The organism is Micromonospora endolithica (assembly GCF_003626595.1).
Lineage (GTDB): Bacteria > Actinomycetota > Actinomycetes > Mycobacteriales > Micromonosporaceae > Micromonospora > Micromonospora endolithica.
In genome coordinates, this window is record NZ_RBAK01000001.1 from 228,211 (window position 1) to 284,658 (window position 56,448).

A 56,448-nucleotide genomic window follows, 5' to 3' on the forward strand; every position below is an offset into this window, starting at 1 on the left:
AGTTGGCGCCAGTGATCACGGCGACCTTGCCACGTACGTCGAGTTGCGATCGGAGACCCCTGCTTGCTGCCCGGAGGGCAGCGCGGGACCTCAATCCCGACGCTGCCCTCCGATCAGCATCGCGCCGAATACGGTCGGCCGACGCGGTCAACGCGCGAGTCACCACTCACCGACCCCGTAGGCTGCTTCGTAGGTGCCGAGGTTGGTCTGCATGAAGAGGTAGAACCTGGTGCCGTCCTGGACGTTGGTGGCGAGGTTGCGCCACTGTCCGGGCGGTACGTAGGTCCAGCCGTTGGCGCAGGTCGCCCGGCCGACCCACACGACGCAGGCCCAGAAGGGACCTCCCCAGGTGCCGCCGTTGCCCGTGTTCTTGACCTGGATGTCCCGGCACTGGCTGGTGGTGCGGTAGCTGCCGGAGCGTGGGAAGTAGGCGTCCTCCATGCCGTCGAACATCTGGAACGGGTCATGCATACCGAACTTCGCGCTGTAGGGGGCGCTGCGGCACCCTCCGGCGGCCTGCGCGGGTTCGGTCGTCACGACGAGAGCCGTGATGACGAGAAGCAGGGCGGTCGCGGCGGCGGCCAACAATCGCGGGATCCTTGTTCTGTGCTGCGGCTGCTCTGCGCTAGGAAGAATTGGGGTGGGCTGAGACATTTGTCCTCCTAGGTGTGGTGTGGACACGTGGCAGCGGCCGTGGAGGGGGCGGCGCGCTGATGAGCGGCGGCGGCTGCTGTCGCCGTCGCGTGGGGGCATGTGGGGCCCGGCTCGCCGGCGAGCGCGGCGGCGTCGGGGTAAGGGCGGAATCCCGGCCAGGCGGTGGCGGTGCTGTAGTAGCGCTGCCAGCTGGGGTCCTTGGGAGTCATGGGGTAGCTGTTGAGCCAGCTCCAGTCGCCCACGACGGTGCGGCGAGCGGCTTCCTCGCGGCGCACGAACCGGGCGAAGTGCGCGCTTTCGCGGTGGTGGTCGGTGATGGTCACACCGGCGGTTTCGAAGCTGTGGAGAACCGCCTCTTGTAACACGATCAGCGCTTTGTCGTGGCGCAGCCGGTCGTCGCTGTCGAGGTGCAGCCCTTTAACGACGGCGGGTAGCTGCCCGTAGCGGTCGTTGTCCGCGAGGTTGCGGGCGGCGATCTCGGAGGCCATGAAGAATCCGTTGAAGGGGGCGGGATAGTTCACTCCGCCGATCGAGAGAAGCATGTGGCTGATGACCGGCACGGCGGGCCACCGCAGCCCCAGGTCGCCGATCCATGCGTGGTGCGGGTGGTGGATCCGGATTTCGAGGACCGCGGTCTGGTTGACGGGCAGCGCATGGAGTCGGTTGTCGTCGGTGGCGACGATCCAGGGAAGAATGTCGTGTGGGCCGCGAGTGGGTGGGGTGGGCCAGCCGTTGGCGAGGGCGAGTTGGGTGAGGTCGCGGTTGGCGGGGTCGCCGATCACCGTGTCGTCGGCGTTGGGCCAGGCGGCGTAGCGGACGAGTTGCGGATTGATGATGCGGATCGGCGGGGGTCCGTCGGGGGGCACGGGGGCAAGGATCGTCACCACGGAGCGGACGCGTCCGCCGTTGGTGGCCTGCCTCAGGTGAGCGGTGAGCTCCGCGCGTGCGGCTTGGGGGGTGGTGAGGTTGCGTCGGTCGCGAACATGCAGGCTTTGCCAGCGCAACCGGCCGATGCAGCGGGCAGAGTTGCGCCAGGCCACCCGGGCGCCGAAGGTCAGTTCTTCGCTGGTGTGGCGCCAGGTGCCGGTGGCGCCGATCTCGGCGCGCACGTTTCGCCAGCGGCGGGTGAAGCCTGGTTGGCCGGTTTCCTGGTGTAGGAGGCGGAGGAACGCGTGGGCTTCGTCGCTGACCGCGCCCTGCGTGGGCGGCGTGGACGGGTAGGTGATGGCTGCGGTGGTCATGCCTCGGCTCCGGTGTCCGGGGTGGCCCGTGAGTTGTGGTGGAAGACCGGCTCGTTGCGGGCGTCGTCCAGGTACGGGGTGCCTTGGGTGTAGCCGGTGCCGGTGCGCTCGGGGCCGAGGATTCGTATGGCGAGCCGGTAGTGGGTCTGGCGCCATTGGGTGACCGCTGCGGTGAACTCGCGCATCGCCGCAGCGAGGAAGGGGTCGGCGGCTGCCGACTGCTTTGCCGCATCAAGGGCGTCGTCGAGACTGACCTGTCCCTGTGTGATGGCCGTGCGGACCTCGGGCACGGAGAGGTACGCGGGAGAGTTCAGACGCGTGCCGTCTGGTGTGCGGCACAGCGATTCGAGCATCTTGTAGTGGCGGGACTGGATGGCGCTCGCGCCGTCGGTGTAAGGCCGGAAGCCGTGAAACGCTGCGGGCTGGATCGTGGCCAGGAGCGGCCAGAGCGACGCGCTCTCGTTGAGCAGCGATGCCGCGGCGGACAACCTGGTCGCGGCGAGGGGCATCCGGTCGGCCTGGACGGCGGTGATGATCTCGGTAAGGTCCGACGCCAGCAGTGCGAAGGTCGTCTCGAATGTCTGCAGGACGCGGATGAACATCCACTCGTCGTGCATGGTGTGCACCGGCAGCATGCTGACTTGCAGCGCGCGTCTCTCCTCGGCGGTGAGATCCAGGTTCACGGCGGCGGTCACGCGCCGCAGGAGACTGATCTCGGAGCTGTCTGTGGCGTCATCGACGAAGCTGAGCCGCCGCAGTGCCGGCATCACGGCGCGTAGCGCGTGTCGCAGTCGCTTGGCCGCCACGGGCGGTGTTGGGCGCATCTGAGGGAGAGGGGTTTGCTCGTCGTCGGCAGCGCGGAGTTCGAAGGCGATGAGGTCGGCCAGCAGCTGTGCGTGCAGGCGGTCGCGGCAGGCGAGTTGCCGCGCCGCCGCGCCGGGCGTGTGGTGGGGTTCGGGTATCGGCAGCAGTGCCAACCCGAGGTAGGAGCGGTAGTCGAACGTGCCGTCGATCTTGTCGAGCGCGCAGGCTAGGAATGCCGACAGGTAGGGGGTGCTGCCCCCGTTGAGGTCGGTAAGCCGGTCCCTCGCGGTGGCCAGCGCCTGTGTCCAGTCATCGGGGACGAAGTGCTTGCCGTAGTGCTGGTAGGCGGTCGTGACCGCGTTGTAGGGGAAGCTATCGGCCGAGGGGCGGCGCTGCGCCGACCAGCGGTGCACGGCGTCCGCGCTAGTCACCGGGATGCTCCAATCGGCGTCTGGATGCGGGACTTGACCCGGTAGACGGCGATGGCGTCACAGAGCGCATCGATGTCGTCGTCGCTGGTGTAGGCGTGCACGGCGACGCGGACGACGCCGCGGCGGGGAGCGACGGCGATGCCGTGGTTCTCGAGCCACGCCGCCATTGCCCAGGCGTGCGGCTCGATCAGCGTGAGGTGCGCGCCCCGCTCGTCCACGCTGCGCGCCAGGTCCACGATCTCGCCTTGGTCGGTGAGTCGGTGTGCGGCGGACGCGAGGAGCCTTTGGGTGTGCTCGCGGACCGCCGTGAGATTCAGGTCTTGGATCAGCGTCAGGCCGGCGACTGCGGCGTAGGCGGCGGCTACCGACGGCGTGCCCGTCTCGAACCGGCGGGCGTGGGAGGGGAAGTCGAGCCGCGTGGGGTCAAGTGCGTGCGGGTCAGTACGCCCCATCCAGCCGGTCAAGCCCGGAGCCGGTCCGTTCGGGTGGCGGGCGTAAAGAAAGGCGAGGCCCGGTAGCCCCAGCAGGTACTTTCCGGTACCGGTGATCAGGTAGTCGCAGCGCAGCGCGTCGACGTGCAACGGCATCACGCCGGCGGCCTGGTAGGCGTCGACGATGACGGCGGCACCAGCGGCGTGGGCGGCATCGGCGACGCGGCGGATGTTCAGACGGGTCGCGTCTCGGTGCGTAACAGCGGGCACGGAGACCAACGCGGTGTCGATCGTGATGGCGCGCAGATAGTCATCGGCGTTGACCCGTCCGGCGCGGGACCCACACCAGCGCACGCGCGCGCCGCGGTTCTCCTGGGCCAGCCAGACGTGGGCGACGGCGGGGAACTCGGCGGTGGTGGTGAGCAGGTCGCGTCGGCGTCGCCAGCGTCGACCGGAGACCGCTTGGTGGGCGGCGATGCTCACGTTGGGCAGGATCGCCACCTGGTCGACCTCGGCGCCGATGAGCTGAGCGAATCGGCGCCGCGCGTCGGTGACCTGTTCCTCGGCGGCGCTCCAGAAGCTAGGACGGGCGAGATCGTCCAGCATCGCGGCCAGCGCCTCATCCATGCCGGTGCTGCGCGGGGCTATGCTGCACGCCGCCAGGTGCACCGTCTGCGCCAGGCTCGGGATCCGGCCGCGAATCGTGGACGGCAATCGCATGGCTGCGGCGTTCACCGCTGGGCCTGCCTGCTCTGGCGGCCACGAGGGCTGGACTCGGTGACGTCGGTGCGCGCCTCCCACAGGGTGGGGAAACGCCGGTGGGTGATGAGCCGGGTGAGGCTGTCGACCGGTGTGTTGCGGGTGCCGAGCACGCCTTGGCCGATGATGCGGGTGGCCACGGTGTAGTGCTCGGTGCGCCACAGGGCGATCTGCTCGTCGAGGGACACCAGCGCCTCGGCGAGCCGGTACAGCGGGTCGGACGGCTGGCCGCGGTAGAGGTCGACCGGTGTGAGTCCCAGGGAGGAGAGCCGTCGGCTGAACGCGATGTCGAGTTCGGTGGTGGCCTCGCGCAGACGCTTCCAGCCAGGTGACTCGAAGCCGGAGCCGTTGCCCAGTTCCGCGCGGAAGGCGGCGAACTGCAGCGGGTGCAGGTGACGAAGGATGTGCAGTTGCTCGGTGACCAGCCGCAGAGACCGCACCGCCCGCTGTACGAGCAGTTCGGCCGCGCTCGGCTGGTCCGCTGCCAGGTCATCGAGCGCGCGCCCCAGCTCGTTGTGGATCAGTTTGAACCACAGTTCGGCGGACTGGTGAACGACCTGGAACAGCAGTTCGTCGGGGTGAGCCCGTTCGCAGGTGCCGCGTTGCAGCGACAGCAGGATGTCGGTGCGCATGTAGCGGGCGTAGTCAGTGCTGCCCGGACCGGGTAGCACGGCGGGTAGGGGTGTCGTGGACACGATGTGGTCCTCCGCGTTGATCGATTCAGTGCTGTCGCGGCTCCGCGGCGCATGGGCAGCGCGAAGTGCGTCGGTGGCGAGAGGTCAGGCGCGCAGTGCGGTCAGGGCGGCGGCTGCCACGTGAGACATCGGCTCTGCCAGGTCGTTGCGTGGAGCGGCGTTGAGGCGTAGCGGCGCGGCTGTCAGGGTGAGGTAGAGGTTGGCGTCGTAGACGACGACGTGGCGTCCGGCGGCGTCGTCGTACTGGTAGGCGCCAGCGCCGAGCTCCGCGATATCCGTGAGGGATTCGGTTTCGTCATAAACGCGGCGCAGTCCCTCGTACATGACTCGCCCCGAGTCCGGCGGTCCCACGGTGGCTTGCACGGTCACGACGACGCCGTGCGGCAGCTGGCCGAGCGTTGAGGCGCAGGTCAGGTTGCTGGTGCCGCCTACCGCACGCGCCTGGTGCTGTTGCCGCCCTACTGCGCCGAACACCTCGCTGAGCGGCCGGAAATCCAGCACCGCACACAGCCCCTCGACGCTCCGGTAGGCAAGTGCCGGGCCGGTCGCCGTTCCGGCGGCGCCCGATACGGCAGCAGCAGACGTCGGTGCCGGTGTGGAGGCCGGCCGGTCATCGGCCCGGACACAGCCGCCCACGGCCAACACCGCGAGACTGAGAAGCACAAGCAGCGTCTTCACAGCTCGGGGAGTGTGCGGGCCCGCACGGTGTCGCCCGGTATGACCGACGGACACCAGCGCGTCAGATTCCTGACCTCGGTGGCGGCATCTGACGCCCGGCGCGGGTTGGTTTACTCGACTCTTCATTCGGCGGCGCACCTATCTGGGGGCACAGCACATCAACCCGACGCAATAATGCGGCGAGCCACAGACCCACGCCTCTCCCCCGTTGTCGAAGGCTGGGTCCAACCGACCTCGAATCCACCACATCACGGCCGCTCGTGTCCATGAATGCGACCACACCTAGCCGGACACCGGGCAATTCCAGCGACCCGCCGCAACGCTGCTGACCTGCCAAGACAACAGGCATTCCGGCAGCCAAAGGTGAACGAAGAACTAGTGTTCCAGAAGCAGAGGCGCTAGCGTCCAACGGCATTGGATGCGGCGACAGCATCGAAGCTTGCGCGCCGCATGCGCATTTCCCAAACGGGGGAGGTAGCAGTTCGTGAATCGATCCCTGCCGCACGTGCGGCGACACCTGGCTGCGTCAGCGGCCACAGCACTTACCTTCATTGCCGTCGCGGCGTTGTTCGCGTCACCGGCCTCGGCGGAGACGACCCCATCGGCTTCCGCGACCGCGACGGTCGGCGCCGATCGACCGAAGCCGCAGCGGTCCCCGGTCGAGACGGAACCCTCGGCTGCGCCGGAGCCGACCGACACCGGGGTTCCCGACCCGACCGACCCGCCGCCGGAGCCGGACCCCACCACTCCCCCGCCCGATCCCACCACTCCGCCGCCAGGCCCCGACCCGAGCACCCCACCGCCCAACTCCCCTCCGGCGCCGGAGCCGACCCAGGCAAGCCCTCGGCCGTCGAAGAGTCCCTCCAGCGGCGGAGACACGCGGCCTCAACCCAGCGCGGGCACCGCGGACCGCAGCGGCGGCCCGGAGGCCGCCGGTGCAGACTCCGATCCGTCCGGGCCGTCGCTTCCGGTCACGGGCGACAGTCTCGCGCCAATCGTTGGCACCGGAGGTGCAGCTCTGATCGCCGGCGTTGGCCTGCTGCTGGCTGGTCGCCGCAGATCACGATGAGCCACAGCCGAGGCATCGACGGCAACGGGAAGGAGTAACCAGTGACGACGCAGCACCCGGACCGGGCGATCTGGCCACCCTCCGCTGAGGACATCCCCGCCACCGCGCCCGGCCGGGTGCCTGCGCTCGCACCCGTAAGGCGCCCAGCAACGCCATCAGCGACCCACGGCATCCGTGCGACAACTGACCAGCCGGACCCCCAGCGCCAACGCCCATCGAAGCCGGATCCCGGCGATGGCCGGCGGCGCCGGCGGTGGGCCAAAGGACCTGCGACACTCGCTCTGGCGGCCCTGCTAGCCGGCGCGACCATCGGGTTGGGTCTCCACCCATGGGTGATGCCACAGCCTGGCCAGACACCAACGGCCGCCGCGCCCACCCCACCAGCCGGGGCGCTGTTCACGCAACGGCAGGCAGCCGTCAACCGGGCCCGCCTGCCGACGCCTGAACTCGCCAACTTCGCCAGCCCGTGGCTCGGCACCATCGCAGACTGCTCGGCCGACGCTATCAGCGCAGCCCAGCGCGGCAACGGCGAAACGACCCGGACCCGCTGCACGGCCGGCATCGTCACCAGCTACTGGATCACCTACCGCAACCTTGCCGATCGGGAGGCCGCGCAGGCCCGATACCGCGCCCAGGCGACGACCACGGCGGACCTAGCGACGGGTGTGGCGACTCCGACGCAGCGAAGCACGACCGCCGGACGGACCGTCCAGTACATCGAGTACGCCTACCGAATCCCGTCTGGCGGCCGAGGTGGACAGATCGTGGCCGCCATCTGGTGGAGCGACCCCACCATGCCGATCGCGGGAGTCTTCACCTGCTACTGGGATGATCTGGCGTCCTCTTGGATGCCGCTACGCGACCTGTGGGCGCTGGCCGCCTCGACACCCGTTCAGCGATGATCAGCAAGCGCCGGCAACCTTCCGGAAGCAATCTCCCCAATGGCCTGGTGCACGCCGGCTGCCGGCACGACGATCTCCCGGCCCGCCCACGGCACGGGGAGAATCGCCTGCCCGCAGCGAGGGCACCAGGACCCCCGCCTGCCACACCTGCCACGCCCGATCGGCCAACGTTCGGCCGCGGCGGGACCACTTCGCGCGAAGCAGCGCGAGGGCTGCCGCCGGCGCACCCGCCAAGCCCACCAGACCCATCATCAAGGCGTACGCAGCGCGATCAGCCGGCGACGCCACTACGATCGAGATACGAGACCCTGCTAACTGGCTAGTGTTTGAGGCCGACCCCGCCCAGCATCGGCGACCGCTCAGGCCGGTCGTGGTAAGGGTCCTCGTTGTCGGGGTCCGGGTGCCAGTCGGCCGACCGCGTCAGGCCGGGCTCCATAAGTGTGAAGCCGTCGAACAGCGGAAGCAGTTGCTCGGCCGATCTGAGTGTGATGTGAGTGGCGGCGTGTGAGCGGTAGACGTCAACCCCTTCGTTGACCGGGTCTGCTCCAGCGGTATGGACGAGCACGGGGCTGATGTGCGAGATCGCCAAGGCGCTGGCAGTCGGTAGCTCGTTCCTGATTGGCTCAACGACAGCGTGCAGCTGACTGTCAGGCACGGTCTGCAGGACGCTGAAATACAGCAGAGCAGTCGGCTGCGTAAGGTCGATGATCTCCGCCAAATCAGGCTGACGCAGCGATTCGAGCAGCTCTTCAGGCTTCGTCAGGTCGCCTACGACCGCTCGACAGTACGGGTTACCCAGCAGCATCTCGTTGGAGACCATCACGGCAACCGGGTCGATATCGACGTACAGCACACGGCTTCGAGGATCGACCCGTTGGGCGATCTCGTGGACGTTTCCCTCGGTCGGGATTCCGGACCCGATGTCGAGGAACTGCCGAAAACCCAGCGATGCCAGCTTCCGCACCGCTCGTCTGAGGAACATGCGATTCGCGCGAACGATAGTGCGCGTGTCCGGCACCGCGTGAAGGATCCGATCCCCAGCCTCCCGGTCTGCTGGAAAGTTGTTCTTCCCACCCAGGAAATAGTCGTACATGCGAGCGACGGTCGCTCGACCAGCGCCGCCGCCCGCTTCTCCGTCAACGCCCCCGCTGCCCATGCTCGTCTTCTCCTCAGCCCCGAATCCCGCCGTCCTACATGGAGAGTCGAGGCTACCGGAAGAGGTGTCCGCGCACGCACCCGTCGGCAAGCGAAAACTGCCGGCCGCTGACGAATCTGCCTTGGCTCTGCTGCGTCTTCGTGGCCGTCGCCACGGGACGTAGGCGTAGTGAGGGCGACACCTTCGGCTCATGTGCCGCTACACTCCGATCTTTGGACGCATGCCGTGGGTCACTGCCGCAGAGAGGCGCGCCAGGGAGGCTCCGATGTTCTGGACACGCATGAGGGTCGCGCGCCGACTGCGGGCGTTCAACTTGCCCGAGCCCGCACCGCCGTTCACCGCTGAGGCCTGGTGCGCGGCGATCGCCCGGCAGCGCCGACGTGGGATTCACGTCGTGGCACGGCCGTTGAACGCCGAAGCTCCCTCAGGGTTCGTGTACACCGGTCAAGTGCAGGATTTCGTGGTGCTCGACGACGCTCTAGCGCCGATGGCGCGGACCCAGACGTTGCTGCACGAGGTAGCGCACCTGGTGCTCGGCCATAAGGTCAATGTGCTGCACGAGGACGTGGACCGGGAGGTGGAGCGGGAGGCCGAGATCGCCGCGGATCTGTTGGCACTGCGGTTGGCGCGCGCCGCGCAGCAGCGGCCCGGGTCGCCGCGATCGTCGGTGTGGCCAAGGCGAGGCACGGGCCCGGGGGAAGGCAGCGGCTGGCTGCAGCGTCGTCAGGCGGACTGGGACCTGCACATGCTGTGGACAACCATGCGGGCCGCCGTACCGGAAATCTGCCTGGACGGTCCTCCGGATGATGGCTATGAGGCGCTGTCGCCTCTCGGCGCACGTCGAGCCCGGCGCCATCGCCAGGTCGTCGAGATCCACGACGCGCTCCGGCAGCTTCGCCCGTGGTACTGCATGGATGTCTACCTGAGCGCGCAAGGCCGGGCGCAGCGCAATCGGCTGGACGCGGAGTCGGTCCGGACAATCGCGGAGGCCGCGGGCATTGCCGTGGCGTTGCGCCGCAAGATCGCCGGGGCGGCCGGCGACATCCAAGCACCTCATGCGGAGGCGTGCATGGACCTGCCGGCTAGCCTGAGGCCCGCCGCGCACAGGCTCGCACGCCTGTCGCACGCGATGCGGCACTCGCCCCTGGTGACAGCCGAGGTCGCCCAGTGGGGCTCGGTCGTCACGGGCGCCCGCCCTGCCACGCTGATCGAGCTGCAAACGCAACGCGCGCCGAAACTATCGCGCGCGGCGTGAGGATGCCTAGTATCTCGGGTGCTGAGACGTCGGACTGGTCTTGGCTACGGGCTGACGGCGTGTTGCGACGGCTGAATACGGTGTCGTCGCAAAGGAACGACATTGCCGGCCCCTGAGCTCACTTCGTCCACCGCCGGCGGGACCCATCGGGCGAGCTGTTCCCGGAACTCGCTGGGGAAGGACGGATCACCGAACAACGGGCCGCTGCCCAGCGAACAGCCGAGGTCGACCAGGTCCCGGCGCTGCCTTGCGTCAGACACGTGCGGCACGACAACCGCCATGTCGAGGTCGAGGCTGAGATCGACAGCCGCTCGAATCACGGCGGCTGACTCGCGCCAGCGATGCTCGATCGCGTAGGCCGGATGAATCCGTACGAAGCTGAACTTGGTCGCCGACAGCGACGCCAAGCTATGCGACGTGCTGCCGAAGTCGTCAAGCAGGAGACGGACTCCCATCTCCCGGAGCCGGTGCGCCGCCCGTGTATCCGTCACCGGCGCCGATTCACTCAGAGCGAGAATCAGTGACGAGCCCGGCATGGAGTACTTGGTCAGCGCGCGTGTGGTTGTCTGGATGATCTCGCTGCTGATCGCTCGCGGTGAGATCGGGACGACGACCGGTACCTGCGGCAGGCTGTCGCGCCAGGTCTGCGCGGCCGACAAGGAGCGAGCCAGGATCCTCTCCGCGATCTTGTCGAGCAGCCGGGCGTCGTCGACCAACTGGTACACGTGCTCATCGGCGGGCAGCAGGCCGTAGCGCGAAAACAACCACCCCGGCAGGGCCTGCACGGCTCGCACCTGGCCATCGAGGAGGTCGACGACTGGCTGGAACGACAGTGACACGCGCGATCGGTCCAAGCCGGTGGCGACGCCGCTGGGCCGGTCGACGTCGAGCGCGACAAGCTGATCTTGTCCCATCTGCACGGACCGCCACATCGTCTCCTCGGCCGCGGTGAGCAGCGTCGCGGCATTGCCGAGCGGACCTCGTGCCAGGCCACCGCTGGCACGTACCGAAAGGTCAAGGCCACTGGGCGCGGCCTTGACGCGCAGCGCCAGCACCGCTCGGCACGCCTTGTGGTAGACCACCTCGGTCGGCGCATTGCCGACCGCCACCGCGAGACCACTGCCGCTGATCCGTCCGATCCGGTAATCGGTCGAGGGGAAGAACGCCCGCAGTCGGCGCGCCAGCTCGGCTAGCAAGCCGTCTCCCACACTGCGTCCGAATGTCTCGTTGATGAGGCGTAGGTTCTCCAAGCCGATCACCAGAACATGGACCTCGGGACCCTCGAGGTGAGCGATTGAGGCCGTGAAGGACGGACGGTTCAGCAGACCGGTCAGCCCATCGTGGGTGGCCGCGAGAGCGTGGCTGGCCGACTCCGCCGCCAACTTCTGGTAAGCGGTGGCGTTGTCGATGCTGGTGGATATCGTCGCGGCAAGAGCCCTGGCGGTGGCTTGTTCACGGCAGCTCAGCGAGGCAGTGGGGCTTTCCAGGTACAACCGCAACAGGCCCTGCAGTCCCGTCGCGTCCGCACCGATCTCGAACACCGCGGAGGGGGTCCCAAGCCCGAGGTCCTCCGCCGAACGCCCAGGCCCGTCATACACCACGAGGGCCTGTCCATCGGCGCGGACGAGCCGGCGATCTGGGCTCAACTCGATCTCCGCGGCCTGGGCGCCGAACAGCTCGACAGCACCCCGAGCAGCGGTGTGCACGACGGCATCGAGATCTCTTGAGGTGAGCGCATCGGCCAGTGCCGCGTGCCGCTCCCAAGCCCTGCGTTCCTCACGCAGTTTGATGCGGTACGACAGGGCCAGGTGGAGTACCAACATCGCCACAGGCAGGGCGGCGAGCGTCCGCTGATCAACGATGACGACCGCGACAGCAACACCTGATATCGTTGTTTCGGCAGCACCGACGAGCAACCGCGTCTGCCACAGGTACCGCAGGGTCGATGTGAACCGGCGACCGGTCGCGAGCGACACAGCCGTCGTCGTCACGAGCTCCTCGGTGAGCATCACGACCATGGCCGCTGCCGTGAGTCCGAGCGCGTAGGCGCTGACGGACGGCTGCAGCCCGTCTATACCTCCGAGGGCGGGGCTAACGCCGGCGAGTTGCATGAGGGTGCCGGCGGCGGTGGCGGCCAAGATGTCCATGCTCGTGTTGTGAACCGCCTTGTGCAGGCTCGCGGACCGCGGATACCGAGTGATCACCTTTGCCGCGCTTACTCCCACCGCAGTGCACACCACCAGCCACGGTGTCGGCAGCACCGCAGCGCAAACCATGTAAGCCGTCGGTGTGAGCGTCACTCGTATGGGCATTCGCGCCGGCAGCGGCACCGAGAAGATGCTCCCGGCGGCGATCAGGGCCACCGCGACAACTGCGTAGGCAAAGTCAAATGGCGCCGGCCAGACAAGGTGGGCTACCGCCCAACCTGTGCTGGCAAGCGCCATCAGAAACAACGTAGCGGTGAAGAGCTTCAAGGTCAGTGGCGTGCCGCGAACTCGTTCCACTTCGCCCCCGTGCGAGTGCTAGGCCCGACGCAGACCGTCCACAGTAGCAGCGAAGCGCGATGTCAGCTCCATTCCACGCCTTTTTGCATCAAACCCTCCCCTCTCCAGCTCCAGTGCCGGAAAGGTATGCGCGGCCCGCCTCAAATTCAACACAGAAGAGTCCAAATGGTCGCAATAAGCCTATCGGGACACCCGGCCATCCACGTTCGGTACGCGAGTCGCTACACAAAGTCGATAGGATGTACATCGTCTGAGCAACCGATCAGACGAGCACGGTCACCGACCCGTGCTCAGCTTGTGTGATTGACAACGCCTCCGATGGTGGCTAACGCCGTCCTCACTCGCACTGCCCGCTCGCGCCAAGCGGCACCGGCCTTCAACGGCTCCGGACCAGCTCCGACAAGAAGCCGCCCATAGCCGCGCCGACTGTGCTGTTTCTGCCCTGCTGATTGTCCGTGTGCTTGGCCTATTGGCGTGGTAGGTCGGCGAAAGGCGTCCATGGAATGTCGTCGTGGCTGGTGATGGTGCGCAAGCGGAGGGCGAACTCGTCGGCGACCCCGGGACTACTGTGCAAGCGTGGCACAGCGGCAACGATCATTTTGAGTTCACGGGCTTCGCGCAGCAGGGGCCAATGTGGGTCCGTGGTGACGTCGTAGCCGTAGGCGGCGGCGAGGCGACGGTGCTGGCCGTGGCGGCGGAACCGTGCTTCGCCGACGGGTACAGCGACGAGGTCGACCTGCCGAGGACCGAGCGTCGTGGCGTCAAAGTCGCACAGGACCGGGCTGCCGTTGATGTCTCGCAGCAGGTTGCCGGGGTGAGCGTCTCCGTGGATAAGCCCAGGGCTGGTGTTGTCCCGGACGGCTTCGATGCGCGGTGAGAGGCGGTCGCACCAGGTGAGGAGAATGTCGCGGTGGTGGTCGCTAAGGCCTTCTGCGTCGGCGATACGGCGTTGCGCGTCGCCGACAGGGTCCCAAACCGGAAGTGCGAATGCTGGGCTCGGCAGATGGTGGAACTGCCGCAACACGTGTCCGAGATCGTCGAGAGTGGGAGCGGGCGGGAGCGGAGGAAGGTAGGTCCACACCGTGGCAGCGGTTCCGTCGACATCGACAGGCTGACTGAGCCCTGGCTGCAGACGGATGGTGGGCGCGTCGATCTCAGCGAACCAGGTGCCAAGGGCGGCGACCTTGAAAGCTCGGTCGCTTAGCTGCCGGGCGCGACTGATACGGACGACGATGCCTGCGGCCGGTAGGGCGAAGACCGCGTTGTTAGTCAGATTGAGCAGCCGTGCGTCGTCAGCCGGGATCCCTATGCGGTCGGCGATATGGCGCAGGGTGGCGGCCATGGCCGAAGCGCTGAAACGCCCCCCATTGCTAGGACGGCTCATGCGGTTACCGCGATCACGGCGTCCCGGAACTGCTGTACCGCTGGACGGTGGGCGTGGTGGGTGAGGTCGCGGCGCAAGTTGTGGATACGGTCTGTTACCCGGGCAGAGGACAGGTGCCCAGCGTGGTCGAGGACGCTCGCACCGACGGCGAGGGCTTGGTCGGGTTCGCCAGCGAGGAACAGGGCGCTGCTCAAGCCGATCTGATTGAGCATGGTGCTGCGCACGTTCTGCGGTCCGAAAGCGGCGATGGCCTCGCTGGTCCAGAACACAGCTTGCTCGCCGTACCGCGGGTCCCGGCGGGCCATGTCGCGGAACACGCGACCGTGTTGGGCCAATACCTCGGCGTAGCTGAAGAAGCGCATCCACTCTGGCTCATCGCCGGGCTGAACGCGGGAGTAGGCGTCGGTAGCGGACCCCAACCGCTCCCGCGCTTGGCGGTGGTCGCCGAGGGCGGCAAGCGACGCCGCCTCGGCGCTGTCCAGCATGGCCGTGATTGCGGGAGTAGCTGCCGCACCCAGGTGCTCGCGCGCGAGCCGGAGGGTTTCCACGGCGTCGCGATTGTGGTGTAGGTGCTGGAACTGGCGAGCTTGGCAGTAGCGTATCCGGGCCGCCAGCCGTGCATCGCCCGCCGCGACCGCCGCGCGTTCTGCGGAGAGGAAATGGCGCTGCGCATCGCAGTGTTTCCCAGCGTCGAACGCCGTCCAACCAGCCAACTGGCGCGCCTCCGCGATCGCAGCCAACAAGTTCTGCCTCACCACATCGCCGGTTGCGCCGTCACCCGCTGCTGATGCGGTCTGGGCGAACGCAGCCACCTGCTGGTGAACAGCGCCGCCTCCGTACTCGTAGTCCACAGACCGATACAGAGCGATGACGGCGTGGATGCGCGCGACATCACCCACGCCGATGCGAGGCCCTCCACTGGACTCGGGTACCAGACCGGCAGCTGCCGCGATCGCGGCGATGCCTGCCATCAGTGCCTGCCGCCGTTGCAGGGGAGACGCGCCGGCCTGCAACAGCATGTCAGTGGGCGGACGGGACGCCTCCAACGCAACCACGACGCCGGTCCCGTTCATCGCCTCCGACGCTGCGGAGGCCCTTGACGTGCAACGGCCCCGCCGGTACTCGCGCTCCAGCGCCACGATGCGGTCGTACCCGGCAGCAAGGAGCCCATCGGTGCGGAGCACTTCATCGCAGCGTCGCCAGAAGGTGCGGTCGGGCCGTTGATGTCCCGTCTCAGCGTTCGCGATCGTGCTCCGCCCGTACAGCGTGAAGGGCGCCAGAGAGTGCTGAGTATGACCGGCGGCCTTCCGCACGGCAGCGAGCTGCCGACCGAGCTCACGTCGCGCCTCGCGGATGTCATGAGGTCCCACAGTCCCGGCCACACCAACCTCCCCAGTCCGCTGTCCACCACGACCGATTGTGCTGCAGTTGTCAGGCGTGCGTCAGTACCACCACCTTCAATCGATCTCACCACGAACCATCAGCACCCGCGGGTCGCGGCCGGTGTCAACGCCAGCTGGGCCTCAGCTCTGACTCACACCCTGTTATTGAACTTGCTGGCGGCACAAAGGGTGGCGAGGGACGCGTTTGCGGAGCAGTTCGAGGTTGTGAGTGCTGGGTGGCCGGCCGCCTTGCGGTACGCGGCCAACTGCTGGCCAAGCCGCGCCACGCTTCGCTCACCTCGTACGAATCTGCCACCGTCGCCTCCCCGGAGCCATCGCGCCTCGGACGGCTAAGTGAGATGACTGAGCGCGAGCCAGAGGCGGTCTTCGATGTAATTGGTTACGCTACCGATCGGTCGTGGCTGCGTAGGTCGTCTACCCGCCGTTGCTGGTAGAGGCTTCCGTCGCGGGCGGTGGCCCGCCACCGCCGGGCGGCGTGCAGGGCGATACGTAGCTCTGGCGCGTTGCGGTTGAGGGTGACGCGCGCGAGGTCGGTGCTGCCGTCGGTGGCACATCGGGTGAGCCAGGCGCCGTGAGGGCCGATGACCCCGGCGGGCATGGCGGTGCTGCATTGGGCGGGGACGGAGACGCTGATCCACTGGTTCGTGGTGGCGGCGTGTCCGCGGGCGATCACGTCGAAGATCGGGTCGTGGGAGAAGGTGGAGAACAGGACGCAGTCGACGCCTTGGTGGAGGTAGTCGAGGAACACCTCCGGGAAGTTGATCTCGATGCAGAGCGCGAGACCGAGGCGGTAGCCGTCGACGTCGATGGCGACGGGGGTGAAGCCGGGGGTGTAGAAGCAGGTGATCTCCGTGTGTGACAGGTAGCGCTTGTCGTAGCGGTTGACGATGTCGCCGCGATCGGAGATCACGTAGAGGCTGTTGTGGGGGCGGTTCCCGCCGGTGAGACGGTGGTTGCTGCCGAGGACGACCCATAGGCCGAGCTGGGCGGCGAGTGCCCGGACGGCGGCCAACTCCCGCCGCACGGGTGTCCAGTCGATGTTCCAGCCGGTGTAGTGCTGCTTGTCCTGCCCGGCGTAGCCGGACAGGGCGCCTTCGGGGAAGTGCACCAGCCGGGCCCCGTGATCGTAGGCGCGGCGCATCAGGTCACGGATTTCGGCGCCATTCACGGCCGGGTCGCAGGTTACCGGGGGTTGCGCGGCGGCGATCGTCAAGGTTTCAGCGCCAGTGGTCTCGGTCGTTGTCCGTGCAGTGCGGACGGTGTGCCAGGCGGTCACGGTCGTTCTGTCCGCTGAGAGTGGTTGAGATGCAGGTGTTGGGCGAGGTAGTCGCCTAACGATGTCGCGTGCGGGAGATCGGGATCTTTGGTGGTGCCGGCGGGGACATAGCGGGTGTGGCGCAGCTCGTCGACGAACACGGCCGCAGGTGCCCCGCCGTGCAGACCGGTGGTGATTGCCGTGTACAGGGCGTCGGTTAGTCCGGCCAGGGTGGAGCCGTGCTTGCCCACCCGCAGGTCGACGTGCGTGAGGGCGCCGCTGGCTGTTGCGGCTGTCATCAGGCGTCCGGGTACACCGTCGACCATGAATTGAGGGGTGACGCCGGCCGCGCGTCGAGGCGCGGTCGTTTCGCTCATCGTGGTCGTGGTCCTCTCTGGCGGAGTCCGCCTTAACGCGACGTCGGGCGGCTCTTTCGTGTCCGGGTTCGAGGCGACGTGTGCAGGCGTGCTTGGTCAGCGGATCGTCGCAGCGGCGGGAGGAGTGTCGGCCTTGCGGGCGCAGTGCCGGCAGCGTTGTGGGCACGGCGTTTGTGGTGCGGCGCTGATGAGGCCGCTGGCCTGCAGGATCGTGGTAACCGTCTGCTCGAAGGTGTGGGGTTCGGGGATGATGGTTTCGCCGGGAACGTTGAGTAGGTCACGGTGCGTGTACCAGCGGCGCATCTCGTCTGGGGTGACGGGGATCGGATCGTCTCGGCTGAGGTGGCGACGGACCGTCTCGTCGAGGGACACGTCCAGGTAGAACACGGCGGCCGGACCAGGGTGGTTCTCGATGAGCTGGCGCAGCACGCTGGCGTAGCGTTCGGTGTGCAGGATGCCTTCCAGGATGACGTGGTAGCCCAAGTCCAGGGCGATGCGGACGGTCGCGGTGATGAACGTTGGGGCTAGCGGGTCGACGTGAGCGATGTCGTGTTCGCGAAGCAGGGTTCTGCGCAGGTAGTCCTGCTCCAGCAGCGCGGCCCCGCGTCCGTAGCGGCGTCGGACCTCGCGGGCTGCCGTGGTCTTTCCGCTGCCGGAATTGCCGCGAATAACCACCAACGTTGGCGGTACCAGCGCGCTGGGGTTCGTTGTCACCATGGCGGGTCCTTTAGGCGGATGCGGTCTGCCGGGGCAGCGGCGTAGCGGTGGCAGGCGCGGAAGTGTCGTAGCCGGAGGCTTGGAGGGTGAACAGTTCGGCGTACCGCCCGTCGGCGCTCATGAGCTGCTCGTGGGTGCCGGCTTCGACGAGTCGGCCGTGGTGCAGCACGTAGATGCGGTCGGCGTGGCGGACGTTGGCGAGCCGGTGCGTGATCAGGATCGTGATTGCGCGTCCTTGCCGGTCTCGGATGGCTTGGAACAGGGCGTCCTCGGCGCGGGGGTCGAGAGCGGAGGACGGCTCGTCCATGATGAGCAGGTCGGCGTCGCGGAGGAACCCGCGGGCTGCGGTGATGCGTTGCCACTGGCCGCCGGAAAGGTCTTGGCCGCCTGCGAAGGTGCGGTCGAGCAGGGTCTCGTAGCCGTGCGGCAGCTCGGCGATCATGTCGTGGGCGACTGCCCGGGAAGCTGCTTGCTCGATGCGGTCTTGCTCGGCGACCGTGGTGGTGTCGCCGATGGCGATGTTCGTGGCGGCAGTGAACGGCCACTTGTGGTACTCCTGCGTGACGACTGCGATCCGGGACCGCAGCGCCGCCGGGTCCCAGTCCTCTGCAGCGCGGCCGTTGTAGCTGATGGTCCCGGCGGTGGGAATGCGCAGAGTGGCGATCATGGTGGCGAGGGTCGATTTGCCGGAGCCGTTCTCCCCGACGAACGCCACCGTCTGACCGGCCTCAATGGTAAGGCTCACCTGATCGACGGCTGCCCTGTCGCGGTCGGGGTAGCGCAGGCTGACCGCATCAACCGTCACCTCTCGCAACCGTTCCTGCAGGACGGCGTGCGTGTTCGATGCGGCAGGCGGCAGGTAGTCGGCGGCGCGGGTCATGAAGCCGGTGTAGTCGCGGAAATGCTGTCCCTCGGTGTAGACGCGGTCGATCTGGAAGGTGACCACCGCCAGGGAGCGTTGCGCGGACTGCACGGCGATGACGCAGGTCGCCGCGGCGGCCAGCGGGATCTGCCCGTCGACGAGCAGCGAGCCGAGCAGCACGTAAACGACTGCGGTGGCGATCCCGCCGATCATGGCCCCGACGGTGGTGGTCGTGGTGACGCGCCGGGCCAGCGCGAGCTGGATGCTGGTCTCCACGCCCATAACCCGGTCGTACTGGTCCAGCAGGAAGCCCCGTAGGCCGTAGGAGCGCAGCTCAGGCGCGGAGTCACGTTCAGCCATCAGCCGATGCAGCAGCCACAACCGGCGCCGACGCACCGACCCGGCGGCGTAGGTCTGATAGCGCAGGTGCCCGGCCCGCAGCGACGCCCACCCGTTCGGCACGGTGGCGACCAGGAGAGCGAGCAGCAGCAGCGGGTGGACCACCACGACAGCCACCGCGACCGCGAGGACACCGGCGAGGCCCGCGAGCAGATTCATCGACGCCTGCACCAGACCAGTGGTGGAGTCCGCCCCCCGGGAAGCCCGTTCCATGTCGTCGGCGAACGCGTCGGCGTCAAACGCCTCTAGCCGCACCGCCGTGGTCACCTCGAACAGCCCTCGTTCCACCTCCCGGTCGACCTTCGGAGTCAACCCGTTCTGCGCATAACCCATCCCGGCGGCCATGCCGGCACGCAGCGCGGTCACCGCCGCCAGAACAACCAGGGCGGGCAGCGCGGCCACCACCTTCTCGGCGGTAGGCCCCCCGGCGAAAAACTCCACCAGCACCCGCTGCACGGCCAACAGCCCGAACGCCGACATCAACCCCGCGACCACCGTCGTGGCCCCCACGATCGACGTGCGGAGCCGGTCGGCACGCCAGCTGACCACGAGCGCCGCCCAGACCAGACGGGGCAGCTCGGAGAAGACCGCGAACACGCCCGCCTGGGCTCGCGCTCGCATACCGGTCTCCCACCACATCTCCCTCAACTCCGGCAACACCGAATCCGGTCGTGTCGCCTCCACGGGCTCGGACGTGCGGCCTGGGTCGCCTGTTGTGGGCATGGAGATACCTCCCGAGGGTGAGCAGGGTCGCTGCGGTGGTGGTCCAGAATCGGCGGAGGGCGAGGCTTGTCACCGGTCATGCCGGCTAAACCATCGAACGTTGTCTCGCTAAACGTGCCGAGTGGTTCGCAGGTCAGGCGACCCGGACACCATCCTCCAGGTAGTAGCTGACGCCGTCCGCTCGGGCGTGTAGCGCCTGAGTGATTCGGCGCGCCAGCAGTGGCCGTAGCCGCTGGCGGGCCTGGGGCGGGTCCGACCAGGCCCAGCCCTTCAACTCCCCCGGTGGCACCACGATGCGCTCCTGCGCGTCGGGGTGGAGGGTGCCGCCGTCGTAGACGACCATGATGCCCTCGGTGCGCCCGTCGCGAGCCGGCACCCAATCCACGACGAGCAACCGACCTGGCGTCACCTCCAGACTGAGTTCCTCGCGGCACTCCCGAAGCGCGGCCTGGTATGGGGACTCGTCCGCCTCGACGCACCCGCCAGGGAGCTCCCACTCGGCCTTATACACGGGCTCGACCAGCAGAACCCGCTCGTCCGGGTCGGTCAGCAGCAATCCTGCTCCCATTCGCTTGCGGGGCAGGTCAGCGGTGAAGTCGAGGCGCCCGTGGGACATGTGTTCGACCGTAGGCCGCCCGCCGCCCGACACGCCCGCAGCGCCCCGCGCCGACATTGTCGGTAGACGCCAACAGCGACTCCGACAATATTCCGACATCGCGACGCGGCCGTCAGCAGGAATCGATCTGGACAATGAGCACCAGACGAAGCGGCAGCCGGCATCAGTCGCTGTGCAGCTCTCCGCCGTGCTCGATGCTGCTCGACGATCGGGGAACTGTCGCACCCTGCCGCTAGCTTCGGCACGCTCTGTTACCGCAGTGCTCGCAGGTGACGGGAGGGAGTAGCGATGGCCGACGCCGACGAGACCAAGACCGCCCGCCGCGCCCTCGGTCGCCGACTGGCTCAGCTCCGAAGGGCTGGCGGTCACACCCAGCACGAGTTCGCGCGGCTCGTGCAGTACGGACGCAGCTCCGTGGCGAACACCGAGACCGGCCACCAGCACCCCGACCGAGCTTTCTGGTCGCGCTGCGACACAGTGCTGCAGACCGGGGGCGCACTCGTCGCTGAATACGATCGCATCACCGAGCTGGACCGCCGGCAACGCCGCGCATCGGCGATGCACGAGAGCAGGGCCACGTCAGGACCGGTAGCACCAGCCAGCCACACCAGTCGCGGTGCCCCTGGGGCAGATGACGACGCTGCTCTGTGGGAACGCGAGGACACCATCGACGCCCGCCGGCTTGCACTGAAGTCCTCCACCGACGACGACGCCCGCCTGGCGTACGTAGAAGCAGAGGTCCGGCAGGCGATCGCCGACAACGAACGCCTCACCCCGGCAGCACTCATGGCATGCATGCGACCACTACGCACCTACGTTGACCAGCTCATGGGAGGCAGGCAACATCCACCGCAACGTGCCCGGCTCTACACCGCCGCCGCCCACCTGTCCGGTCTCCTCGGCGCGCTCGCCTTGGACCTCGGCGCATTCGGCGTGGCGCACGCCTACGGAGCCGAAGCGTTCGACCTCGCCGAGGCCGCCCAGCAGCCCGACGCGCAAGCCTGGGCGCGGGCCACGCAAAGCCTGATTGCCTTCTACTCCGGCGACTACCACGACGCGCTGGCCTACGCCCAGGACGGCCTACGACATGGCGGCACCAGCGAACACCGCATCCGCCTCACGATCAACGGGCAGGCACGGGCCCTCGCCCGTCTCGGCGACCAGTACGGCGTCGACCGCGCCGTGGACCGCGCCTTCACCATGCTGTCCGACTACCCGGCCGGCACGGCCGTCAGCGCGAGTCTCACCCTCGGCCCGTACTGCCCGGCGAGAACTGCGGCCAACGCGGCGACCGCCTACCTAGCGCTCGGCCGCACCGCAGGCGTCACAAGTCACCTCGCCACCGCCATCACCGCATTCGATACCGCAGGGCTGGCCGGCCCCCAAGCGCTAAGCCGCCTAGACCTGGCCACCGCGCACCTGCACGCCAACAACCCCGATCCCGAGCAGGCAGCCATGCTGGCCGAAGAAGCGCTCACCCTCACCGCGGACCAGCGCTTCGAATCGGTCCATCAACGCACCCGCCAGTTCCTCACCACCGCCCAGCCGTTCACCCGTCACCCGCGGCTACGGCACGTCGCCGACCTGCTGGCCGACCGCACACAGGTCGGTGCCACCGCACAGCCCGCTCTACCATCGCTGTCATGAGCAGCCGGGAACTGGCCAACCTGCACGAGCGCTGGACCGCCTACCAGGACCTGCCCGAACTCACCAGCCACTGGTACTGGCGCCCAGGCTGGCGAGCCGACCGCCAGTTCTACACCTGGCACCTCACCTTCGAACACCAACCTGAACTCCACCACGTCGTCACCAACCTGCAACGCCAACTCGCTCTGCCCGGACTGGACCTGGTGCCGCTCGACGGACTGCACCTGACCATGCAAGGTCTCGGCTTCACCGACGAAGTCACCGACCATGGCCTCCGGACGATCGTCGCCGAAGCCCAGCGACGCTGTGCCGGCATACCGCCGCTGGAGCTGTCCCTTGGCCCGGTCGACCCCGACGCCGAAGGAATCGGCTTGCTCGTCCGTCCCTGGGACCGCGTCGAACAGCTCCGTGCCGCCATCCGGGATGCCATCGGCTCGGTGTGGCAAACCGTGCCGGAGGCCGCAGAAGGCTTTCGGCCCCACGTGACGATCGCCTACAGCGGCTCGCAAACACCGACCGGGCCGGTCCGTGACCGCCTCAACGCCCTCCGCCATCAGCCACCCGCCCGGGTGATCATCCGACAGGCAACGCTGATCGCGCTGCGCCGAGAACGCCGTACCTACCAGTGGACAACCGTGGCCGTCGCGTCCCTCACCGGATGATGATCCGGCTGCCGAGCCTGGCAAGCCTGATCGCCGAGCGGGACCAGATGGGCGCCCCCGACGCCTTCATGGCGGCCGAGGACGTGGGTGTCCTCGCACCAGTCCGCGCGAAGGCCTGGGAAGCTGCTCCGGGTCCGTCTCGCATCTTCAGGGCGGCCTACGCCGCGGCCGGTGTAGGCAGAGCAAGCCGGGGCACCCGCCCGGCCAGTGCGACGGTCCCACCCAACAGGTCGAGGATCGGCCGGACGGCGCCGTCCGGATCACTGTCGGCTCGGCAGGTGAAGACGTCAATGTGTGCCAGCTCGAACTCCGGCCACGTGGTGACGACGATGTGCGACTCGGCGAGCACCAGCACACACGTCACGCCGTGCGGCTGAAAGGGCTCGATCAGCTCCGACCGAGCCGTGTTGCCCAGCAGTCGGCAGGTCTCCCGCATGGCAGCAGACCCGGGCCCCTAACGGCGGACAGTTATCTCCGCGAGTTGCCGGTTTGTCGGCAGGCGCTGACAAAACTCCAACAATTTCCGACAAGCCTCGGGACTGCCGCCGTGAGTCGTGCCGCTCATGCCAGAACTTGTCAACGTTGAAGCGGTGACCTGTGAAACGGCCGAAGGGGTGCCTTCGGCCGATCGCAACGGGCCGACGTAATCAGCGACGCTAGCTCCGATTTGCCCGCTATATGGTGGATCTGGATGGCTGGCTGGTCGCCGTGCTGCGGTGCACCTGCTGACCGCTCCCTCCGGGAGACGTCTCTGAATCCGTCGGCGAGGACACCACATCTTGTAGTTCCGTTGCTGTACTGTCCCCATAGCTTGTAATGGCCGTGAATCCAACCGGGAGTTTCCATGCCGGATGCCGCTGCGACGATGAACAGTGGACGTACTACGCGAAAGATCCCTCGTGTCCGCCGGGCGGAGACAACTCGTTTCACCGTCGACGACCAGAAGGGTTACCTGACTACTGCTCTTGCGGAGGACGGCTCCGTTGGTGAGGTGACGATCCGGATGGCGAAGCAGGGGTCTACCCTGGCCGGGATGATGGACGCGCTAGGCGTTGCGATCTCGCTTGGCCTTCAGGCCGGCGCGCCAGCAGAGGTGTACGTGTCGAAGTACTCCAGCATGCGGTTCGTGCCGGCGGGTCGCACGGACGATCCCGAGCTGCCGATGACGACTTCGATCATGGACTATGTCGCGAGACGCCTGGCTCTGGACTGCCTGCCTCCGGAGCGTCGGATGGGGATGGGCATCCTCACGGCGGCTGAGCGAACCGCGTTGGCCGACGAGGATGCTGGCTGGGTCGACTTGCCGGGTCTGGCTATGTCGGCTCCGCACGAGCTGCACCGCTAAGAGGCGCAGGACGGGTAGCACTGCGATGCGTGACGTGTCCGCGCCGGCGGTAGACGGCGACCTCACTGCCGCGGCGAAGGATGCGTCACGCGTACGCAGAAACCAGGCTGGCCCGGGTGCACATCACTGTCCGCGGTCCTAAAGCCAGGCCTCGAGACCTAGTCACGGCCGGGGCAGGTTTCGTTCCAGTGCATGTGGGAAGCGCTGCTTAAGCTCGGCAAGCCGTTCGAGGACCCACTGGCGCCGGTCTTGACGTCCGGCGTACAGGGCGGAGCCGCCGTACGTGTCGCTGGTGGCCCATTCGGCTTGGGTGCGGCCGTCGTCGAGCGTCTTGCCGTAGATCGTTTCGTACAGTTCGGTCGACGGGAACGGCATGAAGAAGTGGTGCTTCTGCCGGTTGTGCGGGAGAGCTGCCAGCTCGGTGACCAGCTCACAGGTCTCCTCACTGTCGTCGTCGGTCTCTCCTGGAAGATCGTGGATCCAGCTCGTCAGTTGGATGATGCCGACTCGGTCGAGCAGCTGGCAAGCGGCCCGGGTGTCGGCGACGGTCGCGCCCTTGCGGAGCAGTTTCAACATGCGGTCGGAGCCTGATTCGCAGCCGAGGAAGACCGCGGAAAAGCCGACCGCGTGGAGCCGTTCCAGGTCCAGGACTCGAGCGAGGTTGACCACGTCACGGGTCCGCATGTTCGCGCGCAGCTCGATGCGAACGCCGTCGCGCTCCATGAGTTCGACGATCTCCACGACGCGGTGGACGTTGGTGGAGAAGTTGGGGTCGAGCAGGCTTATCTGGTCGGGTGAGTAGGTGTCCCACAGGTGGCGCAGCTCGGCCACAATGCGTTGCGGCGCCAGCGGTTTCCATTTCCTGGTGCTGGTGGTGGGTTCGGAGCAGAAGGCGCAGGCGTAGGGGCACCCGTAGCTGGTGATGTACGACAAGTCTCTCATCGCGGCGGTGTAGTACCGGGTCGGGTCGATGAGGCCGTAGTTCACCGGCGGTAGCTGGTTCATGTCGCCGACGAACTCGTAGGTCGTCTTGGCGATGTTCGGTGTGATGGCGCCGGATGCCGCGATGGCGGTGCGGCCATCAAGGAAGGCGAGGTTCGGCAGGTCGCCGATTGTCTCTGGGCTGAGGCGCTGACCGGCGGCAAGTCGCTGGGCTAGCCCAAGCGCGGCCGACTCGCCGGGCCCGGTAACGACGACGTCGACGAGGCGTTCGCGCAGGATGCCCCGCCAGGCGAGGGTCGCGTGGTAGCCGCCCCAGACGATGGGTACCTGGGGCGCGGCGTTGCGGACGATGTCGATGGCGGCCAGGACGTTGCCGATGCTGGGGCCGGTCATGCAGGTGACGCCGACGAACAAGGCTTCGCCGGCGTGCTTGGCCAACCGGTCGCGCCAGTCGTGGTCAACCTGGCAGTCGATGATGCACGCGTCAAAGCCGTGGGCTTCAAGGACTGAGCCGATGGTCAGCACCGACAGTGGGTGCCAGGCATAGTTCGATTCCCCGGTGGACAGGGGGTCGACGCCAGCGAACAACACGATCTTGCGCATCTGTCTGTTCCTCTCGCTTAGTGATCAGTCGCTGCACGCAGGCCGCCCCGGATCGTGCCGTGACTCTGGCCGCAGGTGTTGCTGGTAGCTGAGGGCGGTACTGCGGGCTGGTCAGTCAACGTGTCTCTCGCAAGGGGCGACGAATCAGCCGGCAAGCCCGCTGCGATGGCGAGGGCTTGGTCGAGGTCGGCCACGATGGTGACGTCGGGCAGCATGTCGAAGGAGCACAGCGGTGGACCGATCATGATCACGGGGAGGTTGTGGGAGAGGGCCGCGCCGAGCTCGACCCCCAAGCCGTGGCTGCGGCGGTGTTCGGCGAAGGCGATCATCAGGCTTGAGCGGGTGACGTCGGTGAGGCAGAGCCGGGCGGCGAGTTGGTTGAGGGCGGGCCCGGCGTCGAACTGGCAGCTGGCTCGGGTCAGCGGATCGATGTCGAGCCAGCGGCTGGTGGACACCAGTGGCGGCGGCAGTGCGTCCCGGATTCGACGGGTCTGGTTGCGGTATCGCAGCGTTGCGGCGAGGTAGACGCCAGCCTGACCTGCGGGTATGGGTTCGGGGTGGTCGGGCGGGATGGGGGCGTTGGGCTCGGGGTGCAGGTCATGCAGGCCTTCCGCTGGCCAGGCGTTGGTGGGGCACATTCGGGCAACGCCGTACGGGATCATTGGCGAGTAGGCGTACCGTGCGTCGTCAGCAAGGCGGGGCAGGGTGATGGCGGCGCGGTCGAGGTCGGTCCGGGTATCGTCGCTGGCGAGCGGGTACAGCAAGACGGGTTGCCCGTCGCGGACGAGCCGCAGGGTGCCGTACTGCTGCGGCTCGCCGCGTACGACGCGCTCACGGTCGGTCAGCATGGCCAGGTGTCGAGGGTCGGCGCTGCCGTGGTGTACCGCGTTGGCGACGGTGGGCAGTAGGGCGCGGCGCTGGTCGTTGAGGTGGTCGGCGTGCTGCAGCAGCAGCCATGCCGCGTCGGCGGCGGCCGGCTCGATCGGCCAGCCGTGATCGGCGATCGCAGCGACCGCCTGTCGGCCAGCGGTCGCGGCGAAGGCGAGGTAGGCGGCGAGTTGGGGTGTGGCGGTGGTCAACTCGGGGACGAGGTCGGGCAGCAGGGTGAGCGGTTGCGGCCAGTCCGGGTAGCCGAGTGCGCGGCTGATCTGCTCGTCGAGGGCGGGGCGGCTGAACAGCGAGCCGAGCGCCGCGGTGAGCAGGGCCTGCTCGCGGCGGGCCAGCGCCGTGAGGCCGGCGTGGGTGGTGGCGGTGTGGGTCATGCGCTACCTCCGGCGTGCTGGGCGGCGAGCGTGTGGGCGGTGATGAGGTCGGGCTTGCCGGCGCCGGTGCGAGGGATCGCCGCCACGTCGATGACGACGGTCGGGGCCTTGAAACCGGCCAGGTGGGCGCGGGCGTAATCGCGCACGTTCTCGGTGGTGGTGCCAGGGGACAGTTGGACCAATGCGGTTACCGTCTGCCCTAACCGCGGGTGAGGGACGCCGAGGACGAGCGCGTCGCGGACGCCTGGGTGTCGGCGCAGAGTGTCGGTGACCTCCGGCGCGTAGACCTTCTCGCCGCCTGTGTTGATGCATTCGCCGGCCCTGCCGAGCAGGAGGAATCGCTCGCCGTCGAGCAGGCGGACGTGGTCACCGGACAGCAGGTAGCGGTGTCCGGCATGGTTGGTAAATCGGTCTGCCGGAAGTCGTCCGGACGGGTGCAGGCCGGCGGGGTGCGGCCAGCTGACCCCGATGGTGCCGGTGTGACCGGGCCGAGCGGGCTGGTTGGCGGCGAAGACACGGGCGTGGCGGCCGAGAACGAATTCGCCGGTGGGCGGCACATTGCCTGCCGTGGCCACGCTGAATCCGAGGCCGGTGGCCTCGGTGGCGCCGAGGGACTCCAGCAGCCGAACCTGCGGGAGGTGCTGCAGCAGCCTGCGCTTGACCTCGGCGGTCCAGGCCACACCGGAGGACGTGATGGTGGCCAGGTCAGGCAGCTGCCAGCGGTTTGGTGCAGCGTCGAGCATGTCGACCAGGGGCAGGGCGTGCGCGTCGCCGACGATGGCGAGGCTGGTGGCGTGGTGCCGGGCGAGCCCGTTGAGGAGCCGCCGGGGGTGGAATCCGCGTTGGGTGATGACGGTGCCGCCGGCGCAGAGCGCGCCGATCGCCCGGGTGAGCCCGGATCCGTGCATGAGCGGGCTGACGACCAGCAGCCGGACCGGCTCGACGGGCGCCGGCTGCGGGCCACCGTGAGCAAGGTCGTGCTGGTGCCAGGGGTTGTGGTCATTGAGCTGGGTGAGGACATCGCCGACGAACAAGCGCACGGCGGTCGGGCGGCCGGTCGTGCCCCCGGTGCACTTGAGCAGCACGTCGTCAGATCGGGAGTCGAGCTGATCCCAGTCGCCGCCGGTGTCGAGCAGTAGCCGGGCGAGGCCGCTGGCGGCGGGGCTCTCGTCGACGGCGTACCAGCGGCGGACTTCGGGCAGCTGGTCGCGGATCCGATCGAGGCCCTCCCCGCTGTCGAGGTCGTGACAGACCACTGCGGGCTGAAGGTGACGTAGGAGCATCGCCAGCTCGTGGAACCGGTAGCGGTAGTTGACGCCGCAGGGCGTGGCGCCGCAGCGCATCGCACCGGCGACGAGGACCAGGTACTCCAGGACGTTCGGTAGGCAGAGCGCCACGACGTCACCGCGGCGGATCCCGGCCTGGCGCAGGCGGGCGGCGAAGCCTGCGGCGGCGGTGTCGAACTGTCGCCAGGTAAGCGTCTGGCCTTCGTGAATCAGCGCGGGCCGGTCCGGCTGTTGCTCGGCCAACGCATGCCACAGCCGGGCAAGGTCCCAGTTCATCGCCGTCCGACCCTCGCCAGGACCTGCACGGCCTGGCTACCGGTAAGGTCGTTGATGGTGGCTCGGATCAACTTCGGGAACGGGTTTCGCTCCCAGTCCCAGGCACGTGGGCTGACCCGCGGGTCGAACTGAGCGACGATTTCCCTCAGGCGGATACGCGGCGACGCCTCGTTGGCGACCGGGTAGATGGTCAGCGGCCGACAGGGCTCGTAGACGCTGATGTATGAGCGATCGCTGTCGGTGGGCAGGTGCTCCATCGAAGCGACCTCGATCAGCGGTAGGTGCCAACGCAGGAACTGCCGCAGCGGCGCCCCGGCGGTGGTCGGCAGCAGGTGCAGGTGGCCGTGCTCGATGCGCCGGGCGCCGGGCACGTTCAGCCCGTACTCGAAGCCCAGGACCGGCATGCCGTATAGGTCGGCCAACCGGTCGGCAAGCAGTTCAGTCAGCTCGTGCACGCCGCGGCGCTCGTTCTGCGCCAAGCGGCCGATCGAGGTGGTGTGGGTGGTGGGAACGACGAGCAGGTAGCCGGGTACGAACGCGCCGATGGTCGGCACGGCGGCCGCGGTGGCGGTCCGAGCCACGACGTGCTGCTGGCCGGGGAACAGGTGCTGGCTGAGCGTCCCGCCGCACCCGGTGGAGTCGATGGCGGCGCAGAGGTCACATGGGGAGGGCATGGTCGTTTTCCTCGGCGGTCGGCTGGTCGGCAGCGGTGACGTGCAGGTGGCGAGGCCGTTCGGCCGGCCGTAGGTGGGTGGCGCAGTAGGCGTGAAGCGCCTCGGCGGTCAACGGCCGGAAGGTGGTAAGCCGGGCCGAGATCACTCGGCCGTAGGTGTCGTCCGGGATCGGGATGACCTGGCATGACCGAACCGCCGGGTGCGCGGCGATCACGGCGTGGACGCGGCTGAGCGCGACGTTGACACCACCGACGATCGCCCGCCCGGTGGTGTCGACGCTCGTGAGAGTCAGCCGACCGTTCGAATCGAGGGTTCCGTGGTCGCCGACGGTGCGCCACGCGTCGGCAGCAGTACACGGCTGGCCGGCGTAGTGGCAGACCATTCCGGCCGTGCTGGCTCCTTCGATGACACCGATCTGTCCAGCTGGTGCGGGGCTGCCGGTGGCGTCGACGACCCGCAGCAGAGCGCCGGGGATAGGCCGTGCGCCTGGGCGGTTCTCGTCGGCACGGGCGAACGTGCCGTCGTACTCGGCGGCGCCGTAGAACTCGGCCACGACGTGCGCGTCGACCAGCTCCAGCAGTCGGGCGCGGACTTCGGGCGGGCAGGGGGCGGCGGAGTGCGTCAGCGTCTGCACGCTGGCCAGGGCCGTGCGTAAGTCATGTGGGTCAGTGCTGTCGAGTAGCCGTCTGATCTGGATCGGGGCGAGGAACACCCAGCTGGGTTCCATGGCGGTGGCGAGCTGGACCCAGGCGCGCGGCTCGAACCGGTCGAGCGTCGCGACGGTGCCGCCGAGGAGCAGGTGCCGTGCGGCGAACTCGAAAGGGCCGTTGAGATACATCGGGGAGGCGAACATGGCTATCCTGCGTCCGCCCCCCGTGCTGCCGGACTCCGGTAGGCGGCCGAGGCCGACGGCGTGCGCCTTGCGGGCAACCGTGGGCGGCTCACCGCCGGTGACGAGCGGGCGGTAAGTGCCGCCGACGACGCTGAGCACGGCCTTCCACGGCTGGCAGGTGTGCGTGCCGGTGGACGCCCGTCGGGTCATCGCGGTTCGCAGCGGTGGAGGAGTCTTGGGATCCAGGGGCATCGGCACGCCGCCGGTCAGCCAGATCGCGGCGACATCGGCGAAGAACGCGGCGGTGGACGTGGCCGAGACGGCGGTGACCGTGCCGGGTCGCGGGCCGAGCTGGGCGGCTCGGGCGCGGGCCTGCTGCCAGAGCTGCGCGAAGGTCAGCTCCGTGGTGGCGTCGATGACGGCGAGCCGATCGCCACGCTTGCGAGCGTGGGCTTCCAGGACGTCGCGAATCTGCAGGGCGGTGGTGGATGGTGATGACGGCGGCACCGGCCTTCTCCTATCCGCGGTCGTTCACCCTGACGGGCGTCGGTGGGGTCCAGCTCCCGGCGGCTTCGCGTTGCTGCTCGTCGGTAAGCCAGCCGAAGCGCAGCGCCTCGTCAACAAACCCGGCACGCCGGCCGGTGTAGTGCGGGAACGTCAGCCAGCAGCGCAGCAGGTGCCGGGCCTGCTCGGCGTCGTCAGGATCGGTGTAGGCGGTGCGGGAGTGGAGCAACTTGTGGTTGTTGACGATCTGCAGATCGCCGGCGCGCAACTCCATGTCGACGCAGAGCCGGTCGGCGATGTCCTCGATGAGGTCGAACGCGGTCAGCGTCACCTCGGGCAGCGCGACCCCGGTTACCTGCTGAGTCTCCAGCAGGGTGTGCCGCACGAACCTTGTGCTGAACTTGCCGCGGTACAGCGAGAAGATCGGCGAGATGAACGTGGCGGGCAGGCCGGGCACGTTGCCGCCGGCCATGTGGAAGTGGAACGGCTCGTAGAGCGCAGTTACCGCAGCCGGGTCGCGCAGCAGCATCGTGTTGTGCACCGCGGCGGCGGAGGCGAGCCGGCTCAGCCCGCCGACGGCGGCTGCGCGGCGGCACAGCAGTACCGCGGCATCGGCGCCGTCAGTGTGGAACCACAACCGTTCGGCGGTCTGGTGGCCGCGGGTCACGGCGTCGCCGAGGGGCTGGCCTGTGCTGCGCACGTGCCGGATCAAGTGCCGGTCCCGGCTCTGGGTGGCGATCGGCCCGAGGTGGGTAATCAGGCCTCGCACCATGACGGCGGCCTGCTGGTCGTCCATGCCGTCGAGGGGCAGGCCCCGCACGACGGCGAATCCGCGGCCGTCGGCCACCTCACGGGCCGCCTCGGCCAGGACCGGACCAACCGACGGCAGCGGGAAGTCGTCGCGGTACACGTGTGGGTCGAAGGTCATGTCTCGACCAGCGAGCCCGCGGCAGGCGGCCTGCGTGGCGTCGGCGACCTCGGCGGCGTGGTGCTCGTCGAGGGCGACGGTGTAGTCGTCGGTGGTGAGGTCGGCGCCAGACCACAGCGCGGCGTTGAGGGCGCACAGAGGTGTGGGGGCGGGGGTGAGAGGCATTGATTCTCCCGGAAGGGTCAGGGAAGGGTGACGGCGCTAGTGAGCCGGTCGGCGATCGCGTCGCCGGCGAGCCACCCGGTTTCGGCTGCGCCGATAATGCCGCCGGTAAGGCCGGGGCCGTCCCCGACGAGGAACAGGCCCGGCAGATCGGTTTCCATGTCGTCGGAGACGGCGAAGCGGGGTGACCACCGTTCCACGGCCGGGCCGTAGAGCACGTTGTGCGGGTGCAGCGCCTGCGGGCACAGTTCGGCCAGCCGATGCACGAACTGCCGCAGCAGCTCGACGACCGGCTCCGGCAGCTCGGTAGCCAGGTTGCCGGTCGCGACATGCGGCATGCTGGGGTCGAAGCCGCGAGCGAAGTCTGTGATGGGGGTGGTGGACGGTGCGCCGGCGAGGAAGTCACCGAGGCGCTGAGCGACCAGCCCCGCGTAGCGATCGTTGATCGCGGCGACGAGACGACGGACTTCCGGCACCGTCAGTCGCAGGGCACGCCCCGCGGTGGCGATCACGGCAGTGTTGGAGCGGTCAGCATGATGGCTAGATTCGGAGTGGCCGCCGACGAGTAGCAGCCCGTCGTAGTCGGCGGGCACCACGTCGCCTCCGTAGCAGACGCAGTGGGTGCGTACCTCCGCGCCGTTGCCCGCCTTCCAGATCAGCTTGGGGTCGCCAGCGACCGCCAAAAGAGGATCCAGGTAGTCCTTCGGTCCTTCCAGTCGAAATCCGAGCTTTGGCCGGGCGGGGTGGCGGCGCAGGTCCAGTCGATGGCCGAGCTGGTCCATCCACGCGGCGCCGACCTTGCCCGGAGCCAGCACCACGTAGCCGGCGTGTACCCAACGCGGCGGCCGATCCGGCTGTTCCAGCAGCACCTTCCAGCGCGCGCCGGGCCGCTCGGACTCGACCACGTCGACGGCTGTTGTCTGGCAACGCACCTCGGCGCCGGCGGCGATGGAGGCCCGTAGCCGCGACAGCATCCCGGGAAGCTGGTCGCTGCCCACGTGCCGGATCGGGTAGTGCAAGTACTCCATGCCCAGCTCGGCGGCGCGTTGCTGCAGGGCTGCGGCCGTGGTCGCGTCCACGCCCTGCAGCGGTGCCGGCTCACCCGAACGGATCAGCTCATCGATGGCGTGCTGGCGGAGCTCGACGTCCGCGACGGGAAAGCGGTGCGCGACGGTGGATCCGATGCGATGGGACAGGCAAAGTTTGCCATCGGAGAACAGCCCAGCCCCGCCGAAGCCTGTCGTGATCGTCTCGTTGTTGTCCGGGTCGGCGCAGCGAGCCTCTAGCCGGCCGGCCACGTCCTGACCGCCATCGACGATCAGCAGGCGGGCGTGGTTGGCGCACTGGGCGCGCAGCGCTGCGAACAAGCCCGCCGGACCTGCGCCGACGATCACGGCATCGAACGAGTCTTCGCCTGCAAGATCCAGATAGCGCATCGTAGGTCCTCCTGGTCCGATGGCGGCGCCGTTGACGTTGGGGCAAGACGAATCCGCCCGCCCGGCCCGCGGTGATGATTGGTGCGGCGGCGAGCCGCCAGGCTGGAAACGATCCGGCCCGGGGCCTCCTGGAAGCCCATTGACGGTCGCCGACTTCAGCCGTTGTCGGACAGGACTGACATCGGAATACGACAATCCCCCGACATCGACATCGACATCGACATCGACATCGACATCGACAGGCATCTGAGCGCTGCCGCTCAATGCCTGCACTTGACCCTGGGGGCTGGGCTTCAGGTGGCGGTCATCGTGGCCGCGTCTCGTGTCTATTTGTCCTGGCCCGGCCGCGACCCCTACCGATGCTCGCCGGGGCCAGCTGCCCGCGCCCATGCGACGATGAGTCGATGAACCGCAGCAGCGCCGGCTTGGTGATCTGGGACGTTGACGGGACGCTCATCCCCGCGGACCTGCGTTGGCTGACACGCGCGATCGCTCGTGCGTATGGCATCGCGCAGTCCGAGGTGGTCTTCCCTGACAAGAAGGTGCATGGGTATACGGACGAGTCGATCGCCATCGACACTGCGATCGCTTCGGGCGTGGACCCGTCATCTGCGGAGGCGGGCATACCCGCCTTCCATCAGGCCATTGCCGCAGTCATGCAAGAGGGCCGGCAGGAGTTGGCTGAGGTTCAGCCGCCGTATCCAGGCGCTGCCGCAAGCATCGCGGACTTGCACGAACGTGGTTTCGTCCAGACCGTGCTGACCGGCAACTTGCGTTCGGCCGCCGAGGTGAAGTTGCACGCGGCGGGCTTGGATGAGTTTCTTGATCTCCGCATCGGCGGGTTCGGATCGGACGCTCGAGATCGCTTTCAGCTCCCGGCAGTCGTAGCTCAGCGCTACTCCACGATCTACGGTGACCCGCTCGATCCTGCACGAGTGATCATCATCGGGGACGCGCCCAATGATATCGCTTGCGCACGTCACGCCGACTTTCGCGTCGCTGTCGTCGCTCACCGGATCGGGCGTCAAGAGCTGGCATCCTACGAACCCGACCTGGTGCTCGACAGTCTCGACCCAACGACAGTGGTAGCCGCCGTCAGTTCGCTGTTGAACTCGGGCGCGTCGCCGGCTGCCTGTTAGGCAGCCATCTGCTCCTCAAGTTCGAGGACAACCGGCTCGTCGCGCCATCGGGCCAACCGCTGACGGGCTCGTTGAGCTCGAGCGATGCCTCGATGGTTTCCACCTGCTTTTAGCTGATCGTAGGTGTTGCCAAGCAGGGTGCAGGACTGCTCAAGTTCGCCAGCCTCGGCGTAGGCGCTGGCGAGGTCTACGGCTGCTGCCAGGGCGACGTTGACGTTGGCGTGGTCGTGTTCCAGCATCTGTACTGCACTTTCGAGCACGGTAACAGCCTGGTGGGGCTGGCCGAGAAGAAGATGGCATGTGCCCGCATAGACGTGGAGACGGGCGCCGCTCCAGTCGCTGTAGAGGCCGACACAGTCAGCGGGTGACACGTCGTTGACCGCCGCTTTTGCCCGCGCCAGGGCCGCCGTGGCCTCGCGTGGAAGTCGCAGGGCAGCGTAGGCCTGGGCCTGCTCGGCAGCTACTCGAGCTCGTGCGGCGGGACTGAGCTCGGTGGACGCGCGGGCGGCCTCGTCGAGGAGCCGCAGGCCGATCATGATGTCACCGTCTGCGTCGATCAGTGTGGCGGCCTCCGAGTGGAGGTTGCTCTCGAAGATGCGTGCCGTCGCGCTGATCCTGCGGCTGCCCAGCCTGTCGCCGAGCTGGCGAGAGTAGGCACAGTGAGCGAGCGCGAGGCCACGGTTGCCCTGTGCGCTCCACAGCCGGCTAGCGACGATCGAGGCTTCGGCGAGCATCGCTCCGATATCAGCGCGGATGGGCGCACGGCCGGCTTTGCGGTACAGCGTCGACAGGCAATCACGGTGGGCCTCGATCAGGCCAAGTAGTGCGTCGGGTGACACGGCCTGCCGCTGCTGGGCCAGCATGCTGGTGAGCGTGGAAAAGCTGTTCCACTCGCCCATCAGGTAGTCGGTCCCGGGCGTGCGAGCGACCGTCTCCACAGCGGTGGAGGACGATGGATCCGCTGCGGCCTGAAACGTCTGAGTGGTTGCCATGCCGCTGGGCATGTACCGGGTGCTGGCGAGCCGGATGCGGTCGTATTCCCGGGACAGTCTGCCGCCGGTCCCCAACACCTCGTCGCTTCGGGTCCAGAAGTCGCGCCCCACGCGCTGCCGGCCGGTCTCCACGTTCGCGATCGTGCTCCGTCCATAGCTCACCCGAGGCGCAAACGTCTCTTGCGTGTAACCAGCGGCTTTACGGCTGCGGGCCAGCATCTGACCAAGGGCGATCCATGCCTTGGCCACGTCTTGTGGTGGCACGCTCGACATCAGCAGCTCCCGATGGGTACGAACGCTCGCGCGAGGCGAGACACGGTGGCGTGGGAGCACTGTAGTGCAGGTCTGTGATGCGTCGGCTACTCAGCGGCTTCTTCCAACATTCTTCCGACAAAGCTCCGACATTGCCCGCGGGCGTTCGGAACTCACGTGACCTGCAATTCTCGTATGCTCCCTGCTCGTGACCCACGAGCCGGCCGACAATGATCATGAGGTTGAAGCCAAGTACCGCGTCGACGACCTGCAAGAGTTGATCACGGCGCTCGCCCGGCGGCAGGTGGTGTTGACGGAGCCGTCAGTGCAGGACGACCAAGCGTACGCACCAGCCAACTGGTCGTACGGGATGTCGAAGGTCGGCGTTCCGTTCGCGCGTCTGCGCACGCAGGAGGGTCGCCATCTGTTCACCGTGAAGAAGCCGATTGACAACGAGATGGCGTGCCTGGAGCACGAATGCGTGATCTTCGACCGTGACGCGATGCACGCAGCTCTAGATACGATGGGTTGGGTGCCAACCGTGCGGATCGTCAAGCGCCGCCGAACTGGTGATTGGGACGGCGCGACGGTATGCGTGGACGTCGTCGACGGGCTCGGCGTGTTCGTCGAGGTGGAGCGGGTGGTCAGTTCTCGGCACTCGGGTGAACAGGTGCAGCACGGACTCGACGCGATGATTCGCTCACTCGGCGTGCCGGTGCTGCGGGTCGTGGACACCTACGACACATTGATCTGGAATCTGGCGCGCGCGGCTGTTGGGACGTCGACGCCAGTCTGAAGTGGTCGAGTCCATGGCTGTTGCCGCCCCGGCTGTGTCGTAACGTTCCGCGAGCGCGGTGGCGATGGCGCTGGCCACGATGGTGTCGGTGGCGAGCGGTAGTTGAGGGCCGTGTTGTTCGAAGCTGCCGATGGGGAGGACGGCCACCGTCGCTCGGCGGCCGGCTTCGTCGGCCGCCGTGGCGATCGTCCAGGGGGTCACGCGCCTATTCTGCCGCTCGTCAGGAATACGTACGGGACGTCAAGCGAGCTTCGGCGTTGCCAGTACCGGCACCGCGCCCGCAGGCACGCCGTATGTCGATGTCGGCGCTGTGCGCGCAGTGGTCGGTGAGGCCTTCAAGCCGAGGTTGCTTCAGGTAGGTGGCGGCTGCCAGATGGGGCAGTAGCCCAGGGCCGGCGTGGAGGTAGTCGAAGCGGTATCCGTTGCCTGCTCGGCCGATCCAGCTGTGTGCCTGCACGTCGGGGTACAGAGTCCGGTGGACGTCGGTGAGCCCGAGTGCGGTGAGGGCGTCGAGGAAGTCGTACTCGAAGGGTCGGAAGCCGGGGTAGCGGGGTTGGTGGTCGCGGCTGATGACGTTGTAGTCCCCGCCGACCACCAGGTGTGTGCGGTCGGTGGTGGGTAGTCGGGTCAGGGTGTCGGTGACGGTGGTGAGGAAGGTCCGCTTCTTGGCGAGCTTGGCTGGTGCCCGGTCGCTGGAGGGGACGTAGAGGCCGAGGATCGTGACGGCAGGGTCGGTGTCGAGAGTGAGGGCGGGGGCCCGGCCGGGCAGGCTAATGCCCGCGGTGAGGTGTGGGGCTGGGCGGGTGGGGTGCGGCTGGCGATGGCACAGCCGCGGTCGCCGTCGGGCGAGGGCTGGTGCGTGATGAACAACCCGGCTGCGCGCAGGCCGGTGAGCAGGTGCCGGGTGCCGGGTGCCGGGTCCATTGCTGGTTTCGGTCAGGATGACCAGGTGGTCATCGCGCTGGAGCAGCCAGGTCAGCAGGTTCTGCGCGCGGGCTAGGGCGGCGGCCTGCACGTTGATCGTCAGGATGGACAGCACGGTGAGCCTCGCTGGTCAGGGGCCGTCGGCGGGTAGCAGGGCGAGAATAGTGTCTACGACCTGCTCGGGGGTGAGGCCGTGGCAGGCCACGACTTGTTGGCGCCACTGCTGCCGGTGCAGGTGGGTGGCGGCGTCGCGGTAGAGGGCGAGTTCTTTCTCGGGTGAGCCGGCGAGTTCCAGCCTGGTCAGGCGCGGCCGTGCTGCCAGTCGGGTGCGGATGACCTCTGGGTGATCTTCTAGGTAGATGACGGTGGCGGGCAGGACGTAGCGGTTGTAGGACCAGATCTCGGCGAGGTCGAGGCCGTCGATGCGTTGCAGCACCAGTGAGGAGGCGACGTACCGGTCAGTGACGACGTGCAGTCCGTCGTCGAGGCGGGGGATGATCTCTGTTTCGATGTGCGCGGCGCGGTCGGCGGCCAGAGCGAGGGCCAGTGCCTTGCCGTGTAGGAAGGATTCCTGCCGGCGCAGGAGTTGGCCCAGGGGTGTGCGGGTGGGCTCGCCGGTCAGATGGACCCCGGCCGGTCCGAGTTCGGCGAGGCGGTCGGCCAGGCGGCGGGCGATGGTGCTCTTGCCGACTCCGTTGGGGCCCTCGACAGCGATGAACAGGCTGCTCATCCCTTGGTCGGGGACAGCGGGAGCAGTCGACGGCCGGAGGGTGCCGTGACGGGGCACTGCTCGGTGTCGACGTCGCCTATGCGCCCACCGGCGGCGACGACCGCGGCGGGGCAGCCCTTTCCGCACGGTCCGGCCAGCGCGCAGGAGCCGCAGGTCGGGTTGGCGCCGAGCCGATAGCGGCCGTGGAAGTCGTAGGCGTCCAGGCCAGTGACAACCTCACCGTCGAGGATGTTGCCGGTCAGGAACTCGGTGTCGTGGTGCGTGGAGGCGGGCGTGCGGGCCGCGAAGACCAGGTAGGGGCACACGGCTACCTGCCCGTCGACGAAGACGTAGATCAGCTTTCCCGCGTCGCATCCGCCCAGCGGCAGGTCGTCGTTAGGGAACCGGATGCGTACGAGGTCGAGCTGCCCGGCGAAGCGGTCGGTCACCGCCCGGATCGCGTCCATGGCCACCGTGGTGGCGGCGAGCCGCCCGCGGCTCTTGACTCCTCGTCCGAAGGAGGACAGCGGGTTCATCAGCACGCACTCGGCGCCGACGTCAACGGCGAAGGCGCACAGGTCGGCGAACTCCTGCGGCACGGTCAGCGCGTTGGGCGTAGACAGCAGGCCCTTGAGCAGGCCGGCATCGGCGAACTTGCGGGTGGTGGCGACGGTGGTGGCGAACGACGCCCGGTCGCCGCGGAACTTGCCGTGACTGTCCGGGAGGAATCCGTCGAAAGACACGTTGACGTGAACGTTGCCCAGAGCGGCCAAGGCGGCGATGTCGGCATCGCGGGTCAGGGTCGCATTCGTGCAGATGCCCACCGGCAGTCGTCGGTCGGCCACCGCCTGGCACATGGCGATCAGGTCGGGATGGACGAAGGGCTCACCGCCGGTGAGCGTGATGCGCTCCACTCGGGCGTCAAGGAGCCTAGGCAGGACACGGGTGGTGAATGCCTCCAGCGTCAGGTCGGATCCCTGGGCGGTGGAGGACACGAAGCAGTGGGCGCAGTGCAGGTTGCAGCGCTCTGTGATCTGCACCAGAGCTTTGCGGCCGTCCCCGCCCACCGAGGTTCGGAAGTAGCACGACGAGGCGTGGGTGTCCACGATGATGCGCTTCATGATGATCGTCCCGCTTTCATTGTTAGCCCGCCGGCGTCGGTAGACGGCGCCACTTCGAGTAGCTGCGCGGCCCCGTGAAGCTGCCGGAGCACGATTTGGGTGTGCCGTCGGTCGGTGTCGGGCTGGTGATGGCCGGCGGCGGCGGTGGTCAGGAACCACCAGGCTGCCCAGACGCGGTGCCAGCCCAGCGCCCATCTGGCGGCGGGGAGGCCACCGCGGTTGGCTTCCGCATCTGGGTGTCCACCTGCTCTGACGTAGGCGCGGATGAGCTGGGTGAGCAGTCGTGGCTCGTGTGGGGTGCGGGTGCCGAACCAGGTGGCCAGGTCGAGCAGGCCGGGTCCGGTGAATGCTTTCGCCCAGTCGACGAGGCGGCACCCGGTACGGCTGACGTGCAACGAACTGCGGTGGAACTCTCCATGGCACAGCCCGAAGGGTGGGCGGTCAGCACCGTCCGCCCTGCGCGGTGCCACCACGGCCAGCCGTTCCAGTGCCTTCTCGATCAGGCCGGCGTCGGCAAAGCGTCCCTGCTGGCGCAGGCAGGAGAGCGCGTGCAGCGCCTGCCCGGGTAGCCGCGCCAGGCCCGTCTGGTCGAACGTCGGCAGCCCGGTGATGCCGGTAGTGGCGTGGACCCAGCGGGCAGTGGCGGCAGCTTCCGCAAAGGTCGCCGCACGGGTCGCGTCGCCGAGGTCGTCCATCAGCATGCCCAGCGCCTGTGGGCGCATCGCGTAGCCGTGCAGCAACGGCACTCGGGCTTCCCGCTCGTTGAGGGCCTGGAGCAGGGCGGCTTCGCCGGTGAACGGCGCTACGGCGACCTTGCAGACCACGCTGCTGCCGTCGGCGAAGAACAGCCGCTCGACGGTGGACAGCTCCCATGTCTGCATGGCTTGCCGCCTGGTCGGGACCCGCCGTGCCGCGGTGAGCAGGTCACACCGCAGTTGCGCGACCAGGTACTCGTCGAGCGATCCGGTGGTCATCGCGCGCCTGCGGCGGCGGCTCGTTCGAGTTGAGCGAGGGCGGCGTCGAGGTGAGCCGACATGCTGGCCGGCACCCACACACGTGCCGCCTGCTGGAAGGCTCGGAAGTGCGGAAGCAGCCCGCACAGCACCGGCCGTCGAGTCAGGAAGGCCGTCACGTCGCCGGTGGCGCGAGCACGTCTCCACAGCGAAGTCAACGCGACGATCTTGTCGGCGGTGGAGGCGAGCAGAACCGGGTAGTCCTCGACCCGGATGGGCGGGTCGGGTGCGTCGAGAGCCTGGTGTTCGGCATGGAGAGCGGCGATGATCCGCGATACCTCGTACCCGTAGCTCGAGGTAAGGACCTGGTAGATGTCCATACCCTTGGGTACGAGGTCCGGTGCGTCGTGCAGTAACGCCGCCACGACGACTTCCGCTGGCGCGGTGGGCGCATGGTCACCGATGGTGACTGCGACCCGTACCGCGTGGACCAGAGCGGGCCGGTCCTCGATGGTGTGTCCGGCGCACCACCTTTTGGCGTCACGTAGGGCGCGGTCGATGACGGCAGGGCGTGGAGGCGATAAGACCGTCATACCCTGATACCTCCTGGTTGCCGTACGATCGGCGCCATGTCGGGGCCGCTTCCGCACTGGTGTGAGCAGACCTGCGTCGTGTGTCCCGCTCAGCAGCTCGGGCCGGGCCAGTTCGACGTGGTCGACCGGCCCGGACCCGAATTTGCCTACCGCCCCGACCTCGGCTGGCGTGCCACCGCCGACGGGTTGGCCGTGTGCGTGCACCCGTTCCGGGTGGGCCTGCCCGCCGGCCGGTACGCCTCCGGCGGGGAGCCGATCCCCGCCCAGACGTCCCGGCCGGCGCCGACACCGGCGGCCCTGGAACTGCCCGCCGACGTGGTGGATTTGGAAGGCTGGCTCGTCGCCGTGCTGCGGGACGCACCCGCCGAGCAGATCTTCACCGCGGTAGCCCGGGCCGAGCGGCTGGCGGCCGAACGGTTCGGCGCGAAGCAGGCGGTGACGGCGCTGCGGCGGGTGCTGTCGGTGGAGTTGGCTAACCGTTGACCCCGGCCTTGGCCGGCTCCGACCGGTCGAAGTCGAAGTCGTGGCTGCGCCCGTCGCGGCCGAGACCGGCCGCCTGGTAGTGGCTGTTGAGCAGGCCGAGGCGTCGGGCCACCTCGGCCGAGTCCAGCCAGTACCGCAGCGGCTGCTCACCCCACCCGGCGGCGGCGTAGTAGTCGTCGGTAGCACAACCACGGGTGTAGGTGAACTCCTCCAACTCGGTGGCGTGGGGAAACACCACGCCCAGGTCGGCCTGCAGACGGGTCATGAGCGTGAACTGCGCCAGCACCGCGTGGATCATCTCGTCCACCGGCGCCGGCACCAGCAGCTCGGCGGCCTGTTCGTCTCCGCCGGTCAGCTCGAACACGGCGGCCTTGAGCGCCAGCACCCGCAGCGCCTCGGTCAGCAGCGGACCGGCGTCACGCTCTAGCGACCAGCGGCTGATGGCCGGGTAGCCGGTGAACGTGGCCCAGCAGCTGGAGTACTTCATCGACGAGCTGAGCAACCGGCCATGGGCCGGGTGCTGCTGGATCTGGTCGAGGATCTCGGCCGCCCGGCGGCCGACCGCCGCCACCGGCGGCATGACAGATGGGGCCATGACACTTCCCTCCTACGGGAGCGTGGGCACAGGCGAGCAGCACCCGTCAGACAACGCCGCTGCCCTGGCACCGCCAGGGCAGCGGACTTCATCCCCGGCCCTGCGGTGCCCTGCGTCCATGACATGCCAGCGCTGCTCGTGTCGATAACCCTTGTCAATAGCTACCGACAATTCTTCGACAACCGTCTGCTGTGTCGTCGCGGGTCTGCCCGTCAAGCATCCGACCTCCGTGAGGCATGGGCTCCCGCGTGTCTGTCGCTGACCGTCGTACGGATACGCACTCAGCTTGCAGACGGCTTGTGCGCTGATTGCGCAGAAGGCCGCCGTCACCCGCCGAGTTCCTGGCCGACCGAGCGACGCGGATCGGTGAGATCCCGGGTGGGAATGGCGGCGGTGGAATTGTCGGCAGTTTGTCGGAACCCCTCACGGGGGGTGCCCGACATCGATGTCGCCAGTCTTAAGTTGCCTCACGCGGCAGCAATTCACCGACCTCGCTGCCGTCGGTGGGTTGGCCTGGGTGTACCGATGCGGCCTGCAGTCGCCCTAGGGCGCGAGCAAGCGGCAAGGCGGACCCACGATGCCAGCGGCGTCAACTCTTGACGCCTTAGCACCCACACCCGCCGGCAGGCAGCGCGGACCGGCAGGAAGCGTCCGACACGTTGTGGAAGGGATCCGTTGTGCCTGTTGCCAGGAGGCTAGCGCTGTTGCTGGCCATCCCCTTGGCCGCGACCGTGCTGTTCGCCGCATGGGGGGTGGTGTCGACAAGTCGCCAGGCACGCGCTGCGGACCGGCTGCAGACACTGGCGGCGGCCTCGACCAGTGTGGGCGAGGCGGTGATCGAGTTGAGCCGCGAACGCCTGGTCGCCACGCAGTTGGTGTCGAATCCGGCTGCCAGCGTCAACCCGCTGTTGGAGCAGGTCGCCCGCACGGATCGGGTCGTGGAGCAGTATCGGCAGCGGCGCGGTCAGCTCGACGCGGACGACGCCGCGCAGCTTCTCGCGCCGTTCGACGCGCAGGTCGCGCTGCTGCCGGCCCTGCGGGAGCAGATCAGGAACCGGGCAGCCTCCCGCACCGCCGTTCTGGTCCGCTACCGGGTCGCGATCGCGCAGGGGCTGGCGGCCCGCGATGCGGTGGGCCAGGTCGGCGGGGCCGACGGGCAGATCGCGGACCGTCTGCGGGTGGCAGCGGCGGTGTCGCGGGCGTCGGAGTACGCCGGGATTCAGCAGGCGACGGTCGTAATCGCCAATGGTGTGGTGCTCACCCCGGCGGTGCAGCAGGAGCTCGCGGCGACGCGCGCCGGCTACGACGAGGCGCTGCAGACGGTGGTTGACCGGTCGCCGGGGCGCTGGCGGGCGTGGCTCGACCAGGCATTGACCGGGCCGGACATCCTGACCGCCCAGCGGCTCGACGACGAGATCGCCCGGGCCAGAGCGGGAACGAAGCTGCGGCTTGACGCCGCCGGCTGGACGCGGGCCGCAAGCGAGCGGCGGGAGCGGCTACGTGGCGTGCAGTCCCGCATCGACGCCGACATCACCGCCGACGTGGCGCGCCGGCGTGCCGAGCAATGGACGACCACGTTGGTCCTGTCGGCGGTGGCGATGACGCTGGTTGCGGCGGCGGGTGTGCTGGCGCTGCGGCAGGGTAGGGCGTTGGCGCGGCGGCTGCGGCAGGTCCGCGACGCGGTCACCGGCATGGCGGCACAGGATTTGCCGGACCTCGTGCGGCGGGTCTCCAATGCCGACCCTGCCGACCCGGCGGCGATGCCGCCGGCTCCGGCGGCGCTCGCGCCCGCTCGAGGCAGCCGGGACGAGGTCGACGAGGTCGCTACCGCGTTCGACACCCTCGCCCTGACCACCTACCACATCTCCACCGACCTGGCGCGGCAGCGGCGGGTCGCTTCCGCGGCGGTCGAGGCCGTCGGGCGCCGCTGCCAGGGGATGACCCACCGGCTGCTGCAGGAGCTGGACACGGCCGAACGCGACGAGAAGGACGCCGCGACACTGGCGACGTTCTTCGCGGTGGACAACCTCGCCGCGCAGTTGCTGCAGTTCGTGCAGAACCTCCTGGTCCTGTCCGGCCGGTCAGTTGGCACCGTGCACCACCAACCCGCGCCGCTGGCGACGGTGGCGCAGGCCGCGCAGGGCCGCATTCAGGAGTACCGGCGGGTGATGCTCGGCATGATCGACGAGCGGGTCCTGGTGCCTCCGGCGTTGATCGACGACCTGGTGCACCTGCTGGCGTCGCTGCTGGACAACGCCACCCGCTACAGCCCCGGCGACGCCCTGCTTAATGGGCACCTGCTGGGCAACCGGGTACTGATTCAGATCACTGACTCCGGCACCGGCATCAACCCGGACCTGCTGGGCCGGCTGAACGCGGAGCTGGCAGCCCCGGCACCGCAGATCGAGGTGGAGCACATCCGCCGGCAGGGCCTGGCGACCGTCGCGGCGCTGGCTGCCTCCCACGGCCTGGCCGTGCGGCTCATTCCGGCGCAGCCGCACGGCACCGTCGCCGAGGTGGAGATCCCCGCCGCCAAACTGCTGATCACCGCACCGCAGCCGGTCGCGCTGCCGTCAGGGCCGATCGCCGGGCGCCGAGCGCCCGGCGGCACCCCCGCCTCCACCCTGACCCTGCCCGCCCCCGTCACGTCGGCCCGCCGTGAAGCCCCGATCGCAGCGGCCCTGCCCGCGCGGCGCCGCCCTCAGCCACCGCGAGTCGACGCACCGACGCAGGTACTGCCGGTCGTGCCCGCGCCGCGGCGTTCGCCTGAGCAGGAGTCGACACCCGCCTACGACGAGACGGCGCGCAGGCTGCCGCCGCCGTCGTGGTTCGTCGAGGGCGCCACGGTCCACATGCCCGCCTCTCCCACTCCGTTCGCCCAGGGACACGGTGCTACCACACCCAACGGTCTTCCCAAGCGGCAGCCGATGGCCGCGTTCGCGCCCCCGCCCCTGCCCGCCGCCGACGTGCCGCCCCGCCCTGCGGGTGGGTTGGCCCGTACCGCGGCGGCCTACCAGCGCGGCTTGAGCCGCCGCCCTCACCAGCCGAAAGGTCAGCCATGAGCAACCTGAGTTACCTGCTGAACAACAACCTCGTCGCCCGCGTTCCCGGAATCGCCCAGGCCGTGGCGGTGTCCGTCGACGGGCTGCTGCTGGCCTGGACCGACGGACTCAACCGCGACGCCGCCGAGCGTCTGGCCGCCATCGCCGCCGGTATGAAGAGTCTGCTCAACGGCGCCGCCCGGGATCTGGGCGCCGGTGGCGTGCAGGGCAACATCACCGAGCTCGCCGACGGGTTCCTCGTCCTGGTGACCGTCAGCACCGGCGCGTCGCTGCTCGTGCTCGCTACGCGTCACGCCGACCTCGAGTTCGTCACCGTGGAACTGGGCCGCTTCGTTGAACAGGTCGGCGAGCAGCTGACGCCGGCGTTCGCCGGTGACCTTGCCAGCACCGGTTCCGGCCGCCCATGACCTCATCTCTTTCCACCGTGGTACGGCCGAGCGTCGGGCCTCACCTGAAGGTCGTGCTGACCGGGCCGTTCGGCGTTGGCAAAACCACCCTCGTCGGGGCGGTGTCCGACATCGCGCCGGTGACGACTGAGGCCCGCATGTCCGCCGGCAACGCCGACGACACCACCTACGCCCCGGCGAAGACGACCACGACCGTGGCGATGGACTTCGGCCGCCTTGAGGTCCAAGGCGTCACCGTCTACGTCTACGGCACCCCAGGGCAACACCGGTTCTGGTTCATGTGGGACGCCATCGTGCGCGGCGCGCTCGGCGCTGTGGTCCTGGTCGACACCCGCCGCCTTGAGGACTCGTTCCGCCACCTGGACTACGTCGACAACGCGCGCCTGCCCTTTGTCATCGCCGTCAACCAGTTCCCCGACGCCCACACCTACCCCGTCGACGCGATCCGCGACGCCCTCGCCATCGACGCGGACGTACCCATCGTCGGCATCGACGCCCGCGACCGCGACAGCGTGCGGGACCTGCTCATCGCCCTGGTCGAGCACATCATCTCCCGCACCCACCGCCCCGCCACCTCCCCACCGGCCTGACCGCGTACCCGCCAGTCCGACACCTTTCCCATCTTCACGGAGGCACCCCATGGCTCACCCGATCCCACGAGTGCGGCGCGGACTCGCCGCGACCGCCGCAGCCGGGCTCCTGCTGGCCGGCGCGGCATGCTCCAGCGGCGCCGCTGACACCACCACGGTGCGCGTCGGGCTGCTGGTGTCGCTGTCGGGCACCTACGCCACCGTCGGCGAGGACATGCAGCGCGGCTTCAAGCTGTACCTCGACACCCACGGCGGCAAGCTCGGCGGCCGGAAGGTCGACCTCATCGTGGGCGACGAAGGCGACGGCCCCGCCACCGCCGTGCCGGCGGCGCAGAAGCTCCTCGAACGCGACCGGGTCGTCGCCCTGACCGGCCTGGTGGGCGGGGCCACGGTCGACAAGGTGCAGACCCTCACCACCGAGAAAAAGATCCCCCTGGTCGGCGCGAACGCCCGTCCGGCGTTCACGCCGGTCGGCGGCAAGCCGCGCGACCTGGCCTACACCTGGCACACCTCCTACAACTCCGACGAGCCGGGCATCGCGATCGCCGAGTACGTCAAGGCGCAGGTCGGCGACGGTGAGGTGTACGCGATCGGCCCGGACTACCAGGGCGGCTACGACGAACTGCGGGGCTTCACCGACACCTTCACCCGCCTCGGCGGGAAACTGGCCAACCCCGACGGCAAGACCACCTTCACGCCGTTCCCGAGCACCGAGAACTTCCTGCCGTACCTGAACAAGGCCGCCGAGACCAAGCCGAAGGCGGTCTACACCTTCTATGCCGGCGCGGCGGCGGTCGCGTTCGTCAAGCAGTACGCCCAGTCTGACCTTCGCGATGTGCCCCTCTACGCCGCGGGTTTCCTCACCGAGGGATCCGTGCTCACCGCCCAGGGACCGGCGGCCACCGGTATCCGCAACGTCCTCAACTACTCCCCGACGCTGCCGAACCCGACGAACCAGGAGTTCGTCGCCGCCTGGTCAGCCGCCGGGCACACCGGGCAGCCGACCACGTTCGCGATGGCCTCCTACGACGCCGCCGCCGTCCTCGACCGCGCTCTCGCCGCCGTCGACGGCGAGGTGACCGGGGAGAAGCTCAACACCGCGATCGGGCAGGTCGGGCGGATCGTCTCCCCCCGTGGGGACTGGCAGTTCCACCCGATCGAGCGCCGGCCGGTGCAGCGCTGGTACCTGCGCGAGGTCAAGGCAGACGGGCCCGTGCTGTCCAACGTACTGGTGCAGGACCTCACCACCCTGCCCACCACCTGACCTGCAGCAGCGATCACGACATTTCGGAGGGAAGGGGTGCTGTGCGCGTGGATGCCTACCTGATACCCGTAGTCGACGGGGTCGCCTATGGGCTGCTCCTTGCCATCGCCGCCGCCGGGCTGACCGTCGCGTTCGGCGCCGGTGGGGTGCTCAACCTCGCGCACGGCACCCTGATCGCCGCCGGCGGCTACATCGCCGCCGCCACCAGCTCGGGCACCTGGCCGAGCCTCGCCGCCGCGGTCGCCCTGGCGGCCATCGCCGGAGCCGCTGGCGGCGGGGTGCTCGCCGCCGCTACCGCCGGACTGCGTGGGCGGGGGCACTTGGACCAGGCCCTGCTCACCTTCGGCGTCGCTCTCATCGGCGGGGACCTGCTCACCACCGTCTACGGCCCGGACACCCTGCGCCCCCGCCTGCCCGCGACGCTGGAGGGGACCGTGGAGGCGGCCGGGCACCGGTATCCGGTCGACCGGCTCGCGGTCCTCGTGATCGCGGTGCTGGTCGTGGCCGCGGGCTACGTGGTGCTGCACCGCACCCGGGCCGGCCGCCTGATCCGCGCCACCGTCGACGACCGGGCCATGGTCGCCGGCATCGGTGTCAACCCCCGCCTGGTGGACGCGGCGGTCCTGATGTGCGCCGGGGCCCTTGCGGGCCTGGCCGGAGCCCTGTCGACGCCGATCCTCGGTGTCGGCCCCGGCACCGCCGACACCGCGCTTTTGCTGTCGCTGATCATCGTGGTGTGCGGCGGGCTCGGCTCCGTACCCGGCGCGCTCGCCGCCGCCCTGGCCGTCGGCGTCGTGCAAACCCTCGGCGTCACCAGCTTCCCGCAGCTCGCCCCGTATCTGCTGGTCGGTGCAATGACAGTGGTGCTGCTGGTCCGCCGGCGATCCCTTCCCGGGCAGGCCGCGGCATGAGCCGCCAGGCAGGCCGAGGCGTTGCCGAGGCGCTGACGACGTGGCACCGGTCCGGGTCGACGTGGGTGGCGCTTGGCGTGGCCGCTGCTGCCGTGGGCGTCGTGGCCCTGTCCGCGGACGCGTACCTGCACGCCACCGCCGCGCGGATGCTGCCGCTGGCGCTGCTCGCGGTCAGCGTCGCCGTGGTCACCGGACACGCCGGCCTGCCCACCCTCGGCCAGGTCGCCCCCTACGCCGCGGGCGCCTACACCACGGCCCGGCTGGCGCTGGCCGGCGTCGAGCAGGCGGCGGTGCACCTGCTCACCGCGGCCGTGGCCGGCGCGGTTCTGGCAGGACTGCTGGGCGTGGTGCTCATCCGCTACCGGGGCACGGTGTTCCTGATGCTCAGCCTCGGCGTGGCCGAGTTGACCGCGATCACCGCCGCGCAGTGGCGGCAGGTCAGCGGAGGCACCGACGGGCTCGCCGGCATTCCCGCCGTGCGCCTGGCGCCCGGCCTGCCCCCGCTGGTCGCCGACCGGGCGGTGCTGCTTTACGCCGCAGCCGTGGCGCTGTGCGCCACGGTGGGCGCGGTGATCCTGCTCGGTGGCGAGCGGCGGATGCTGCTGAGCGCCGTGCGGGGCAACGAGGCCCGAGCGAGGGCCAGCGGACACCGGGTCACCGCCTACTTGTGGGCGGTGCACACCGGTGCGGGCGCGATCGCCGGTATCGGCGGAGCGCTGCTGATCCACACCCACCGTTGGATCACCCCCGCTGATGTCGGGTTCGCTACCGCCGCGCTCGCCCTGCTCGCCGTGGTCATCGGCGGCGCCGCGTCGCTGCCCGGCGCCGCCGCCGGCGCGATCGCCGTCCTCGCCGTGCGGGATGTGATCGCCGTCTGGCTGCCCGGCCACGCACCGCTACTGCTCGGTGCCTTGTTCGTCGCGGCGGTGTACCTGCTGCCCGGCGGCCTGACCGCCCTATCCGCACGCCTGCGCCCACCCACCCCGTCTCGTCGGCCTAATCACGTCGCTCACGCGAGTGGCAGCCCGGCCCGACCTACTGCCAGGAGTACCCCGTGAGGACCGTCCACCGCATCGACGCCGATGGAGTGCCGTCGCAGCGCCCACACGGCGACGTCGACCGCGCGCACGGCAACGGCCTGGTCGCCACCGGCCTGCGCCACGCCTATGGCTATCTGACTGTCCTGGACCTGGACACCTTCACCGTTGCCCCCGGCGACCGGCACGCCGTCATCGGCCCCAACGGCGCCGGCAAGTCCACCCTGCTGAACCTCCTCGCCGGCGCCACCCGGGCCCAAAGCGGTGCCATCACCTACAACGGACAGACCATCACCCGGCGGCAAGCCGCCTGGCGAGCTCGCGCCGGCATCGGCCGCACCTTCCAACACCCCAGCGTCTACCCGGACCTCACTGTCTTGGACTGTGTGCGCATGGGCGGCTGGCACCACCGCCGCCACCCCGAGCGCACCCCCTTGGAGGTGCTCGACCTCGTCGGCCTCATCGACCACGCCGACGTGCTGTCCGCCACCCTGCCGCACGGGCACCGCCGGATGCTCGATCTGGCCGTCGCCCTGGCTGGACAACCCCGGCTGCTGCTGCTCGACGAGCCCGCCGCGGGGCTCACCGACGCCGAGACCACTCGCCTGCTCGACATCCTCGACGGTTTGCCGAGCTGGATGGCCGTTGTCCTCGTCGAGCACCACATGGACGTTGTCGCCGCGCTGGCCACTTGGATCACCGTGCTGCACCACGGCCGCCGACTCACCGACGGGCCCGCCGACCGCGTCCGCGCCGATCCTGCCGTGGCTGCCCTCTACCTCGGCCCGGGAGGCGACGATGCTGCAGGTCAGTGATCTCACCGTCGGCTACCACCGCGACGACGCGGTTCTGCGCGAGGTCTGCCTCGACCTCACCGCCGTCGCCGTGCACGCGATCGTCGGTCCCAACGGCGCCGGGAAGAGCACCCTGCTGCACACCCTCGCCGGACATTTGCGTCCCACTGCGGGCACCGTGTGGTGCGAGGGCCGCGATGTCACCCGCTGGCGGCCCCACCAGGCTGCCCGCACCGGAGTCGCTCTCGCCCCGCAAGGACGGCGGCTGTGGCCCTCGCTGACCGTGGCCGAGCACCTCACCGTCACCCGACCCGCCCGCCACCGGCCCGGATCCACTTTCAGCGTCGACGAGCTACTGGAGGTGTTCCCCGCCCTCGCCGGCCGGCTGCACCACCACGGTCACCAGCTCTCCGGCGGGGAACAGCAGATGCTCACCATCGCCCGCGCGCTGCACACCGCACCTCGACTGCTCCTGGCCGACGAGCCCACCGAGGGGCTCGCCCCCACCGTCGCCCGCCAGGTAACCGCCGTGCTGCAGCAACTACCCCAGCGCGGCGCCACCGTCCTGGTCACCCTCCCGCACGTCCGCGCCGCCGCCGCGCTCACCGACACCGTGCACGTCCTCACCACCGGACACCTCAGCCACCCCGTCACCGCGTCCGACGGCCAGGCCGAACGGCTCCTACGCGACCACCTCACCCTCACGAACCCCCACGCCGAATAGGACACCATGCACACCCGCCAGTCGATCGACATCCGCCGCCCGGCGCGGCACCACACCGCGCTGCCCGTCAACAGACAGAGCGACGGCGTCGACAGCCGCAGCCCACGGCGGTCGGTCACGTTTACGACGGGTCCTCGGCGCTCCGGTGCCGCCGCCGCAGGCGTCGCCACGATGGCCGCCGCGCTGACCCTCGCCAGCATCCCCGCCCCACCCCACGGCAGCACGGCGACGCTGATCGTCGCCGACCGCAGCTGCGCGGTGCCAAATCCCGCACCGGCCGCCAAGCTCGCCACCACCGTCACCGCATCAGCCGCCACCATTGTGGCGTACCCGCGCCCGGCCCCACCTGTCCTTCACGACCTGGCCCACCGCATCGCACCCGACGCCTGCGACACGACCAACGGCCGGTTCGACGTGGTGCGCTTGCGCGCCTGGTATCGCCACGACGGTAGGCGGACGACGCGAGACATCGTGCGCTGGTACGCCGACAACAACTCCGGCGCCGCCCTCACTAGCGAATACCCGGACCCGTGGCCTGGCGTCATGCACGACTTCTGGCCGCCCGGATGGCTCGCCGACCGGAACCTGTCGAAGGCGTTCACCAGCGGCGACTTCTTCCGCTACAGCGTCCACTCGAACAGCAGCAATCGCGACGGCGACGGCCGGCTCATCACCGGCATCGCCGAGCTGGTGACCTGGCACAACCCCGCACCGTCAGGGCGCAGCCTCACCGTGAGCGAACTGGCCCACACACCCGGGCTGATCGCCTACCCCCGCACCGTCGACCGGGCAGGCCGCACCGGCATCGCCGTGGCCACCACCAACGGCGACGGCACCGAGCGATACCTGCTCATCCTTCACCCGACCACCGGACACGTCCTGGCCTACGAACACGCCACCCGGACGCCGTCGGACTGGCAACCGTCGGCCTACGTGCTGCTGCTGAACCGCACTCACGCCGACCGCCGCTGGTGGGAACCCGCCACCGACGAAGACACCACCTCGCCGATGCCGCCGAGCAACGCGATGATGCCCCGCCGACAGGGCCGCCTCATCGTCCACCCCGACCAACCGTGCACCCCTGAACCGGCAACCGCACCCGAGGAAGGGACCGTCAAATGACCACCACCCCGCATCGCTACCAGTTCCGCAACACCCCCGGTCAGTTACACCCCCTGCAGGAGATGCTCGACCCGATCACCATCGACGACCTCAAGCGCTGCGGCGTCACACCCGGGCAGCACGCCCTCGACGTCGGCGCCGGAGCCGGCTCCATCGCGCGACACCTCTGCCACCTCGTCGGCCCCACCGGCAAGGTCATCGCCGTCGACCTCGACACCACCCTGCTGGCACCCACCGGAGTCCTCGACGTCTACCAACGAGACCTTCGGACCGAGCCTCTGCCCGCCGAACCGGGCAGCCTGCACCTCGTTACCGCCCGCTGCGTGCTGGAACACCTACCCACCCGCCACCAGGTGCTCCAACAGATGATCACCGCCCTGCGGCCCGGCGGCCAGATCGTCCTCGGCGACATCGTCTACGCCCGCACCACCGTCCCACACGCCCCCACCGACGGCGACGCCGAACTGATCACGCGAGTCGTCCACGGCATCCTCGACATCCTCGCCGGCCGCGGCGTCGACCTGCACTGGGGCGAAAAGACCCCCACCCTGCTGCTCAACGCCGGCCTCGACCAGGTCCACACCCGCTGGACCGCCCGCACCTGGACAGGAGGAAGCCCCGGCTGCCGCCTCTACGCCGACAACGCCCGCCACCTACGCGACCAACTCCTTACCGCCGGGTTCACCGCAGCCGACCTCGACCGGTTCGGTGAACTGATGACCCACCCTGCCGTGATGATGCGCGGCTACGAGTTCGCCACGAGCACCGCCCGCAAGCCCCACTGACGTCAGGCCAGGTGAACCTCCGCCCGGCCCATCAGCCCCGCCCATCGCACGGCCTCGTCAACCGGCTCTGCTGGGCGAGCCGACCGACCGAGCCCACCTCGGCGGCCGATGCCGGCCGACCGCCCAGAAAGGGAAGGCGGAACGCCGGCACGGGCCGGCGGCGGCGCACCCCCGTTCGCCGCCGCCGGCCCACCTCACCGCCGTCACCGCGCAAGTGAACACCCCATGCCCCCCACATCTCCACTTCCCACCAGCGCTCTGACCGCACACTCCCTGCGCCGCCCAGACCACGAGATGGTCGAAACTGCCTTGAGTCGCGCCCGTCAACGGCACGCCTACGGTGACCTGTCAGGCGCCTACGGGTGGGCCACCTACGCACACCAGTTGCGCCGGAACGTTGGTCTAAGCCGGCACCCCACCCTTCGGCAAGGGGTGGCCGCGGTTCTCGCGCCCCTCGCCGCGCGCATCGGCGACATGGCCCCGCCCCTACCTCCGACGCCGACTTCAACCCGGCCTCCTGGCCGCCACCCAGGTGCCTGCCCTCCAGGCACGGGCGTCGCTCGCCGCCGCCACACACGCGCTCGGCCGTGGCATACCGGCTCTGCGCGACAGGGCCCACCTATACGCCGCAACCGTGTCCCGCTTCGGCGCGGACAGCCGTACCAGCCTGATCATTTTCACCCGTCTCGGCGTGCTCTACAGACGCTGCGGCTGGCACGACCTGGCCGCGCAAGGCCTCGCCCATGCCCAGACCGGGCGTGCCCGCTACCTGCCCGCCGGCGACGACCTGGCCGCAGAACTCACCGCCATCACCGCCGAACCCGACGACGTCCACACCGCCGTGTGCACTCAGCCCAGCGGCGCCTGGCTGCGGTGAGGAGTCGACCGATGCCGCTGTCGGTGCTCGCGGACGCGGTCGAGCTATCGGCAACCCGTCACACCACTCACCCGCCCGCCGAGGTGCCCGCCGCGCTGCGCGCCGGCGCCGGCCATCTTCACCCACCTGCGCCACGGCCTACACCACCGCCACACCGTGACCGCGACCCTCACAGTCGCCAGGCAGCTACATACACCATCCGCGCGTCCCTCGCGGCCGTCTACTACCGCCGCCGCAGCCGACAGCAGCGGACACCACCAGCACCCGGCATGGGCGTGGCTGGACATGGTCACCGCCTTGATGACGGCCGCCCAGGGTGATGGCGCTACGGCAGGATAGGGGCGTGGCGCAACGTCCACACCGACGCGGCCGTTCCGATACGAGGTAGTGGAGACACCGAGTGGCGCTCCGAATCGTGCTGGGACCTCCAGCCGACACACCAAAGGTCCACGCACCGTTCACTGCCGGGCAGGTCGCGCTACTTCTTCGCTGGCAGGCGGCTCCGATTGCCGCACACATGAGGTGCCCCCGTCACGGCGAGGTGCGGCGCAAGGGTTCGGATCTCGTTCCAGACGTCAACGGTTGGCACTGCGCCTTCCGGACGCCGGACTATCCCGACCTGGCCTGTTCGTACACCGTCGACTGGGCCTACGCCGGGATGCTGGACGAGCGCAACGTTCGGAGCCTTGAGGAGATGTCGGTTGACGTGGTCGAGGTGTCCTTCGACGACGATTCGGACGAACCCTTGAACGTCTTCTCCGACTACGACCTTCTCCTGTCGTTCCACGACACGGTCGACCTTGACTGGGAAGAAATCGCTGAACGCAGCGCGCTTGATGAACGGCGAGGTCTCGCAATAACGCAGAGCACTGTCTTGGAGGATCTCCTCGGCGACGTGATCCTGCAGCTGGAAAGACCGGACGATCCCGAGACGCGTCGAAGCGAGCTAGACCAATGGATGATCGGCAAACGACTAAATCGTGTCGAGTCGCTTCTGGCTAGCAGCGCACCCCCAGACGCAGACCGCAGCTTCCCACGCGAGGAGCTATGGGCTGCAGTCAGGCGCCGCAACGAGTTAGCGCACGGAAACATCACCCGAGTCATCAGCGAGGCTTACCCGCGAGCCGACGGGCCAGGCAAGACCCAGCGAGTGGAGTGGCACCTCGTGGACCGCCGGACCCACGGATCCCAACTGATCACAATGGCCGGACTACGGGAAGACGTGTATGCCGCGATCGCGGCATACACCAGTCTTCTCCGCTGGGCTGCAGCCAACACCGGCGACTATAGATCTTGAATGGTCAAGTTGTGTCGGGTTCGAGTGTCAGTCCGGTGTGAGCGAGGAAGCCGTCGAGCAGGTTGGTGCGGTACTGGATGCTCTTGAGTCGGTTCTTGATGATCGCGAGGAGACGGTCGACGCCGGTCACAGCGAGGTTGCCGATGCTGCCTTGAGGTGGGGACCAGACGCCCTCGGCCGGGTTCAGGTCCGGGGCCTAGGCCGGTGCCCGGATCACGGTCAGCCAGTCCCGTGCCGCGATCAGGGCGCGCATCGCGGCGCTAATGTGGGTGATCAAGATCTGTAGCAGCGCGTGTCGAGGATGGCTATGCTGCCCGACGCTCGCCGCGGCGGTCGTACAGATGCCAGGCGGCGGTGGCCATTGCGACAGCAAAGAACACAGCGAAGAAGAGACTCTGGGCGCTCGCCGTGATCCGCATATGGGCAATGTCGGCGGGCGCGCCTGGCAGCTCCGTCCGGCTCACGACGTTCAGCGTCGCCCAGAGGTCTCCGTGTGCAATGGCGCTACACATCTTCCAGGTGAGCAGGTACGGCTTGTGGCCGCCGGGCATGGTGTCGCCAGCGGCCTTGACGATCTCGGCGTAGCCGACGTGCTTGGTGGCTGCGCTCTGCTCGATGCCTCGCCGCTTCGCGATCACCCTAAGCTGATCCAGGCGCTCCGCCTCGGTTTTCGTCCCGGACGCGTCGACCAGTTTCCTCATCGCCTCGCCACCGCGAATGTCGAGCGCGGCAAAGCGCAGCCGGCGGAGCATTCGCTCCGGGCGGTCGTCCGGGGCGAGTAGCCACACAGCAGCGCTCGCGTTCTCCAAGGCTGCCCGGGCCAGCGAGTAGGGGGCGTACATGTGCATCACGCGAGCATCCTTCAGGAGGGTCCGCAGGCAATGCAGGTGGTCAACGGCGTGAGAGAGCGCGTGCCACGCGGCCTGACTGAGCTGGTAGGGGTGCGTCTCCTTATCGTCGCGGCTCAAATCGCTACGCTCCTGGAGACGTGGGCGGGGCCCCTCAGGGTCCATGCGTGTCAACCAAGGATCGATCTTGTCGAGGTGCCGGAACATCTCGGTGAACAGCTGGTGCTCCTCAGCTGCGGTCATGGTCATGCAGCGACGGTAGAACCGCGCGATGGCGCGGGGAAACCGGAAAACGGCGTCTTGGCCGGGGCAGTGCATACTCCGCCACGCCAGGATGCACGCCCACCGCTTCGCCAGCCCGGCGGACTCGCCACACGACTGACGCTGCTCAGCATCCCCGTCAGCATGCGCCCTGCCACCGGCCGCCTCGCTACCGCCGCCGGACCACGAACGTCAGGCGGGCCTCACGGCGTCCGCCGATTGGGGCGCCGGTAGCTTCAGCGCAAAAATATCGGTAAGCGCTGATCTACCCGGGCCATGCCCGGCAAACCAGGTGCGGCGACACGGCACGAGTCCGCCATCATCTATTCCGTGTCCTCGAAGACTTTTCACCCACCGTGGTCGTCGGACGTAATCAAGGCGATCGCCGACGTCCTAGCCAGCACTGACTGGCCAGGGCTGAGCAACACCGAGATCACCCAGTTGATGGAAATGCTCGGGATCGTCGACGTGGAGGCACCCAACAAGCGCACCCGGCTGTGGGGTGCCCTCCTTAACCAGCAGCACCGCGACCGCGCCAGCAACTGCGTTATCCGGTTCATCGCCGAGGCGATGGCACCGGGACGGCACCTTCAGGACCAGCGTCGGTTTGACGCGCTTCGCGATGGTCTGTCGGAGGCGTTGTCGCTGGTTGGGCTGCGCGTCAATGATCAAGGCAAGGTAGCTCGGGCGGCGGCTACGGCTACCACGCTGGATGAGGTGGCCAGGCTAGCCGGCCGGCTGCGCACCGAGCTCGTGCGTCGTGGCGTCCACCCCGAGGTGCTGCGTTACTGCGAGGAGGAGCTACTGCGCAAGTCGCTGTTCCATGCGGTGTTTGAGGCGACAAAGGGCGTCAGCGAGCGGCTGCGGCAGATGAGCGGGTTCACCAGTGATGGCGCTGGGTTGGTCGACCAGTGTTTCGGAGCTGGAGCCGGCACGCCGGTCGTCCGGATCAATGCCTACCGCACACCCTCCGAGGTCAGCGAGCACAGCGGGTTCGCGAACCTGTTGAGGGGTATTTTCGGGACTTTCCGAAACCCG

General features: G+C 68.8%; 55 protein-coding genes and 1 pseudogene (2 of these 56 cut by a window edge). 22 read left to right on the forward strand and 34 right to left on the reverse strand.

Annotation, left to right across the window (positions count from 1 at the left end):
- The 7 genes from D7223_RS01025 to D7223_RS01055 form a co-directional block, all read right to left on the reverse strand.
- Nucleotides 1-166, reverse strand: the 5' end (the start) of a protein-coding gene (locus tag D7223_RS01025; RefSeq protein WP_147442463.1) for an oxidoreductase. It extends 1,457 nt beyond the left edge of the window; the window shows 166 of its 1,623 coding nt (coding positions 1-166); its start codon is at nt 164-166; the stop codon falls past the left edge of the window.
- Nucleotides 160-537, reverse strand: a complete 378-nt coding sequence (locus tag D7223_RS01030; protein ID WP_238161418.1) for a hypothetical protein — start codon at nt 535-537, stop codon at nt 160-162. Before D7223_RS01030 ends, D7223_RS01025 begins: the two co-directional genes overlap by 7 nt.
- 125 nt (nt 538-662) lie before the next feature.
- Nucleotides 663-1,895 (reverse strand): nitric oxide synthase oxygenase, encoded by a 1,233-nt coding sequence (locus D7223_RS01035; RefSeq protein WP_158610803.1) that lies wholly within the window; start codon nt 1,893-1,895, stop codon nt 663-665.
- The gene (locus D7223_RS01040; protein WP_120723814.1) at nt 1,892-3,130 is read right to left on the reverse strand and encodes a tryptophan 2,3-dioxygenase family protein; all 1,239 of its coding nucleotides are present in this window, start codon (nt 3,128-3,130) and stop codon (nt 1,892-1,894) included. The genes D7223_RS01035 and D7223_RS01040 overlap by 4 nt, the downstream gene beginning before the upstream one ends.
- Complete coding sequence (locus D7223_RS01045) at nt 3,127-4,296, reverse strand: aminotransferase class V-fold PLP-dependent enzyme (protein WP_238161420.1); 1,170 nt, start codon at nt 4,294-4,296, stop codon at nt 3,127-3,129. Before D7223_RS01045 ends, D7223_RS01040 begins: the two co-directional genes overlap by 4 nt.
- Nucleotides 4,293-5,015 carry a tryptophan 2,3-dioxygenase family protein gene (locus D7223_RS01050; protein WP_120723816.1) on the reverse strand — a complete coding sequence of 241 codons (723 nt, stop codon included), beginning with the start codon at nt 5,013-5,015 and terminating at the stop codon, nt 4,293-4,295. The genes D7223_RS01045 and D7223_RS01050 overlap by 4 nt, the downstream gene beginning before the upstream one ends.
- A gap of 84 nt (nt 5,016-5,099) precedes the next feature.
- Complete coding sequence (locus D7223_RS01055; RefSeq protein WP_147252456.1) at nt 5,100-5,693, reverse strand: hypothetical protein; 594 nt, start codon at nt 5,691-5,693, stop codon at nt 5,100-5,102.
- 505 nt (nt 5,694-6,198) lie between these two features.
- Between D7223_RS01055 and D7223_RS34205 the strand changes: the two genes are divergently transcribed.
- On the forward strand, nt 6,199-6,762 hold the full coding sequence (locus D7223_RS34205) for an LPXTG cell wall anchor domain-containing protein (protein ID WP_420330290.1): 564 nt from the start codon (nt 6,199-6,201) through the stop codon (nt 6,760-6,762).
- A 335-nt stretch (nt 6,763-7,097) separates the two neighbouring features.
- Nucleotides 7,098-7,664, forward strand: a complete 567-nt coding sequence (locus tag D7223_RS01065) for a hypothetical protein (protein WP_120723823.1) — start codon at nt 7,098-7,100, stop codon at nt 7,662-7,664.
- 319 nt (nt 7,665-7,983) lie between these two features.
- Here the strand turns inward: D7223_RS01065 and D7223_RS01070 are convergent, their stop codons facing one another.
- Nucleotides 7,984-8,820, reverse strand: a complete 837-nt coding sequence (locus tag D7223_RS01070; protein WP_120723825.1) for an SAM-dependent methyltransferase — start codon at nt 8,818-8,820, stop codon at nt 7,984-7,986.
- A gap of 265 nt (nt 8,821-9,085) precedes the next feature.
- Here D7223_RS01070 and D7223_RS01075 point away from each other — a divergent pair, with 265 nt between their 5' ends.
- Complete coding sequence (locus tag D7223_RS01075) at nt 9,086-10,075, forward strand: DUF6545 domain-containing protein (RefSeq protein ID WP_238161423.1); 990 nt, start codon at nt 9,086-9,088, stop codon at nt 10,073-10,075.
- Between the two features lie 44 nt (nt 10,076-10,119).
- On the opposite strand, the gene D7223_RS01080 is transcribed toward D7223_RS01075, so the two are convergent.
- The 8 genes from D7223_RS01080 to D7223_RS01115 all read right to left on the reverse strand — a co-directional run bounded on the left by D7223_RS01080 (nt 10,120) and on the right by D7223_RS01115 (nt 20,315).
- Nucleotides 10,120-12,519, reverse strand: coding sequence for an EAL domain-containing protein (locus D7223_RS01080; protein WP_238161432.1), 2,400 nt, complete (start codon nt 12,517-12,519; stop codon nt 10,120-10,122).
- 526 nt (nt 12,520-13,045) lie between these two features.
- Nucleotides 13,046-13,963: a phosphotransferase family protein gene (locus tag D7223_RS01085; protein WP_120723827.1), complete on the reverse strand. Its 918-nt coding sequence runs from the start codon at nt 13,961-13,963 to the stop codon at nt 13,046-13,048.
- Complete coding sequence (locus tag D7223_RS01090) at nt 13,960-15,345, reverse strand: helix-turn-helix domain-containing protein (protein ID WP_120723829.1); 1,386 nt, start codon at nt 15,343-15,345, stop codon at nt 13,960-13,962. The genes D7223_RS01085 and D7223_RS01090 overlap by 4 nt, the downstream gene beginning before the upstream one ends.
- Before the next feature lie 400 nt (nt 15,346-15,745).
- Nucleotides 15,746-16,642 (reverse strand): carbon-nitrogen hydrolase family protein, encoded by an 897-nt coding sequence (locus D7223_RS01095; protein WP_272948664.1) that lies wholly within the window; start codon nt 16,640-16,642, stop codon nt 15,746-15,748.
- Nucleotides 16,639-16,998, reverse strand: a complete 360-nt coding sequence (locus D7223_RS01100; protein ID WP_147252454.1) for a TSCPD domain-containing protein — start codon at nt 16,996-16,998, stop codon at nt 16,639-16,641. The genes D7223_RS01095 and D7223_RS01100 overlap by 4 nt, the downstream gene beginning before the upstream one ends.
- A gap of 96 nt (nt 16,999-17,094) precedes the next feature.
- Nucleotides 17,095-17,715 (reverse strand): AAA family ATPase, encoded by a 621-nt coding sequence (locus D7223_RS01105; RefSeq protein ID WP_120723835.1) that lies wholly within the window; start codon nt 17,713-17,715, stop codon nt 17,095-17,097.
- Nucleotides 17,716-17,725: 10 nt separating this feature from the next.
- A complete protein-coding gene (locus D7223_RS01110) occupies nt 17,726-19,699 on the reverse strand; it encodes an ABC transporter ATP-binding protein (protein ID WP_120723837.1) in 1,974 nt (657 codons plus the stop codon).
- Between the two features lie 133 nt (nt 19,700-19,832).
- Nucleotides 19,833-20,315: an NUDIX domain-containing protein gene (locus tag D7223_RS01115; RefSeq protein WP_337589435.1), complete on the reverse strand. Its 483-nt coding sequence runs from the start codon at nt 20,313-20,315 to the stop codon at nt 19,833-19,835.
- Nucleotides 20,316-20,603: 288 nt separating this feature from the next.
- Between D7223_RS01115 and D7223_RS01120 the strand changes: the two genes are divergently transcribed.
- Nucleotides 20,604-21,962, forward strand: coding sequence for a helix-turn-helix domain-containing protein (locus D7223_RS01120; RefSeq protein WP_120723839.1), 1,359 nt, complete (start codon nt 20,604-20,606; stop codon nt 21,960-21,962).
- Nucleotides 21,959-22,624, forward strand: a complete 666-nt coding sequence (locus D7223_RS01125; protein ID WP_120723841.1) for a 2'-5' RNA ligase family protein — start codon at nt 21,959-21,961, stop codon at nt 22,622-22,624. Before D7223_RS01120 ends, D7223_RS01125 begins: the two co-directional genes overlap by 4 nt.
- A 157-nt stretch (nt 22,625-22,781) precedes the next feature.
- Here D7223_RS01125 and D7223_RS01130 read toward each other — a convergent pair whose 3' ends face one another.
- Nucleotides 22,782-23,060, reverse strand: a complete 279-nt coding sequence (locus tag D7223_RS01130) for an S-adenosylmethionine decarboxylase family protein (protein ID WP_120723843.1) — start codon at nt 23,058-23,060, stop codon at nt 22,782-22,784.
- Nucleotides 23,061-23,468: 408 nt separating this feature from the next.
- Between D7223_RS01130 and D7223_RS01135 the strand changes: the two genes are divergently transcribed.
- Nucleotides 23,469-23,969 (forward strand): TSCPD domain-containing protein, encoded by a 501-nt coding sequence (locus D7223_RS01135; RefSeq protein ID WP_147252453.1) that lies wholly within the window; start codon nt 23,469-23,471, stop codon nt 23,967-23,969.
- A 162-nt stretch (nt 23,970-24,131) separates the two neighbouring features.
- Here the strand turns inward: D7223_RS01135 and D7223_RS01140 are convergent, their stop codons facing one another.
- Genes D7223_RS01140 through D7223_RS01170 form a run of 7 tightly spaced genes read right to left on the reverse strand, consistent with a single transcriptional unit; the run spans nt 24,132 to nt 32,874 of the window.
- Nucleotides 24,132-25,514: a B12-binding domain-containing radical SAM protein gene (locus tag D7223_RS01140; protein WP_120723847.1), complete on the reverse strand. Its 1,383-nt coding sequence runs from the start codon at nt 25,512-25,514 to the stop codon at nt 24,132-24,134.
- A 17-nt stretch (nt 25,515-25,531) separates the two neighbouring features.
- Nucleotides 25,532-26,776, reverse strand: coding sequence for a DUF6624 domain-containing protein (locus D7223_RS01145; protein WP_120723850.1), 1,245 nt, complete (start codon nt 26,774-26,776; stop codon nt 25,532-25,534).
- The gene (locus D7223_RS01150) at nt 26,773-28,338 is read right to left on the reverse strand and encodes an AMP-binding protein (RefSeq protein WP_120723852.1); all 1,566 of its coding nucleotides are present in this window, start codon (nt 28,336-28,338) and stop codon (nt 26,773-26,775) included. Before D7223_RS01150 ends, D7223_RS01145 begins: the two co-directional genes overlap by 4 nt.
- A complete protein-coding gene (locus D7223_RS01155; protein WP_120723854.1) occupies nt 28,335-29,012 on the reverse strand; it encodes a hypothetical protein in 678 nt (225 codons plus the stop codon). Before D7223_RS01155 ends, D7223_RS01150 begins: the two co-directional genes overlap by 4 nt.
- Entirely contained in the window at nt 28,996-30,351 is a 1,356-nt protein-coding gene (locus tag D7223_RS01160; protein WP_120723856.1) for a class I adenylate-forming enzyme family protein, read from the reverse strand. The genes D7223_RS01155 and D7223_RS01160 overlap by 17 nt, the downstream gene beginning before the upstream one ends.
- Nucleotides 30,352-30,361: 10 nt before the next feature.
- Nucleotides 30,362-31,441, reverse strand: a complete 1,080-nt coding sequence (locus D7223_RS01165; protein ID WP_120723858.1) for a TauD/TfdA family dioxygenase — start codon at nt 31,439-31,441, stop codon at nt 30,362-30,364.
- A gap of 17 nt (nt 31,442-31,458) precedes the next feature.
- Entirely contained in the window at nt 31,459-32,874 is a 1,416-nt protein-coding gene (locus D7223_RS01170; RefSeq protein WP_120723860.1) for an NAD(P)/FAD-dependent oxidoreductase, read from the reverse strand.
- A gap of 404 nt (nt 32,875-33,278) precedes the next feature.
- On the opposite strand from D7223_RS01170, the gene D7223_RS01180 reads away from it, so the two are divergent.
- Entirely contained in the window at nt 33,279-34,013 is a 735-nt protein-coding gene (locus tag D7223_RS01180) for an HAD family hydrolase (RefSeq protein ID WP_120723864.1), read from the forward strand.
- Here D7223_RS01180 and D7223_RS01185 read toward each other — a convergent pair.
- On the reverse strand, nt 34,010-35,278 hold the full coding sequence (locus D7223_RS01185) for a helix-turn-helix domain-containing protein (RefSeq protein WP_120723866.1): 1,269 nt from the start codon (nt 35,276-35,278) through the stop codon (nt 34,010-34,012). The genes D7223_RS01180 and D7223_RS01185 overlap by 4 nt on opposite strands.
- Before the next feature lie 187 nt (nt 35,279-35,465).
- Between D7223_RS01185 and D7223_RS01190 the strand changes: the two genes are divergently transcribed.
- Entirely contained in the window at nt 35,466-36,053 is a 588-nt protein-coding gene (locus tag D7223_RS01190; protein ID WP_120723868.1) for a class IV adenylate cyclase, read from the forward strand.
- Nucleotides 36,054-36,089: 36 nt separating this feature from the next.
- Here D7223_RS01190 and D7223_RS34090 read toward each other — a convergent pair.
- From D7223_RS34090 to D7223_RS01220, 6 genes and pseudogenes are all read right to left on the reverse strand, one after another.
- A pseudogene (locus D7223_RS34090) lies at nt 36,090-36,254 on the reverse strand (creatininase family protein); the annotation flags it as partial.
- Nucleotides 36,255-36,273: 19 nt separating this feature from the next.
- Nucleotides 36,274-37,092, reverse strand: a complete 819-nt coding sequence (locus D7223_RS01200; protein WP_120723872.1) for an endonuclease — start codon at nt 37,090-37,092, stop codon at nt 36,274-36,276.
- A 15-nt stretch (nt 37,093-37,107) separates the two neighbouring features.
- Nucleotides 37,108-37,707 carry a dTMP kinase gene (gene tmk / locus D7223_RS01205; RefSeq protein WP_120723874.1) on the reverse strand — a complete coding sequence of 200 codons (600 nt, stop codon included), beginning with the start codon at nt 37,705-37,707 and terminating at the stop codon, nt 37,108-37,110.
- Nucleotides 37,704-38,807, reverse strand: coding sequence for a radical SAM protein (locus D7223_RS33310; RefSeq protein ID WP_120723876.1), 1,104 nt, complete (start codon nt 38,805-38,807; stop codon nt 37,704-37,706). The genes tmk and D7223_RS33310 overlap by 4 nt, the downstream gene beginning before the upstream one ends.
- Nucleotides 38,804-39,781 carry a phosphotransferase gene (locus tag D7223_RS01215; protein ID WP_120723878.1) on the reverse strand — a complete coding sequence of 326 codons (978 nt, stop codon included), beginning with the start codon at nt 39,779-39,781 and terminating at the stop codon, nt 38,804-38,806. Before D7223_RS01215 ends, D7223_RS33310 begins: the two co-directional genes overlap by 4 nt.
- Nucleotides 39,778-40,185, reverse strand: coding sequence for a hypothetical protein (locus D7223_RS01220; RefSeq protein ID WP_238161435.1), 408 nt, complete (start codon nt 40,183-40,185; stop codon nt 39,778-39,780). The genes D7223_RS01215 and D7223_RS01220 overlap by 4 nt, the downstream gene beginning before the upstream one ends.
- Nucleotides 40,186-40,389: 204 nt before the next feature.
- On the opposite strand from D7223_RS01220, the gene D7223_RS01225 reads away from it, so the two are divergent.
- Nucleotides 40,390-40,836, forward strand: coding sequence for a hypothetical protein (locus D7223_RS01225; protein ID WP_120723882.1), 447 nt, complete (start codon nt 40,390-40,392; stop codon nt 40,834-40,836).
- Here the strand turns inward: D7223_RS01225 and D7223_RS01230 are convergent.
- The gene (locus D7223_RS01230; RefSeq protein ID WP_120723884.1) at nt 40,826-41,431 is read right to left on the reverse strand and encodes a hypothetical protein; all 606 of its coding nucleotides are present in this window, start codon (nt 41,429-41,431) and stop codon (nt 40,826-40,828) included. The two genes, D7223_RS01225 and D7223_RS01230, sit on opposite strands and share 11 nt — an antisense overlap.
- Before the next feature lie 704 nt (nt 41,432-42,135).
- Between D7223_RS01230 and D7223_RS01235 the strand changes: the two genes are divergently transcribed.
- The 12 genes from D7223_RS01235 to D7223_RS01290 all read left to right on the forward strand — a co-directional run bounded on the left by D7223_RS01235 (nt 42,136) and on the right by D7223_RS01290 (nt 54,301).
- Nucleotides 42,136-44,493 carry a sensor histidine kinase gene (locus D7223_RS01235; protein WP_158610804.1) on the forward strand — a complete coding sequence of 786 codons (2,358 nt, stop codon included), beginning with the start codon at nt 42,136-42,138 and terminating at the stop codon, nt 44,491-44,493.
- Nucleotides 44,490-44,900, forward strand: coding sequence for a roadblock/LC7 domain-containing protein (locus D7223_RS01240; RefSeq protein ID WP_120723888.1), 411 nt, complete (start codon nt 44,490-44,492; stop codon nt 44,898-44,900). The genes D7223_RS01235 and D7223_RS01240 overlap by 4 nt, the downstream gene beginning before the upstream one ends.
- Nucleotides 44,897-45,490: a GTP-binding protein gene (locus tag D7223_RS01245; RefSeq protein ID WP_120723890.1), complete on the forward strand. Its 594-nt coding sequence runs from the start codon at nt 44,897-44,899 to the stop codon at nt 45,488-45,490. The genes D7223_RS01240 and D7223_RS01245 overlap by 4 nt, the downstream gene beginning before the upstream one ends.
- 49 nt (nt 45,491-45,539) lie before the next feature.
- Nucleotides 45,540-46,754: an ABC transporter substrate-binding protein gene (locus tag D7223_RS01250; RefSeq protein WP_120723892.1), complete on the forward strand. Its 1,215-nt coding sequence runs from the start codon at nt 45,540-45,542 to the stop codon at nt 46,752-46,754.
- Nucleotides 46,755-46,801: 47 nt separating this feature from the next.
- The gene (locus tag D7223_RS01255) at nt 46,802-47,665 is read left to right on the forward strand and encodes an ABC transporter permease subunit (protein ID WP_238161437.1); all 864 of its coding nucleotides are present in this window, start codon (nt 46,802-46,804) and stop codon (nt 47,663-47,665) included.
- Between the two features lie 101 nt (nt 47,666-47,766).
- The gene (locus tag D7223_RS01260) at nt 47,767-48,723 is read left to right on the forward strand and encodes a branched-chain amino acid ABC transporter permease (protein ID WP_158610805.1); all 957 of its coding nucleotides are present in this window, start codon (nt 47,767-47,769) and stop codon (nt 48,721-48,723) included.
- Nucleotides 48,720-49,517, forward strand: a complete 798-nt coding sequence (locus D7223_RS01265; RefSeq protein ID WP_202864566.1) for an ABC transporter ATP-binding protein — start codon at nt 48,720-48,722, stop codon at nt 49,515-49,517. The genes D7223_RS01260 and D7223_RS01265 overlap by 4 nt, the downstream gene beginning before the upstream one ends.
- Complete coding sequence (locus tag D7223_RS01270; protein WP_120723898.1) at nt 49,501-50,220, forward strand: ABC transporter ATP-binding protein; 720 nt, start codon at nt 49,501-49,503, stop codon at nt 50,218-50,220. Before D7223_RS01265 ends, D7223_RS01270 begins: the two co-directional genes overlap by 17 nt.
- A 6-nt stretch (nt 50,221-50,226) precedes the next feature.
- Nucleotides 50,227-51,342 (forward strand): hypothetical protein, encoded by a 1,116-nt coding sequence (locus D7223_RS01275; RefSeq protein WP_120723900.1) that lies wholly within the window; start codon nt 50,227-50,229, stop codon nt 51,340-51,342.
- Nucleotides 51,339-52,127 carry a methyltransferase domain-containing protein gene (locus tag D7223_RS01280; RefSeq protein ID WP_120723902.1) on the forward strand — a complete coding sequence of 263 codons (789 nt, stop codon included), beginning with the start codon at nt 51,339-51,341 and terminating at the stop codon, nt 52,125-52,127. Before D7223_RS01275 ends, D7223_RS01280 begins: the two co-directional genes overlap by 4 nt.
- 634 nt (nt 52,128-52,761) lie before the next feature.
- The gene (locus D7223_RS01285; protein ID WP_120723904.1) at nt 52,762-53,004 is read left to right on the forward strand and encodes a hypothetical protein; all 243 of its coding nucleotides are present in this window, start codon (nt 52,762-52,764) and stop codon (nt 53,002-53,004) included.
- Between the two features lie 400 nt (nt 53,005-53,404).
- Nucleotides 53,405-54,301 (forward strand): hypothetical protein, encoded by an 897-nt coding sequence (locus D7223_RS01290; RefSeq protein ID WP_147252452.1) that lies wholly within the window; start codon nt 53,405-53,407, stop codon nt 54,299-54,301.
- Between the two features lie 4 nt (nt 54,302-54,305).
- Here the strand turns inward: D7223_RS01290 and D7223_RS33880 are convergent, their stop codons facing one another.
- Both D7223_RS33880 and D7223_RS01300 read right to left on the reverse strand, forming a co-directional pair.
- Nucleotides 54,306-54,431: a hypothetical protein gene (locus D7223_RS33880; RefSeq protein WP_272948665.1), complete on the reverse strand. Its 126-nt coding sequence runs from the start codon at nt 54,429-54,431 to the stop codon at nt 54,306-54,308.
- A gap of 175 nt (nt 54,432-54,606) precedes the next feature.
- A complete protein-coding gene (locus D7223_RS01300) occupies nt 54,607-55,398 on the reverse strand; it encodes a hypothetical protein (RefSeq protein ID WP_147252451.1) in 792 nt (263 codons plus the stop codon).
- 342 nt (nt 55,399-55,740) lie between these two features.
- Between D7223_RS01300 and D7223_RS01305 the strand changes: the two genes are divergently transcribed.
- Nucleotides 55,741-56,448, forward strand: the 5' portion of a protein-coding gene (locus D7223_RS01305; RefSeq protein ID WP_238161439.1) for a TIGR02391 family protein. The gene runs 126 nt beyond the window's last position; 708 of the gene's 834 nt are visible here — the first part of the coding sequence; the start codon lies at nt 55,741-55,743; its stop codon lies beyond the right edge, outside the window.

What these genes read in the sequence shown, in the direction of transcription:
- D7223_RS01035 (WP_158610803.1), bottom strand. Translation starts at nt 1,895, where the DNA reads ATGACCACCGCAGCCATCACCTACCCGTCCACGCCGCCCACGCAGGGC.
- D7223_RS01065 (WP_120723823.1), top strand. Translation starts at nt 7,098, where the DNA reads ATGCCACAGCCTGGCCAGACACCAACGGCCGCCGCGCCCACCCCACCA.
- D7223_RS01070 (WP_120723825.1), bottom strand. Translation starts at nt 8,820, where the DNA reads ATGGGCAGCGGGGGCGTTGACGGAGAAGCGGGCGGCGGCGCTGGTCGA.
- D7223_RS01075 (WP_238161423.1), top strand. Translation starts at nt 9,086, where the DNA reads ATGTTCTGGACACGCATGAGGGTCGCGCGCCGACTGCGGGCGTTCAAC.
- D7223_RS01080 (WP_238161432.1), bottom strand. Translation starts at nt 12,519, where the DNA reads ATGGCGCTTGCCAGCACAGGTTGGGCGGTAGCCCACCTTGTCTGGCCG.
- D7223_RS01085 (WP_120723827.1), bottom strand. Translation starts at nt 13,963, where the DNA reads ATGAGCCGTCCTAGCAATGGGGGGCGTTTCAGCGCTTCGGCCATGGCC.
- D7223_RS01100 (WP_147252454.1), bottom strand. Translation starts at nt 16,998, where the DNA reads ATGAGCGAAACGACCGCGCCTCGACGCGCGGCCGGCGTCACCCCTCAA.
- D7223_RS01105 (WP_120723835.1), bottom strand. Translation starts at nt 17,715, where the DNA reads ATGGTGACAACGAACCCCAGCGCGCTGGTACCGCCAACGTTGGTGGTT.
- D7223_RS01110 (WP_120723837.1), bottom strand. Translation starts at nt 19,699, where the DNA reads ATGCCCACAACAGGCGACCCAGGCCGCACGTCCGAGCCCGTGGAGGCG.
- D7223_RS01115 (WP_337589435.1), bottom strand. Translation starts at nt 20,315, where the DNA reads ATGTCCCACGGGCGCCTCGACTTCACCGCTGACCTGCCCCGCAAGCGA.
- D7223_RS01120 (WP_120723839.1), top strand. Translation starts at nt 20,604, where the DNA reads ATGGCCGACGCCGACGAGACCAAGACCGCCCGCCGCGCCCTCGGTCGC.
- D7223_RS01125 (WP_120723841.1), top strand. Translation starts at nt 21,959, where the DNA reads ATGAGCAGCCGGGAACTGGCCAACCTGCACGAGCGCTGGACCGCCTAC.
- D7223_RS01130 (WP_120723843.1), bottom strand. Translation starts at nt 23,060, where the DNA reads ATGCGGGAGACCTGCCGACTGCTGGGCAACACGGCTCGGTCGGAGCTG.
- D7223_RS01135 (WP_147252453.1), top strand. Translation starts at nt 23,469, where the DNA reads ATGCCGGATGCCGCTGCGACGATGAACAGTGGACGTACTACGCGAAAG.
- D7223_RS01140 (WP_120723847.1), bottom strand. Translation starts at nt 25,514, where the DNA reads ATGCGCAAGATCGTGTTGTTCGCTGGCGTCGACCCCCTGTCCACCGGG.
- D7223_RS01145 (WP_120723850.1), bottom strand. Translation starts at nt 26,776, where the DNA reads ATGACCCACACCGCCACCACCCACGCCGGCCTCACGGCGCTGGCCCGC.
- D7223_RS01150 (WP_120723852.1), bottom strand. Translation starts at nt 28,338, where the DNA reads ATGAACTGGGACCTTGCCCGGCTGTGGCATGCGTTGGCCGAGCAACAG.
- D7223_RS01155 (WP_120723854.1), bottom strand. Translation starts at nt 29,012, where the DNA reads ATGCCCTCCCCATGTGACCTCTGCGCCGCCATCGACTCCACCGGGTGC.
- D7223_RS01165 (WP_120723858.1), bottom strand. Translation starts at nt 31,441, where the DNA reads ATGCCTCTCACCCCCGCCCCCACACCTCTGTGCGCCCTCAACGCCGCG.
- D7223_RS01170 (WP_120723860.1), bottom strand. Translation starts at nt 32,874, where the DNA reads ATGCGCTATCTGGATCTTGCAGGCGAAGACTCGTTCGATGCCGTGATC.
- D7223_RS01180 (WP_120723864.1), top strand. Translation starts at nt 33,279, where the DNA reads ATGAACCGCAGCAGCGCCGGCTTGGTGATCTGGGACGTTGACGGGACG.
- D7223_RS01185 (WP_120723866.1), bottom strand. Translation starts at nt 35,278, where the DNA reads ATGTCGAGCGTGCCACCACAAGACGTGGCCAAGGCATGGATCGCCCTT.
- tmk (WP_120723874.1), bottom strand. Translation starts at nt 37,707, where the DNA reads ATGAGCAGCCTGTTCATCGCTGTCGAGGGCCCCAACGGAGTCGGCAAG.
- D7223_RS33310 (WP_120723876.1), bottom strand. Translation starts at nt 38,807, where the DNA reads ATGAAGCGCATCATCGTGGACACCCACGCCTCGTCGTGCTACTTCCGA.
- D7223_RS01215 (WP_120723878.1), bottom strand. Translation starts at nt 39,781, where the DNA reads ATGACCACCGGATCGCTCGACGAGTACCTGGTCGCGCAACTGCGGTGT.
- D7223_RS01225 (WP_120723882.1), top strand. Translation starts at nt 40,390, where the DNA reads ATGTCGGGGCCGCTTCCGCACTGGTGTGAGCAGACCTGCGTCGTGTGT.
- D7223_RS01230 (WP_120723884.1), bottom strand. Translation starts at nt 41,431, where the DNA reads ATGGCCCCATCTGTCATGCCGCCGGTGGCGGCGGTCGGCCGCCGGGCG.
- D7223_RS01240 (WP_120723888.1), top strand. Translation starts at nt 44,490, where the DNA reads ATGAGCAACCTGAGTTACCTGCTGAACAACAACCTCGTCGCCCGCGTT.
- D7223_RS01245 (WP_120723890.1), top strand. Translation starts at nt 44,897, where the DNA reads ATGACCTCATCTCTTTCCACCGTGGTACGGCCGAGCGTCGGGCCTCAC.
- D7223_RS01250 (WP_120723892.1), top strand. Translation starts at nt 45,540, where the DNA reads ATGGCTCACCCGATCCCACGAGTGCGGCGCGGACTCGCCGCGACCGCC.
- D7223_RS01270 (WP_120723898.1), top strand. Translation starts at nt 49,501, where the DNA reads ATGCTGCAGGTCAGTGATCTCACCGTCGGCTACCACCGCGACGACGCG.
- D7223_RS01275 (WP_120723900.1), top strand. Translation starts at nt 50,227, where the DNA reads ATGCACACCCGCCAGTCGATCGACATCCGCCGCCCGGCGCGGCACCAC.
- D7223_RS01280 (WP_120723902.1), top strand. Translation starts at nt 51,339, where the DNA reads ATGACCACCACCCCGCATCGCTACCAGTTCCGCAACACCCCCGGTCAG.
- D7223_RS01300 (WP_147252451.1), bottom strand. Translation starts at nt 55,398, where the DNA reads ATGACCATGACCGCAGCTGAGGAGCACCAGCTGTTCACCGAGATGTTC.